Source organism: Streptomyces sp. NPDC026301 (assembly GCF_055567935.1).
On record NZ_JBVHPN010000007.1, the window covers coordinates 225,221 to 280,839 of the forward strand.

The 55,619-nt window shown below is 70.7% G+C and carries 50 protein-coding genes and 3 pseudogenes (2 of these 53 running past the window's edge); 28 read left to right on the forward strand and 25 right to left on the reverse strand.

The features are described from left to right. A protein-coding gene (locus tag ACZ4MH_RS14520; RefSeq protein WP_351586076.1) for a TVP38/TMEM64 family protein crosses the window boundary here: on the reverse strand, positions 1-344 show its 5' portion. 367 nt of this gene lie to the left of the window's left edge; only the first 344 of its 711 coding nucleotides appear in the window; it begins with the start codon at positions 342-344; its stop codon lies beyond the left edge, outside the window. Positions 345-515: 171 nt separating this feature from the next. On the opposite strand from ACZ4MH_RS14520, the gene ACZ4MH_RS14525 reads away from it, so the two are divergent. The 4 genes from ACZ4MH_RS14525 (at position 516) to ACZ4MH_RS14540 (ending at position 4,313) form a co-directional block, all read left to right on the forward strand. Then, positions 516-686, forward strand: a complete 171-nt coding sequence (locus ACZ4MH_RS14525) for a hypothetical protein (protein WP_351586078.1) — start codon at positions 516-518, stop codon at positions 684-686. Between the two features lie 212 nt (positions 687-898). Continuing rightward, on the forward strand, positions 899-2,098 hold the full coding sequence (gene tuf / locus ACZ4MH_RS14530; protein WP_351586080.1) for an elongation factor Tu: 1,200 nt from the start codon (positions 899-901) through the stop codon (positions 2,096-2,098). Positions 2,099-2,373: 275 nt separating this feature from the next. Next, positions 2,374-3,273 (forward strand): patatin-like phospholipase family protein, encoded by a 900-nt coding sequence (locus tag ACZ4MH_RS14535; RefSeq protein ID WP_351586082.1) that lies wholly within the window; start codon positions 2,374-2,376, stop codon positions 3,271-3,273. Between the two features lie 176 nt (positions 3,274-3,449). Further along, a complete protein-coding gene (locus ACZ4MH_RS14540; RefSeq protein ID WP_351586084.1) occupies positions 3,450-4,313 on the forward strand; it encodes a spermidine synthase in 864 nt (287 codons plus the stop codon). Between the two features lie 41 nt (positions 4,314-4,354). Here ACZ4MH_RS14540 and ACZ4MH_RS14545 read toward each other — a convergent pair whose 3' ends face one another. Next, a complete protein-coding gene (locus ACZ4MH_RS14545) occupies positions 4,355-5,695 on the reverse strand; it encodes an MFS transporter (protein ID WP_351586086.1) in 1,341 nt (446 codons plus the stop codon). 75 nt (positions 5,696-5,770) lie between these two features. Further along, positions 5,771-6,844 (reverse strand): DUF8017 domain-containing protein, encoded by a 1,074-nt coding sequence (locus ACZ4MH_RS14550; RefSeq protein WP_351586088.1) that lies wholly within the window; start codon positions 6,842-6,844, stop codon positions 5,771-5,773. A gap of 234 nt (positions 6,845-7,078) precedes the next feature. Between ACZ4MH_RS14550 and ACZ4MH_RS14555 the strand changes: the two genes are divergently transcribed. Beyond that, on the forward strand, positions 7,079-7,531 hold the full coding sequence (locus tag ACZ4MH_RS14555; protein ID WP_351586090.1) for a DUF4442 domain-containing protein: 453 nt from the start codon (positions 7,079-7,081) through the stop codon (positions 7,529-7,531). A 70-nt stretch (positions 7,532-7,601) separates the two neighbouring features. On the opposite strand, the gene ACZ4MH_RS14560 is transcribed toward ACZ4MH_RS14555, so the two are convergent. The 3 genes from ACZ4MH_RS14560 to ACZ4MH_RS14570 all read right to left on the reverse strand — a co-directional run bounded on the left by ACZ4MH_RS14560 (position 7,602) and on the right by ACZ4MH_RS14570 (position 10,846). Then, positions 7,602-8,765, reverse strand: coding sequence for a CapA family protein (locus ACZ4MH_RS14560; RefSeq protein WP_351586092.1), 1,164 nt, complete (start codon positions 8,763-8,765; stop codon positions 7,602-7,604). A gap of 168 nt (positions 8,766-8,933) precedes the next feature. Then, positions 8,934-9,788: a TIM barrel protein gene (locus ACZ4MH_RS14565; RefSeq protein ID WP_351586094.1), complete on the reverse strand. Its 855-nt coding sequence runs from the start codon at positions 9,786-9,788 to the stop codon at positions 8,934-8,936. Beyond that, complete coding sequence (locus ACZ4MH_RS14570; RefSeq protein ID WP_351586096.1) at positions 9,785-10,846, reverse strand: Gfo/Idh/MocA family oxidoreductase; 1,062 nt, start codon at positions 10,844-10,846, stop codon at positions 9,785-9,787. The genes ACZ4MH_RS14565 and ACZ4MH_RS14570 overlap by 4 nt, the downstream gene beginning before the upstream one ends. 179 nt (positions 10,847-11,025) lie before the next feature. Between ACZ4MH_RS14570 and ACZ4MH_RS14575 the strand changes: the two genes are divergently transcribed. Together ACZ4MH_RS14575 and ACZ4MH_RS14580 are read left to right on the forward strand one after the other, a co-directional pair. After that, positions 11,026-12,093 (forward strand): LacI family DNA-binding transcriptional regulator, encoded by a 1,068-nt coding sequence (locus tag ACZ4MH_RS14575; RefSeq protein WP_351586098.1) that lies wholly within the window; start codon positions 11,026-11,028, stop codon positions 12,091-12,093. 217 nt (positions 12,094-12,310) lie between these two features. Next, a complete protein-coding gene (locus tag ACZ4MH_RS14580; RefSeq protein WP_351586100.1) occupies positions 12,311-13,786 on the forward strand; it encodes a sugar porter family MFS transporter in 1,476 nt (491 codons plus the stop codon). Between the two features lie 4 nt (positions 13,787-13,790). Here ACZ4MH_RS14580 and ACZ4MH_RS14585 read toward each other — a convergent pair. The 9 genes and pseudogenes from ACZ4MH_RS14585 to ACZ4MH_RS14625 form a co-directional block, all read right to left on the reverse strand. Next, a pseudogene (locus ACZ4MH_RS14585) lies at positions 13,791-14,237 on the reverse strand (dihydrodipicolinate synthase family protein); the annotation flags it as partial. 72 nt (positions 14,238-14,309) lie between these two features. After that, entirely contained in the window at positions 14,310-15,629 is a 1,320-nt protein-coding gene (locus ACZ4MH_RS14590; RefSeq protein WP_351586102.1) for an aminopeptidase P family protein, read from the reverse strand. Further along, positions 15,622-16,926, reverse strand: a complete 1,305-nt coding sequence (locus ACZ4MH_RS14595; protein ID WP_351586104.1) for an alpha/beta fold hydrolase — start codon at positions 16,924-16,926, stop codon at positions 15,622-15,624. Before ACZ4MH_RS14595 ends, ACZ4MH_RS14590 begins: the two co-directional genes overlap by 8 nt. Beyond that, positions 16,923-17,744 (reverse strand): ATP-binding cassette domain-containing protein, encoded by an 822-nt coding sequence (locus ACZ4MH_RS14600; RefSeq protein WP_351586106.1) that lies wholly within the window; start codon positions 17,742-17,744, stop codon positions 16,923-16,925. The genes ACZ4MH_RS14595 and ACZ4MH_RS14600 overlap by 4 nt, the downstream gene beginning before the upstream one ends. Then, on the reverse strand, positions 17,741-18,598 hold the full coding sequence (locus ACZ4MH_RS14605; RefSeq protein ID WP_351586108.1) for an ABC transporter ATP-binding protein: 858 nt from the start codon (positions 18,596-18,598) through the stop codon (positions 17,741-17,743). The genes ACZ4MH_RS14600 and ACZ4MH_RS14605 overlap by 4 nt, the downstream gene beginning before the upstream one ends. Continuing rightward, complete coding sequence (locus ACZ4MH_RS14610; protein WP_351586110.1) at positions 18,595-19,584, reverse strand: ABC transporter permease; 990 nt, start codon at positions 19,582-19,584, stop codon at positions 18,595-18,597. Before ACZ4MH_RS14610 ends, ACZ4MH_RS14605 begins: the two co-directional genes overlap by 4 nt. Then, positions 19,584-20,525: an ABC transporter permease gene (locus ACZ4MH_RS14615; protein ID WP_351586112.1), complete on the reverse strand. Its 942-nt coding sequence runs from the start codon at positions 20,523-20,525 to the stop codon at positions 19,584-19,586. Before ACZ4MH_RS14615 ends, ACZ4MH_RS14610 begins: the two co-directional genes overlap by 1 nt. A 7-nt stretch (positions 20,526-20,532) precedes the next feature. Then, positions 20,533-22,209: an ABC transporter substrate-binding protein gene (locus ACZ4MH_RS14620; RefSeq protein ID WP_351586114.1), complete on the reverse strand. Its 1,677-nt coding sequence runs from the start codon at positions 22,207-22,209 to the stop codon at positions 20,533-20,535. 139 nt (positions 22,210-22,348) lie between these two features. Continuing rightward, positions 22,349-24,133, reverse strand: a complete 1,785-nt coding sequence (locus tag ACZ4MH_RS14625) for a glycoside hydrolase family 127 protein (RefSeq protein WP_351586116.1) — start codon at positions 24,131-24,133, stop codon at positions 22,349-22,351. A gap of 304 nt (positions 24,134-24,437) precedes the next feature. Between ACZ4MH_RS14625 and ACZ4MH_RS14630 the strand changes: the two are divergent. Further along, positions 24,438-24,586: pseudogene (locus ACZ4MH_RS14630) on the forward strand (FAD-dependent oxidoreductase); the annotation flags it as partial. Between the two features lie 68 nt (positions 24,587-24,654). Then, complete coding sequence (locus ACZ4MH_RS14635; RefSeq protein WP_351586118.1) at positions 24,655-25,341, forward strand: GntR family transcriptional regulator; 687 nt, start codon at positions 24,655-24,657, stop codon at positions 25,339-25,341. A 61-nt stretch (positions 25,342-25,402) separates the two neighbouring features. Here ACZ4MH_RS14635 and ACZ4MH_RS14640 read toward each other — a convergent pair whose 3' ends face one another. After that, positions 25,403-27,553, reverse strand: a complete 2,151-nt coding sequence (locus ACZ4MH_RS14640) for a glycoside hydrolase family 127 protein (RefSeq protein ID WP_351586120.1) — start codon at positions 27,551-27,553, stop codon at positions 25,403-25,405. Between the two features lie 36 nt (positions 27,554-27,589). Further along, complete coding sequence (locus ACZ4MH_RS14645; protein ID WP_351586122.1) at positions 27,590-28,792, reverse strand: M6 family metalloprotease domain-containing protein; 1,203 nt, start codon at positions 28,790-28,792, stop codon at positions 27,590-27,592. Positions 28,793-29,300: 508 nt separating this feature from the next. Here ACZ4MH_RS14645 and ACZ4MH_RS14650 point away from each other — a divergent pair. From ACZ4MH_RS14650 to ACZ4MH_RS14660, 3 genes are all read left to right on the forward strand, one after another. Further along, positions 29,301-31,862: a beta-L-arabinofuranosidase domain-containing protein gene (locus ACZ4MH_RS14650; RefSeq protein ID WP_351586124.1), complete on the forward strand. Its 2,562-nt coding sequence runs from the start codon at positions 29,301-29,303 to the stop codon at positions 31,860-31,862. A gap of 444 nt (positions 31,863-32,306) precedes the next feature. Beyond that, positions 32,307-32,957 carry a DedA family protein gene (locus ACZ4MH_RS14655; protein WP_351586198.1) on the forward strand — a complete coding sequence of 217 codons (651 nt, stop codon included), beginning with the start codon at positions 32,307-32,309 and terminating at the stop codon, positions 32,955-32,957. A gap of 332 nt (positions 32,958-33,289) precedes the next feature. Beyond that, complete coding sequence (locus ACZ4MH_RS14660) at positions 33,290-33,859, forward strand: gamma carbonic anhydrase family protein (RefSeq protein ID WP_351586126.1); 570 nt, start codon at positions 33,290-33,292, stop codon at positions 33,857-33,859. A 371-nt stretch (positions 33,860-34,230) separates the two neighbouring features. Here ACZ4MH_RS14660 and ACZ4MH_RS14665 read toward each other — a convergent pair whose 3' ends face one another. Continuing rightward, entirely contained in the window at positions 34,231-34,650 is a 420-nt protein-coding gene (locus ACZ4MH_RS14665) for a PPOX class F420-dependent oxidoreductase (protein ID WP_351586128.1), read from the reverse strand. Between the two features lie 343 nt (positions 34,651-34,993). Then, positions 34,994-35,155, reverse strand: a pseudogene (locus ACZ4MH_RS14670) (MarR family transcriptional regulator); the annotation flags it as partial. 91 nt (positions 35,156-35,246) lie between these two features. On the opposite strand from ACZ4MH_RS14670, the gene ACZ4MH_RS14675 reads away from it, so the two are divergent. Together ACZ4MH_RS14675 and ACZ4MH_RS14680 are read left to right on the forward strand one after the other, a co-directional pair. Next, the gene (locus tag ACZ4MH_RS14675; protein WP_351586130.1) at positions 35,247-36,449 is read left to right on the forward strand and encodes a Gfo/Idh/MocA family protein; all 1,203 of its coding nucleotides are present in this window, start codon (positions 35,247-35,249) and stop codon (positions 36,447-36,449) included. Between the two features lie 206 nt (positions 36,450-36,655). Then, complete coding sequence (locus ACZ4MH_RS14680) at positions 36,656-37,465, forward strand: acyltransferase (protein WP_351586132.1); 810 nt, start codon at positions 36,656-36,658, stop codon at positions 37,463-37,465. A 60-nt stretch (positions 37,466-37,525) separates the two neighbouring features. On the opposite strand, the gene ACZ4MH_RS14685 is transcribed toward ACZ4MH_RS14680, so the two are convergent. Then, positions 37,526-38,395 carry a DMT family transporter gene (locus tag ACZ4MH_RS14685; protein WP_351586134.1) on the reverse strand — a complete coding sequence of 290 codons (870 nt, stop codon included), beginning with the start codon at positions 38,393-38,395 and terminating at the stop codon, positions 37,526-37,528. A 125-nt stretch (positions 38,396-38,520) separates the two neighbouring features. Between ACZ4MH_RS14685 and ACZ4MH_RS14690 the strand changes: the two genes are divergently transcribed. Then, a complete protein-coding gene (locus ACZ4MH_RS14690; protein WP_351586136.1) occupies positions 38,521-39,093 on the forward strand; it encodes a helix-turn-helix domain-containing protein in 573 nt (190 codons plus the stop codon). 165 nt (positions 39,094-39,258) lie between these two features. Further along, the gene (locus tag ACZ4MH_RS14695) at positions 39,259-39,810 is read left to right on the forward strand and encodes a YbaK/EbsC family protein (RefSeq protein ID WP_351586137.1); all 552 of its coding nucleotides are present in this window, start codon (positions 39,259-39,261) and stop codon (positions 39,808-39,810) included. Between the two features lie 64 nt (positions 39,811-39,874). Here ACZ4MH_RS14695 and ACZ4MH_RS14700 read toward each other — a convergent pair whose 3' ends face one another. Further along, positions 39,875-41,116 (reverse strand): 4-hydroxybenzoate 3-monooxygenase, encoded by a 1,242-nt coding sequence (locus tag ACZ4MH_RS14700; protein ID WP_351586200.1) that lies wholly within the window; start codon positions 41,114-41,116, stop codon positions 39,875-39,877. A gap of 281 nt (positions 41,117-41,397) precedes the next feature. Further along, entirely contained in the window at positions 41,398-41,907 is a 510-nt protein-coding gene (locus ACZ4MH_RS14705; RefSeq protein ID WP_351586139.1) for a GNAT family N-acetyltransferase, read from the reverse strand. A gap of 140 nt (positions 41,908-42,047) precedes the next feature. Here ACZ4MH_RS14705 and ACZ4MH_RS14710 point away from each other — a divergent pair, with 140 nt between their 5' ends. Then, on the forward strand, positions 42,048-42,260 hold the full coding sequence (locus ACZ4MH_RS14710; protein ID WP_351586141.1) for a hypothetical protein: 213 nt from the start codon (positions 42,048-42,050) through the stop codon (positions 42,258-42,260). A gap of 10 nt (positions 42,261-42,270) precedes the next feature. Beyond that, complete coding sequence (locus ACZ4MH_RS14715; protein ID WP_351586143.1) at positions 42,271-42,477, forward strand: hypothetical protein; 207 nt, start codon at positions 42,271-42,273, stop codon at positions 42,475-42,477. 159 nt (positions 42,478-42,636) lie between these two features. Here ACZ4MH_RS14715 and ACZ4MH_RS14720 read toward each other — a convergent pair whose 3' ends face one another. Then, the gene (locus tag ACZ4MH_RS14720) at positions 42,637-43,050 is read right to left on the reverse strand and encodes a CoA-binding protein (RefSeq protein WP_351586145.1); all 414 of its coding nucleotides are present in this window, start codon (positions 43,048-43,050) and stop codon (positions 42,637-42,639) included. Positions 43,051-43,353: 303 nt separating this feature from the next. Here ACZ4MH_RS14720 and ACZ4MH_RS14725 point away from each other — a divergent pair, with 303 nt between their 5' ends. From ACZ4MH_RS14725 to ACZ4MH_RS14750, 6 genes are all read left to right on the forward strand, one after another. Continuing rightward, positions 43,354-43,554 (forward strand): cold-shock protein, encoded by a 201-nt coding sequence (locus ACZ4MH_RS14725; protein WP_030255872.1) that lies wholly within the window; start codon positions 43,354-43,356, stop codon positions 43,552-43,554. A 185-nt stretch (positions 43,555-43,739) separates the two neighbouring features. Beyond that, positions 43,740-44,462 (forward strand): TetR/AcrR family transcriptional regulator, encoded by a 723-nt coding sequence (locus ACZ4MH_RS14730; RefSeq protein ID WP_351586148.1) that lies wholly within the window; start codon positions 43,740-43,742, stop codon positions 44,460-44,462. 37 nt (positions 44,463-44,499) lie between these two features. Further along, the gene (locus ACZ4MH_RS14735; RefSeq protein ID WP_351586150.1) at positions 44,500-45,804 is read left to right on the forward strand and encodes a cytochrome P450 family protein; all 1,305 of its coding nucleotides are present in this window, start codon (positions 44,500-44,502) and stop codon (positions 45,802-45,804) included. A 114-nt stretch (positions 45,805-45,918) separates the two neighbouring features. Continuing rightward, positions 45,919-46,542: a YigZ family protein gene (locus ACZ4MH_RS14740; RefSeq protein ID WP_351586152.1), complete on the forward strand. Its 624-nt coding sequence runs from the start codon at positions 45,919-45,921 to the stop codon at positions 46,540-46,542. 182 nt (positions 46,543-46,724) lie between these two features. Then, positions 46,725-46,940 (forward strand): hypothetical protein, encoded by a 216-nt coding sequence (locus ACZ4MH_RS14745; RefSeq protein WP_351586154.1) that lies wholly within the window; start codon positions 46,725-46,727, stop codon positions 46,938-46,940. Then, positions 46,940-47,461, forward strand: a complete 522-nt coding sequence (locus ACZ4MH_RS14750) for a DUF6328 family protein (RefSeq protein ID WP_351586156.1) — start codon at positions 46,940-46,942, stop codon at positions 47,459-47,461. The genes ACZ4MH_RS14745 and ACZ4MH_RS14750 overlap by 1 nt, the downstream gene beginning before the upstream one ends. A gap of 37 nt (positions 47,462-47,498) precedes the next feature. On the opposite strand, the gene ACZ4MH_RS14755 is transcribed toward ACZ4MH_RS14750, so the two are convergent. Both ACZ4MH_RS14755 and ACZ4MH_RS14760 read right to left on the reverse strand, forming a co-directional pair. After that, entirely contained in the window at positions 47,499-49,007 is a 1,509-nt protein-coding gene (locus ACZ4MH_RS14755; RefSeq protein ID WP_351586158.1) for a M81 family metallopeptidase, read from the reverse strand. Positions 49,008-49,041: 34 nt separating this feature from the next. After that, positions 49,042-50,199, reverse strand: coding sequence for an ROK family transcriptional regulator (locus ACZ4MH_RS14760; RefSeq protein ID WP_351586160.1), 1,158 nt, complete (start codon positions 50,197-50,199; stop codon positions 49,042-49,044). A 197-nt stretch (positions 50,200-50,396) separates the two neighbouring features. On the opposite strand from ACZ4MH_RS14760, the gene ACZ4MH_RS14765 reads away from it, so the two are divergent. The 4 genes in view from ACZ4MH_RS14765 to ACZ4MH_RS14780 are tightly spaced (at most 9 nt apart) and all read left to right on the forward strand, a layout consistent with a single transcriptional unit that may run on beyond the window. Further along, positions 50,397-52,205 carry a peptide ABC transporter substrate-binding protein gene (locus ACZ4MH_RS14765; protein WP_351586162.1) on the forward strand — a complete coding sequence of 603 codons (1,809 nt, stop codon included), beginning with the start codon at positions 50,397-50,399 and terminating at the stop codon, positions 52,203-52,205. Continuing rightward, the gene (locus tag ACZ4MH_RS14770; protein ID WP_351586164.1) at positions 52,202-53,152 is read left to right on the forward strand and encodes an ABC transporter permease; all 951 of its coding nucleotides are present in this window, start codon (positions 52,202-52,204) and stop codon (positions 53,150-53,152) included. The genes ACZ4MH_RS14765 and ACZ4MH_RS14770 overlap by 4 nt, the downstream gene beginning before the upstream one ends. After that, positions 53,149-54,051, forward strand: coding sequence for an ABC transporter permease (locus tag ACZ4MH_RS14775; RefSeq protein ID WP_351586166.1), 903 nt, complete (start codon positions 53,149-53,151; stop codon positions 54,049-54,051). The genes ACZ4MH_RS14770 and ACZ4MH_RS14775 overlap by 4 nt, the downstream gene beginning before the upstream one ends. Before the next feature lie 9 nt (positions 54,052-54,060). Next, a protein-coding gene (locus ACZ4MH_RS14780; RefSeq protein ID WP_351586168.1) for an ABC transporter ATP-binding protein crosses the window boundary here: on the forward strand, positions 54,061-55,619 show its 5' portion. It continues 505 nt past the right edge of the window; only the first 1,559 of its 2,064 coding nucleotides appear in the window; the start codon lies at positions 54,061-54,063; its stop codon lies off the right edge, out of view.

Genomic DNA, 55,619 nt, shown 5'->3' on the forward strand with positions numbered 1-55,619 from the left:
CCGAGACCGAAGGCGAGCGCGGAGCCGAGTACTGTTCCCAACAGCGCGGCCGGCGTGCCGATCTGCGCGCCGAAGAGGGCGCCCGCCGCGGCGTTCAGCACGGGACGCGGGACGAACGCGGTCGTGCACAGCCCGTACGCGACCGTGAAGAGCACCACGGCCGCGCCACCGGAGAGGTGCGGCGGCCACCCGTGGGCCAGCAGGCGCTGCGGTTCCCATACGAACATGGCGGTCGCCGCACACGCGAGCAGCGCGACCAGCAGCGCCAGCCGCGACCAGGGCGACAGGAGGAGCCGCGTACAGCGCACGGCGAGGGCGTCGGGCGGGGTAGCGGAATCGAGCATCAGGGGAGCGTAACCGACTCGACGTCGCAGCGGTGTAACAAGGTGTACGGGGAGGAGGGCGCCCCGCTGCTCGTTCCCCGCTGATCCCTGCCTGTTCCAAGTGCCCGCTGCGCGCCGCGGCCCGCGATAAATCGGTCGACGCGGCGCCGCCCGTCGGCGATCCTTTGGCGCATGACCCGGTTCGCCTTCCTCGCGCTCACGTCCGCCGCCGCGGACGCGCCGAAGGCTGCCGTCACCGTCCCGGCCAGGATTGCCGTCACCGCCCCGGCCAGGGCTGTAGTCCTCCCGGCCAGGGCCGCCGTCCTGCCGGCCACCGCCGCACTCGACGGCGTCCGAAGCTGACCCTCCCCGGATCGTCCGGCGGGCCCCGCAGGGGGAGGGTCGGGCCGGTCGAGGGGTCCGTACGGCGCTGAGCCGCCGTCATCATCACAGCGCTGCAGCCGCGTACGAGTACCGCCTCGGTACCGTTATCGACCTGCTCCAGCGCTTCCGCACCGCGCTCCGCGGCCGACGCACGCCGTCCGCCGCGGTCCGCGCGAAGGAGACAGACACCCATGTCCCAGAGCCCCAAGACGGCCTACGTCCGCACCAAGCCGCACCTCAACATCGGCACGATCGGGCATGTCGACCACGGCAAGACGACCCTGACCGCCGCCCTCACCAAGGTCCTCAGCGACCGCGGCAGCGGCACGTACGTCCCGTTCGACCGCATCGACCGGGCCCCGGAGGAGAGCGCCCGCGGCATCACGATCAACATCTCGCACGTCGAGTACGAGACGAGCACGCGGCACTACGCGCACGTGGACATGCCGGGCCACGCCGACTTCATCAAGAACATGGTCACCGGAGCGGCGCAGCTCGACGGCGCGATCCTGGTCGTCTCCGCGCTCGACGGGGTCATGCCGCAGACCGCCGAGCACGTGCTGCTCGCTCGGCAGGTCGGCGTGCGGCACCTCGTCGTCGCCCTCAACAAGGCCGACGCCGGGGACCCCGAGCTGACCGACCTGGTGGAGCTGGAGGTACGCGAACTGCTGCACGCGCACGGCTACGACGGCGAGCACGTACCGGTCGTCCGCGTCTCCGGGCTGCGCGCCCTGGAGGGCGACCCGCGCTGGACAGCGGCCATCGAGGCGCTGCTGGACGCGATCGACACGTACGTTCCGATGCCCGAGCGCTACGTGGACGCGCCGTTCCTCCTGCCCGTGGAGAACGTCCTGACGATCACGGGGCGGGGGACGGTCGTCACCGGTGCTGTCGAGCGCGGCAGCGTACGCATGGGCGACCGCGTGCAGATCGTGGGCGAGACGGGCGACGGCGCCACGGCCGTGGTCACCGGCCTGGAGACCTTCGGCAAGCCGATGGAGCACGCGGAGGCGGGCGACAACGTGGCACTGCTGCTGCGCGGCGTGGCCCGGGACGCGGTCCGCCGCGGTCAGGTGATCGCCGCGCCGGGCAGCGTCACGCCGCGTCGCGCGTTCACCGCCGACGTGTACGTGCTGTCCGCCGAGGAGGGCGGCCGGCGCACGCCGCTGTCGACCGGGTACCGGCCGCAGTTCTACATCCGCACGGCCGATGTGGTCGGCGAGCTGGACCTCGGCGAGCGCGGCACCGCCCGCCCCGGCGAGACCGTCCCCGTCACGGTGCGGCTGGGCCGCGGCACGCCGCTGGAGCCCGGCCTCGGCTTCGCCATGCGTGAGGGAGGCCGCACGGTGGGCGCGGGGACGATCCGCACGGTCGTCACCGACACGCACTGAAGTACCGAGCGCGAACCGTACGGAGGGGCCCCGCGGCGCGGTCGCGGGGCCCCTCCAGTGCGCTTACGCGTGCACCTGCACACCCGTGTTCACGTGCAGTTTCTCGTGCAAGGGCGCGGGTGTCCGGGCGTGCGGGGCGGGGTCCGGATGGGGCCTGTCGGCGGGGCCGTCGCGATGGAAGACTGCACGTCCGGCGGGACCCTCGGGCCACGAGCACTAGCGGGAACCCGAGGCAGGACGAAGTCGGAACCATGAGGAATGGGAGTGCGGCACGCATGGCGGGTACGGCGTTGGTGCTGGGCGGTGGCGGGCTGACGGGCATCGGCTGGGAGATCGGGATGCTCGCCGGACTGGCCGAGGCGGGGGTGAACCTCTGCACGGCCGACGTCGTCATCGGCACGTCAGCGGGTTCCCTGGTCGGCGCGCAACTCACTTCCGGGCAGTTGACGTTGGAGGAGCTGTACGAGCGGCAGCTGGTCGGACCTTCGGGCGGCCCGTCGGTCGGTGCATCCGCAGGCGGCGTCGGCATCGCGCAGGGGGGCGGCGCGCCGGCGCGGATGGGAGCCGTGTCGATGGCCCGGTTCGCGGCCATCGCGCTGCGGTCGCGGGACGCGGTGACCTTCGGCGCGCGGATGGGGCGGCTGGCGCTGGCCGCTCGTACGGGCCCCGAGAACACCCAGCGAGCCGTGATCGCCGGACGGCTGCTCTCGCAGGAGTGGCCTGCCCGGCGGCTGATGATCACGGCGGTGGACGCGCTCACGGGGGAGCGCAGCGCGTTCGACGGCGGGAGCGGGGTGAAGCTCGCCGACGCGGTCGCCGCGAGCTGTGCGGTGCCCGGCGTCTGGCCGCCGGTGACGATCGGGGACCGCCGGTGGATCGACGGCGGCGTCCACTCGTGCGCGAACGCAGACCTCGCCGCCGGGTACGGGCGCGTCGTGGTGATCGCGCCCATGGCGTCGGGCGGCGGCCCCGTCGCAACGCCCCGCTCGCAGGCCGCGCGGCTCGCGGCGGAAGGAGCGGAGGTACTGGTCATCACGCCCGACCGGGCCGCGCGGGCCGCCTTCGGCCGCAACGTCCTGGACCCGTCCAAGCGCGCCGCCGCGGCCCGCGCCGGCCGCATCCAGGCGACCGCCCAGGCGGCGGAGGCGGCCCGGGTGTGGACGGATGGGGGATGAGGGACCGCGTCGGGGAACGGCGAACGGTACGGCGAACGGTACGGAAATCCGCCCGCGCACCGCACAATAGGACGGTGGCAGACCGACCCGACGTCCCAACACCTCTCGCACCCGCGACTCCTGAGGCTCTCGCACCCGAGGCCCTCGTGCCCGAGAACGCCGCGTACGAGGCCCTCGTGCCCGCGACTTCCGCGTCCGAGTCCCTCGTGCCCGTCACCCAGGAAGTGGACTGCGGCACGGCCAAATTGCTGCCGGACGTGGACCGGCCGCGCGCCGTGCTGCTCACCGTGGACGGCGCTCCGCAGTCGTACGTGGACCTCGACGAGCCGACGTACTTGGAGTTCGAGTACGCCCGCCGGATCGCTCACGTCCTGGACGCGGTGGCCGATCCCGGCCGCCCGCTCGACGCGCTGCATCTAGGCGGCGGCGCGCTGACCCTGCCGCGCTACCTCGCCGCGACCCGGCCCGGATCCCGGCAACGGGTGATCGAGGCCGACCGCGGGCTGCTCGACCTCGTACGCCGGTACCTTCCGCTGCCCGCGGAGAGCGGGATATCGGTGCACGCCGCCGACGCCCGTACCGCACTGGAAGCGGCGCCGGCGGCCTCCGTGGACGTCGTGGTGGCGGACGTCTTCGGCGGATCGCGGGTGCCGGCGCACCTGACCTCTGCGGAGTACGCGCGGGCCGCCGGCCGGGTGCTACGCCCCGGCGGCTGTTACGTGGCGAACCTCGCTGACAGCGCCCCGTTCGCCTTCCTGCGCGGCCAGCTCGCCAATTTCACGGCGGTCTTCGCGCAGCTGTGCCTGATCGCGGAGCCGTCGATGCTGCGGGGGCGCCGGTTCGGCAACGCCATCCTGGTCGCCTCGCAGGAGGAGCTGCCGCTGGCCGACATCGCGCGGCGCGTGACGGCCGACGCCTTCCCCGCCCGGGTCGAGCACGGCCCCCGGCTGCGGCAGCTCATCGGCGACGCGCAGCCGGTACGGGACGCGGAGGCGGTCCCGTCTCCGGAGCCGCCGACGGGCGCGTTCAGCGTGGGGTGACGGTGACGTCATCGGTCGCGCCCAGCCGGGTCCAGCCGCGTTCAGCCGCGTTCAGCGTGGGTGACGTCGTCGGTCGCGGCGGTGGCCGGGAGGCCGGTCACCGGGACCTGACCCGGCGCCTCGGCCGGAGCGTGCTCGGCGGTCCCCGCCGCGGAGGACGGTGACTCCGGCACCGCCCGCCGCCGCAGCCACCGCACATCCCGTACGCACAGCACCGCCGCCGTCAGCAGCGCGATCAGCGCCGAGCAGCCCCACAGCGCGGCGGTACGGCCCACCAGATCCTGGACCGGGCCCGCCAGGGCCGTGGCCAGCGGCACCATGGCGAGGGAGCCGAGCCAGTCGTACGACGAGACCCGGGAGAACTTCTCCTCCGGTACCTCCTGGTGCAGCGCCATCATCCACGTCACCGCGAACACCTCGAGCGTGATCCCCACCCCGAACATCACGGCCGTCAGAGCCCCGGCCGGCACCGGAACGGCCAGCGCCGCGGAGGGCAGGGCGAGCGGGAAGACGCAGAGCGCGCCCACGCGCAGCGGGTACCGCGGTTTGTACCGGGTCATCAGCAGCGCGCCGCAGACCGTACCGGCACCGAACGCCGCGAGCGCCAGCCCCCACGGACCGGGACCGCCGAGATGATCCTGCGCGACCAAGGGCCCGTACACCGACTCGGCGGCCGCCACCACGGCGTTGACGACGGCGAACTGCAGGACGACCGCCCACAGCCAGCGCCGGGAGACCACCTCCTGCCAGCCGTCCCGGAGGTCGGCGACCAGGCCGTGCCCCGGCTCGCGCGGCGGCACGCCCCGTACGTCGAGGAACGCCCGCAGCAGCCCGGCGAGCGCGAAGGCGGCGGCGTCGACGGCCAGTACCCAGCCGGGCCCGACCGCCGCGATCAGTGCGCCGCCCAGCGCCGCGCCGCCGATGTTCGCGCCGTTCATGCCCATACGGAAGAAGGCGAAGGCGCGTCCCGAATGCTCACCGGAGACGCTGGCCAGGACCATGCCTTCGGCGGCGGGCGCGAAGAACGCCTGTCCGGTGCCGCCCAGCGCGGACAGCAGCGCCATCTGCCACAGCCGGGGTTCCCCGGTGAGTACGAGCAGCGCGAAGGCACCCTGGGAAACGCAGTTCAGGGCGTTGGCGGCGACCATCACGCGGTGTCGCGGCAGCCGGTCGGCGATCGCTCCTCCGATGAGAAGGAAGATCACCAGGGGGATCGTACGGGCGGCGGCGACCAGACCGACGTCGGTCGCCGAACCGCCGGCTGCCAGCACGGCGAACGCCGCCGCGATCAGGGCCCCGGAACTTCCGAGACCCGTGACCACGGCGGCGGCCGTCAGCAGCGTGTAATTGCGCCCCGCCCAGGCAGGGCGCTCCATCTTCATCACAACAGCTTCGCGTTCTTGCCCGCAGGCGTCACTTGGTAATTTCCCGCGGTGGGCACCGTGGGTTGTGCTCGGTCATTCGAGCGGCCGCAGGGAGCTCATGATCTTCTTGATCGTGGCCTCGTCGAGCTCGCCCTTGACGTCCTTGGCGGCGTAGAGGATCCAGGTCGCGTACTCACCGGTGGTGTCGGTGTACGTGACCGCGTACGCCTTGCCGTCCGAGTCGCACTTGTTGCCCTTCTTCACGCCGGTCACGGTCGCCGTTGACAGCTTTCCGGTGATGCCGTGATCGCTCTTGAAGGACTTCGCCTTGGTGCCCTTGAACGTACCGGTCTTCTTCTGATCGTAACCGGCCCAGACCCAGTTCAGCGCCTCGTTCTGGGCGGCCTCGGCCTGGCTCTTCGCGCCCTGCGCGCCCTTGACGCCCGTGCCGGCCAGCGACGAGGTGGACTCACCGCCGCCCTTCTCCTTGATGGTGCACCAGTCCTCCTTGAAGTAGGCCGGCGCGGTCATCGAGATCAGGGTCTTGGGGAAACCGGACTTGTCCTTCTCGTCCTGGAACCCCGTGTAGGTGTCCGCCGAGGTGATCTTCCAGTCCTTGGTGGGGACGTCGAATGCCACATGCCGCTTGGCATTGACCACCGTCTGCCAGCCCTTGATCACCGGCTGATCGGGAGCGTTCGGATCGCCACCGGGCCCCGCGCCGCCGCTCTCCCCGCTCGCCGACTCCGTCGGTTCGGCCGTCGCGGACTGGGAGTGGGTGGGCTTCGGGTCGTTCTTGGCGACGGCCTTCTTGTCGTCCTGGAGGACGAAGACGCCGGTGACCACGGCGGCCGCCACGACCGCGACCGCCGCGACGACGGCGATCGTCACGGTGGTCTTCTTCTCGTTGCCGTTGCCGCCGCCGCTGCCCTTGGGCGACTGCGGTCCGCCGGGACCTTGTGGCCCGCTCGGTCCCTGCCACTGCGGCTGCGGAGGCTGCATGGGCTGCATGGGCTGCTGCCCCTGGTACGGATTGGGCTGCTGGTAACCCGGCTGCTGGTATCCCGGCTGCTGGTACGGATTCGGCTGCTGATAACCCGGCTGCTGATACGGGTTCTGATCCTGCGGGTTCTGCTCGCCCCCGGGCGGCTGCTGTCCTGGCCACATGGGCGCTAACGATAAAGGTCCGAGGTGGGAGGTGTCACAGTCGCCCCAGGGGCGTGACAGAACCCGGACGTTCGCTCGTGACGTTCGCAGCTACTTCGGGAGAGTTTGGCATGCGCTTCGTGGGGCTGGACGACTTGGCAGCTTGGAGCCTTGGCGGCTCGGCAGCTCGGCGGCTTGGCCCTTCCGGAGTGACTGGGGTGGCCAGTTGGCCTACTCGGCAGTAACATTCCGCTCATGACAGTTGAGAGCGCCTCGATGGGTGAAATGCTGGCCGCCGCGGTTCCGATGGTGCGGACCCTGAATCTTGAGTTCGTCGAGGTCACCTCGGAGCGTGCGGTGCTCCGGCTTCCGGACCAGCCGGACTTCCACAATCACATCGGCGGCCCCCATGCGGGCGCCATGTTCACGCTGGCCGAGTCCGCCAGCGGCGCTATCGTGCTCAAGGCCTTCGGTGATCAGCTCTCTCGTGCGGTGCCGCTCGCGGTGCGGGCCGAGATCGACTACAAGAAGGTGGCCAAGGGGCCGGTGACCGCCACGGCGACCCTGGGTCGCCCGGTGGCCGAGGTCGTTGCCGAGCTCGATGCGGGCGAACGGCCGGAGTTCCCGGTCGGCATCGCCATTCAGCGCGAGGACGGGGCCGTCACCGGCGAGATGACGGTTGTGTGGACGCTGCGGCTGAACGGTTGAGGACGCAGGGACGAGCTCTCTGAGACGTGTTGCCGGGCCGGGCCGCCCCTTCGGTCGCGGTCCGGCGTATTCAACTGCGGCCGGCGCTGCCTGGCGTCTCCGCACGGTGGACCGTCTCCGTACGGTGGGCCAAGGCCAGTGTGCCGTCGGGTTCCCACACCAACCCCACGCCTTCGCTGATCCGCGCGAGCGTCGTCCACAGCCAGGCACGGTCCCTCTTCGGCGCAGGTTCCAGCCGCATCCGCCGGACCCGCAGAGGCACCATGCGCAGCGAGGCCAGCAGGCCCGTGTCGGCCGCCGCCGAGACGAGGTAGGCGAGGCGGAGGTCGTCGCGGTACCCCTCGTGGCCGCCGATGCCCTCATAGTCGTCGATGAAGTCTCCGCAGCCGTACAGGATCAGCCGGTCGCGGTACACCTCCAGAGGGCGGGGGTGGTGCGAGGAGTGGCCGTGGACGACGTCGACGCCGCCATCAATCAGGGCGTGCGCGAAAGCGACCTGGTCCTGGGGCACGCGGTAACCCCAGTTGGAGCCCCAGTGCACGGACACGACCGCGATGTCGCCCGGTCCCTTCGCCTGCTGTACGCGTCTGACCAGGGCCTCAGCCGCCACGCTCGTCGGCTCGGGAACGTAGGCGACTCCTGCCTGCTCCGCGGTCGCCGCCCAGCTCGGCGGAATGCCGCTGGACGACATTCCGATGGCGAACACCAGCACACGAGCGTTCTGTCCCACAGGGACCACGGCGGGCGCGTACGCTGCCCCGGCGTCCCGCCCCGCGCCGGCCGTCCGCAGTCCCGCCCCGGCCAGCACGTCGAGTGTCTCTGCCAGACCCGGGCGACCGAAATCCAGCACGTGATTGTTGGCAAGCACGCAGACGTCGGGCCGGGCCACCGTCAGGGCGGGCAGGTTGGCAGGGTGCATCCGGTAGTGGACTGCCTTGCCGTGCGCGAACTCCCCGTCGCCGGTGATCGCCGTCTCCAGGTTCACGATCCGGACGTCGGGGGCGGCCTCCTCCAGCACCCGTAGGGACACTCCCCACAACCACGCCGGAGGGACCGGAGCGGGAATCGGGCCATTCGCCGCCTGGGCCAGCTCCACGTAGGCACGCGCGTCCCGTACTCCGTCCTCCCGCAGCTCCGGGTCGCCGGGGTGCGCGAGGATCTGGTCGACCCCACGACCGAGCATGATGTCGCCGCTCAGAAACAGCGTCACCAGGCCGGTTGGTGTGGTGCCCATGTTTTCACCGTAGGCCGGTACGCAGGCGCGCGGCAGGCCGAGCCGACACACCCTTGGGCCTGACAGCCGCAGCGCCCCGTCTGCGAGGTCATCGAAGAACGAGGACCCGCTGCGCATGCGGCGGCATGACCTCACGGAGGCGTCGCTGCCGGGGACGCCTGCCGTTCCTCAGTGGCGGACAGTGGCAGTGCCGGGCTCGGCGGCAGTACCGCGGTCGGCTGCGGCGTCGGCACCGGGAGTGAAGGCGCTTCGGAAGGCTTCCAGAGCGGCGTCGGAGTCTTCCCGGGCCCAGCCTTCGAGGCCGACGACGCCGGTGTAGCCGAGGTCGTGCAGAGCACGCGCGATGGCGGCGTAATGGACTTCTCCCGTGCCCGGTTCGCAGCGTCCGGGGACGTCGGCGACCTGGATTTCGCCGATGTACGGCAGGGACCGGCGGCAGAGTTCGATGAGGTTTCCCTCGCCGATCTGGGCGTGGTAGAGGTCCAGGTTCATCCGCAGGTACGGGCTGTCGACGGCGCGTACGAGGGCCAGGGTGTCGGCGGCGCGGGCGAAGGGGGTGCCTGGATGGTCGACGGCGAGGTTGAGGTTTTCGAGGGTGAAGACGCGGCCGGCGGCTTCGCCCAGTTCCGCGATGCGCCGCAGCGTGTCGGTGGCAGTGAGCCACATGGCGGGAGTGGCCTCGTGGACGGGGCGGACGGGAAGTCCCTTGTCGTCAAGGCCGGTGCCGTGCAGGTTCAGGCGGGGGCAGTCCAACTCGGTAGCTACATCAAGGGACTTACGGGCCGAGGCCAGCAGGGCATCAATGCCGTCGGGGTCGGTGAGGTTGCCGGTCAGATAGCCGGTCATGGAAGAGAAGGTGGCGCCGGTGGCGGTCAGGGCGTCGAGGTCCTTGGTGGACCAGTCCCAGATTTCGACCTGGAAGCCTTGCTCGGCGATGCGGGCCACGCGCTCGGTGAACGGGCGGTCCAGGTAGAGCATTTCGGCACTGGCGGCGAGGGTGAAGGGACTCGCGGGGAGTGTCATTCGGTCACCTCGGCGATCGTGACGGGCGCTGCGGTGTCCACGCTGCGAATGGCGGCCAGTGCGATGGACAGGGCCCGGCGGGCGTCGTGGCCGGTGACGGGGGCCGGGTTCTTGTGGCGGACGGCGTCGGCGAAGGCGGTCAGCTCGGCGGTATAGGCCGCGCGCAGCAGCTCGGTGTCGCGCCGGGCGGTGTCGACGTGGATGCCCTGGGCGCCGTAGAAGGTCATGTCGGTGCTGCGGCCGTTGCCGGCGGTCACCATGCCCTCCGAGCCGAAGACCTCCGCGCGTACGTCGTAGCCGTACAGCGCGGAGAAGGATGCCTCGGCGGTGGCGATGGCGCCGTTGTCGAAGCGGATGGTGACGACGGCGGTGTCGAGGTGTCCGGCGGCCTTGGCGTCCGGGCGGACCAGCGCGTCGGCGGTGGCGTGGACGCTGACCGGCGTGGCTCCGGGGTTGAGCCAGCACAGCGTGTCGAAGTCGTGGATGAGGGTTTCCAGGAAGATCGTCCACTGGGGGATGCGAGCCGGGTCGGCGGTGAACGGGCCCGGGTCACGGGTCAGCGAGCGCAGCAACTGCGGGGTGCCGGCCTTGCGTTCGTCGATCAGGGCGCGGGCGGCGGCGAAGCCGGGGGCGAACCGGCGGTTGAAGCCCACCTGCAGTACGACACCTGCCTGTTCCGCGGCGGCGATGGCGCGGTCGGCGTCCGCCAGCGTCACCGCCATCGGCTTTTCCACGAAGATGTGCTTGCCGGCGGCGGCCGCGGCTACGACCAGGTCGGTGTGGGACCGGGCCGGCGCGGTGATCAGTACGCCGTCGATGTCGTCCCGGCCGAGGACCTCCTGCACATCGGTGGTGGCCGTCGGAGCGCCCAACTCGGCGGCGAGGCGCTCGGCGGCGCCGGGGGCCGGGTCGCTCACCGCGGCCAGCGCAATGCCGGGTATGTGGCGGGCGACGATCTCGGCATGGTTCGAGCCGATGCGGCCTGCGCCGATCGTGGCCAGCTGCAAGGTGTCCGAGGCGGGCCTGGTACGGCCGGGGGTGGTGTCAGCGACGACCATGTCTGTGCTCCCACATCAACGAGTACGTGCAACGAGTGCGTGCAACCGGTACGGCAACTAGTACGTTCTAGTGAGGGAACGTAGAGCGCCCGCCGCGATCGGTCAAGGGGTCGATATGCTCGGCGAGAGGCCGTCCGGCAGGGTGGCGGAGCGGATTCGACCAGGTGGGAGTGGCGGAAGTGAGGGAGTCGAGCGACGCGCACGACGGCGCCGATGAGCCGCCCCGTACGCACGCCGCCGGCACCGGACGCGCACGGAGCGGGCGTCCGACCATGGCGGATGTGGCCCGGGCCGCCGGGATCTCCACCGCGCTGGTCTCCATCGTCATCCGCGGCGTGCCGGGGGCCAGCGACGCCACCCGCAGGCGGGTGCTGCAGATCGCCGACGAACTGGGATACGTTCCCGACCAGCGCGCCCAGAAGCTCCGGCAGTCCCGCTCACGGGTGCTCGGTGTCGTCTTCGAGCTCCAACAGCCCTTCCACGGCGATCTCGTGGAGCACATCTACGCCGCCGCGGCGCGGCACGGCTACGAAGCGATGATCAGCGCGGTGGCCCCCAGTCGCAGCGAGTCCACCGCGGTCAACGCGCTGCTGCGGGAACGGTGCGAGGCCGCGATCCTGCTGGGCAGCGGCCTGGCGGTCGAGGAGCTCGCACGCCTGGCCCGGCGGCTGCCGACTCTCCTCGTCGCCCGCCGGGCCGACCTGCCGGGCGTCGGTGCCGTCCGCAGCGACGACACGGCGGGCATCGGTCTTGCCGTCGACCACCTCGTCGCCCTCGGCCACCGGCGGATCGCGCACATCGACGGCGCCGGCGCCCCGGGCAGTTCCGACCGTCGCCTCGGCTTCCTGCAGGCCATGGCCCGCCACGGACTGCAGGACTCCGCCGACGTACTCGCCGGCGGCCTCACCGAGAACGCCGGGGCGGAAGGCGCGCGCTATCTGCTGGACCGCCCGGTGCCACCCACGGCCGTGATCGCCTTCAACGACCGCTGTGCCACCGGCGTCCTGGACGTACTCGCACGTCGGGGCCGTGATGTGCCCGGCGATATCTCCGTGGTCGGTTACGACGACTCGCGGCTGGCGAAGATTCCGCACGTACAGATGACCACCGTCTCGCAGCACGCCGGCCGCATGGCGGACGCCGCGGTGGCCGCCGCGCTGGATCTCATCGCGGGCCGCACGCCGGAGGAAGCCGTACTCACGCCCCGGCTGGTCGAACGGGCCACCACCGGCCCGGCGCCTCGCTGAATCCCGGCATCGACACCCCGCCGTCAAAAGAGTTCGAGATAGTTCGAGCTAATGTCTTGACATGCTCTAGAACGTACTAGTTCCCTAGCGGCATTCCTTCCTGCCACCGGCAGCGCGCGGAACGCACCCTCCTCCGCACGCGCCATCTTCTGCGCTGCCCGCGGGAGAGCCGTCATCAAGCGATCGCCGGGACGGGCGTTCGCTGAGAGGAGCACCCATGCCGAGCGCCTCGAACACCGGCCTCGCCGACACCGCCCCGGCCGCATCGCCACAGCCACCCATCAAGGGGAGGCGGTCGATGTCGGCCATTGCCGCCGTCGCGACGCTGGGCGGGCTGACCTTCGGATACGACACGGGCGTCATCGCCGGCGCACTGCCCTTCATGGCCGAACCGGGCCGCGAAGGGGGCCTGGGCCTGACCCCCGTGACGGAGGGTGTCGTCACCGCATCACTGCTGGTCGGCGCCGCGGCCGGCGCCGCCTTCGGCGGCCGCCTCTCCGACCGCTACGGACGCCGCCACAACATCCTCACCCTGGCCTTCGTCTTCATCGTCGGCGCATTGGGCACCGCCCTTGCGCCGGGCATCGAGGTCATGGTGGCAGCCCGGGTCGTCCTCGGCATGGCCGTGGGCGCGGCCTCCACCACCGTCCCGGTCTACCTCGCCGAGATCGCCCCCGCCCACTCCCGGGGCCGCTTGGTCGCCGTCGACCAACTCATGATCGTCACCGGACAGCTCATCGCCTACAGCTCCAACGCCGCGCTGGCCGCCGCCTACGGTGGCGAGCAGACCTGGCGCTGGATGCTGGCACTCGCCACCGTGCCCTCCACCCTGCTCTACCTCGGCATGCTGTTCATGCCGGAGACCCCCCGCTGGTACGTCTCCAAGGAACGCTTCGCCGACGCCCGCCGCACCCTGCTCCGCATTCGCGATGCCGACACCGTCGATGCCGAACTCGCCCAGATGAAAGGGGCCATCGACCAGGAGAAGCAGGCCGCCCGCGCCGGCGGCGGCCGGGCCGAGCTGGCCGTGCCGTGGGTACGCCGGGTGTTCCTGATCGGGCTCGGTCTGGCCGTCATCCAGCAGGTCACCGGCATCAACACCATCATGTACTTCGCCCCGACCACCCTCCGGCAGACCGGGCTCGGCTCCCAGGCCGCTCTCACCGCCACCATCGCCGTCGGAGTCGTGGCCGTCACCGCCTCCACCGCCAGCCTCTACCTCATCGGCAAGGTCGGACGCCGACCGCTCCTGCTCACCGGTCAGCTCGGCATCGTCGCCTCGCTCATCGCCATCGGCCTGGCCTTCTCCCTCCACACCGAACCCGGCACCGAAGCCGCCACCTGGCGCAGTTACCTCATCCTGGCCTGCATGCTCGCCTTCCTGGTTTTCCAGCAGGCGGCCGTCTCCCCGGTGACCTGGGTGATGCTCTCCGAGATCTTCCCCCTGGCCCTCCGCGGGTTCGGCATGGGCACGGCCGTCCTGCTGCTCTGGCTCGTCAACGCCCTGGTCACCTTCACCTTCCCCATCCTCCTGGCCGGCGTCGGCGGCACCACAACCTTCCTGATCTTCGCCGCCGTCAACGTCGTCGCCGTGGCAACAGCCGCCAGGACCATCCCCGAAACCCGCAACCGCACGCTGGAACAGATCGAGACACACTTCCGCAGCCGCCGAGCCCCTGCCCCGACCGGCTGACCTTCGGATACCCGGCGATCCAGCCGGTCGCGCCCGCCAGGCCCAGTTCGAGCAGTACGTCGTCGGCGCCAACCAGGAGGGCGAGGCCGGGCGCCAACTCGCTGATCCGGTACGCCCGTCGGACGTCCCCGGTGAACTCCTTGACCCCGACGATCGTGCCCTCCTGGTACAGCTCGGCGAGCAGCTCGGGCGTCAGGTCGACCTTGGTGTCGATCGGGTTGTTGTACGCGACGACCGGCAGCCCCACCTTGGCGACCTCGCGGTAGTGCGCGACGACGGCGGCCCGCTCGGCGCGGAAGGCGTTGGGCGGCAGCAGCAGGAGGGAGTGGGCGCCGGCCTCGGCGGCCTGCTCCGCCCAGCGGCAGGCCTCGAGGGAGCCGTACGCGGCCACCCCCGGCATGACGCCGAAGCCGTCGGGCGCCGCCTGCACCGCGGTCTGCACGACACGGGCCAAGTCTCCTTGCGGAACGTGAGGCGGTGGCGGTGGGCCGGGCGGTACACGGTCACTTGGCTCAGTGGGGCGTCATTGGTGTGTCATCCATTTTTCGAGGCCTGACGCGTCCAACGGCAGCGCGTCGGACAGGACTTCGGAGCCCTCGGGGGTGACCAGGATGTCGTCCTCGATGCGTACGCCGATGCCGCGCAGGTCCGGTGGGACGGTCAGGTCGTGCGCGTGGAAGTACAGGCCGGGCTCGACCGTGAGCACCATCCCCGGGGCCATCGCGGCGCCTTGGTACGCGTCGTCGCCGGCCCGCGCGCAGTCGTGCACGTCGAGCCCCAGATGGTGGCCGATGCCGCACACCAGATAGCGGCGGTGGTGCTGCCCGGCGTCGGACAGCGCCTCGTCGACGGAGACCGGCAGCAGCCCCCAGTCGGCAAGGCCGTGCGCGATCACCTCCATGCATGCGTGGTGGAAGTCGGTGAACCGGCGGCCGGGCCCCACCGCGGCGAGCCCGGCCCGGTGCGCCTTCTCCACCAGGTCGTGCACCTGCCGCTGGGCGGCCGAGAAGCGCCCCGAGGCGGGGAACGTGCGGGTGACGTCGGCCGTGTAGTGGCTGTCGACCTCGACTCCCATGTCCAGCAGGAGGAGTTCGTCCGGCAGGACCGGTCCGTCGCAGCGCACCCAGTGCAGGGTCGGGGCGTGTGTGCCGCTGCCGACGATCGACGCGTAGCCGGGACCGTTGCCGTACGCGCGGGCGTAGCGGTCGAAGGTGCCCTGCAGCCAGCGTTCGCCCGGGCCCTCGATCGCGGTGGGGATCTCCCGGACGACCGCGGCGAAGCCCTCGACGGTGCGGTCCACGGCCCGCCGCAACTGACCGACCTCCCATGCGTCCTTGTACATGCGCAGCTGCGCCAGGGTCCGGCCGACCTCCTCGTCGACCGTCACCTCGTCAGTGAGTTCGGACAGCGGCCGCACCTCGATGCCCAGGGCCCGGGCCCAGTCGTCGAGGCCGGGCGCGGCCCCGACCCACAGCTCGCCGTACCGGGCGTCCCGCCAGAAGTCCTGCTCGCCGGGGTGGGCGGGCGGCGGCATGTACAGCGTGGCGTCGCCGGAGCGCACCACCACGACCGCGTTCTCGATCGCGCAGCCCGTCACCCAGAAGAAGTCACTGTCCGGGCGGAAGTCGTACGCCGTGTCGTTGCTGCGCACGGGTGCCTCACCGGCCGCCAGCACGACGGTCGAGCCGGGGAGCGCCTCGGCGAGCCGGGCCCGGTGTGCCGCGGCCGCCTCGGCCGCTCCGGGGACGACGTGCGGTGTCCGGTCGGGGGTGTCCCAGCCGGTGCCCATGTAGGTGGTGAACGCGGGGATCTCGGTGAGTTTCGGGGGCCTGCCGTCACGCATCGGTGACTCCTCCTCCTGCGTCGCGCATCAGCTCGGTGAGGCGGGCGAAGACGCGCGCGTCGCGGATGCCGTCGTGTTCGTACTCGTTGGTGATCCAGGTGTGGACGTTGCCGACCCGGGCGGCCGTGTCGAGCTGCAGATACGCGTCCACGTACATGTCGTCGTGGTAGACGGCGGCGACGACCGGAACGTCGTTGGCGGCCAGCCGGTCCAGGTCGTAGAGCGGCGGCCACTTGTCGCGGGCGGCCAGGAGCTCGACCGCCCCGCGGAAGGGCCGCAGCTCCGCGATCTCCTCGAACATCCAGGGATAGATCATCTCCCCGGTGAACAGCAGCGGCCTGGCGTCCTCGGCGAAGTGCGGATGCCGGGCCCGCTCGCTCTGCGCCGCCCACGCGGTGGCGCCCGCGCCGTGCCCGTAGAGGCTTTCCTGCAGCACCGCGAACAGCGGGTTGTCGCTGTACGACGTGCGGGCGAGCACCTGATGCAGGAAGGTCGCCGAGAGCTCGTCACCGTCCCCGGCCTCGGTGAACGCCTCGTCGAGCAGCCAGTGCAGGCGCTCATGGCCCGGCTGCATCCCGAGGTCGATGCCGAGCGACTGCAGCCGACGGACCGTCAGGACATCGCCGTCGGGCAGCCGTACGTCCCCCGCGGACAGCCGGTCGGCGATCCGGCCGACGTGGGCGACGTGCCGCGGGTAGCGCCGGTAGAACGCCTCGTTCTTCGCCCGCACCCGCGGATACGTGCGCCGGTACACCTCGGCGGCCGACGGATCGAGGGACGGCAGACCGCCCGTAACGTAGCAGGCGCTGAGCGCCTCCGGTGCCTGCGACAGATACGTCAGCGTCAGGAAGCCGCCGTACGACTGCCCGAGCGTGGACCAGCGCCGGCCGCCGTAGACGGTGCGCCGCAGGTGCTCGTGGTCCGCCACGATCGAGTCGGCCCGGAAGCACGCGAGGAAGTCCGCGCCCTCTCGCGCGCTCGCGAACGCGCTGATCCGGCGGCCGTCGATCCGGGTGCTGCGACCGGTGCCGCGCTGGTCGACGAGGACCACCCGGTGCGTCTTGAGCGCCTCGCCGAGCCAGCCGCCGGTGTCGAGCGGGCGCGGTCCCTTTCCGCCCGGACCGCCCTGGAGGTAGACGAGGCACGGCAGGTCGTCGTGCGACCGGGACGGGTCGGTGATGTCCCGGGCGAAGAGCCGGATCGTGCCGCGGGCCGGGTCGGTCCAGTCGAGCGGGACGTCGAGGACGTGCTCGCGCACCCGCATGCCGGGGATCGTGTAAGTGACGGTGTCGGTCATGCGGTGGCAGCCCTCCTCCTGCGGTCCCACTCCGGATCGATGCGGGGGATCGCGGCCAGCAGCGTCCGCGTGTACGGATCGCGTGGATCGCCGAAGACCTGGGCGCACGGCCCCTGTTCGACGATCTTCCCCTGGCTCATCACGGCCACCCGCTGGGCGATGTTCCGGACCACGGCCAGGTCGTGGGCGATGAAGAGACAGCTGAAGCCGCTCTCGCGCCGCAGCCGCAGCAGGAGTTCGATGACCTGCGCCTGGACGGACACGTCGAGGGCGGAGACCGCCTCGTCGCAGATCACCAGCTTCGGCTGGACGGCGAGGGCCCGCGCGATGCCGATGCGCTGGGCCTGACCGCCGGAGAACTGCGCCGGATAGCGCTGCGAGTGGTCCGGCTCGAGACCGACCCGCTCCATCAGCTCCTTGGTGTACGCGCGCCGGCCGCCGGGCGGCGGGATCCGCTGGTAGTCGAGCGGCGCCATCAGGATCCGCTCGACGGTGTGCCGGGGATTGAGCGAGGAGAACGGGTCCTGGAAGACGACCTGCACGTCGGAGCGGTACCGGGCGAGCCGCGCCCCCGTGGCCCGGGTGACGTCCTCCCCGTCGAACTCCACGGTGCCCGAGCTGGGTTGCATGAGCTTGGCGACGATCCGCGCGGTGGTGGACTTGCCGCTGCCGGACTCACCGACCACGGCGAGCGTCTCGCCGGAGCGCACGTCGAAGCTGACGCCGTCCACCGCGGTGAACTCGCTCTTGCGGCCGAACGGGCCCGCGGTCGTGAACCGCTTGGTGAGGTCGCGGGCGCTGAGCAGCACATCACTCACAGGACCACCTCGTCGGACGCGTCGGACGTGTCGGCCGGGAGCGTGGCGGGCGGCTCGGCCGGGAGCTCGTCGGTGATCCGTGGAATGCTGTCGAGCAGCTGGTGCGTGTACGCGTGCCGGGGCGCGGAGAAGACCTGCTCCGCCGTGTCGTACTCGAGCTGCTCGCCCTCGCGCATCACGAGGACCCGCGTCGCGATCGAACTGATCACGGCGAGGTCGTGGGTGATGAAGACCATCCCGGTGTGCGTCTGCCGCTGCAGGTCGGCGAGCAGGCGCAGGATCTGGGCCTGCACGGTCACGTCCAGGGCCGTCGTCGGTTCGTCCGCGATGAGCAGCGCGGGCGAACACACCAGAGCCATCGCGATCATGACGCGCTGGCGCTGTCCGCCGGAGAACTGGTGGGGGTAGTAGCCCGCCCGCCGCTCCGGGTCGGGGATGCCGACGTGGTCGAGGGCCTCGACGACGACCGCCCGGGCCGCCTTCCGCTTGCCGCCCCGGTGGGCCCGGTACATCTCCTCGATCTGCAGGCCGACCGTGTAGTACGGGTTCAGCGAGGACAGCGGGTCCTGGAAGACCATGGAGACCCGCTCGCCCCGCACTCGGCGCATCTCGCGGTCCGTGCGGCCGAGCAGTTCCTCGCCGTCGAGGCGGATGCTGCCCCGGGTGATGGCGCCCGGCGGCAGCAGACCCATCACGGCGAGGCTGGTCATCGACTTGCCCGAGCCGGACTCGCCGACGATGCCGACGGTCTCGTCCCGGCCGACCGCGAACGACACGTCCTTGACGACGTCCACCGGGCCGCGCGTGGTCGGCAGGGTCACGGTGAGGTCCTCCACCACAAGGAGCTCGCTCATCGGATCCTCACTCTCGGGTCGAGTCCGGTGTAGACGAGGTCGACCACCACGTTGCCGACCACCACGAAGAAGGCCGCGAGGAGGGTGACCGCCATGATCACCGGCTGGTCGTTCTTGGCGATCGAGTCGGCGGCCATCTTGCCGACGCCGTTGAGGCCGAAGACGGTCTCGGTGATCAGCGCGCCGCCCAGCAGCGCGGCGAAGTCCATGCCGAAGATCGTGGTGATGGGGGTGAGCGCGGGCCGCAGGGCGTGCCGCCGCATCGTGAGCAGGGGAGGCAGCCCCTTGGAGCGGGCGGTGCGCATGAAGTTCTCGGCCAGGGTGTCGATGACGTTGGCCCGCGTCAGCCGCGAGTACAGGCAGGCGTAGCCGGTGGCGAGCACGATCCACGGCATCAGATACGACTCGAACCACCGCACGGGATCGTCGCCGAACGCCACGGCGGACGGGAACGGCAGCCATTGCAGCTGGACGACCAGGACGTACTGCAGGGCCAGCGCGAGCACGTAGTTGGGGATGCTGGCGCCGCCCAGCGACAGGTTCATCACGGACCTGTCCCACCAGGTGCCCTCCTTGACCGCGCCGAGCAGACCCGCGGTGACACCCGCGAGCAGCCACAGCACCGCGGCGCCGATGGCGACGGTGGCGCTGACCGGCAGCCGGCTCACGACCATGTCCCACACGGCCTGATTGGTCTGGAACGAGTAGCCGAGACAGGGCGCGGGGCAGTGCACGAGGTTCGCGCCCGACCCGTAGTCCCGGCCGGTGAACAGGCCGCCCAGGAAGTCCCCGAACTGGGTGAGGAAGGGCTGGTCGATCCCGAGGACCGAGCGGATCTGGTCGACGCGTTCGGGCGTGCAGGTCTTGCCGCAGATCATCAGCGCCGGCTCGGGCGACAGCTTGAAGAAGATGAGGAACGTGAACAGGCAGACCATGAACAGGATCAGCACGAGCCCGGCGATCCGGCCTGCGAGATAGCGGGCCATCAGGAGGCCTCCCCGGCGTCGGTAGCGGCCCGGATGCGGTCGCCGAGCACGGTCAGGGAGAGCACGGTCAGGAAGAGGAAGAGACCGGGTATCGCGAAGTACAGCGGATCCACCGCGTACCAGCTGACCGAACTCGAGATCATCTGGCCCCACGACGGGGTCGGCGGGCTGACGCCCACGCCGAGGAAGGACAGGCCGGCCTCGGTGCCGATGTATCCGGGCACGGCGAGCGTCGTCATCACGATGAGCGAACTGCGCAGGTTCGGCAGGATCTCCTTGAACACCAGCGCGCGGGTGGAGGCGCCCGAGGCGCGGGCCGCCTCCACGAAGTCCCGGTTCACCAGCGTCAGCGTCTGGCCGCGCACCACCCGTGCCAGATACGGCCAGCCGAAGACGCTGATCACGACGACGAGCAGGTACGACCTGTTGCCTGCGGGCAGCGACGACAGGATGGCGATCATGAAGATGAGCGCGGGGAACGCCATCAGGAAGTCCATGACCCGCGAGACGACCTGGTCGACCCAGCCGCCGTAGAAGCCGGCGAGCATCCCGAGCACCACCCCGAGCAGGGTGGTGAGCACGGTGGCCGACGCGGCGATCAGGAACGACACGCGCGCGCCGTACGCGATCCGGGCCAGCACGTCGCGGCCGTTGAGCGGTTCGACGCCGAGCAGATGGTCGGCGCTGATCCCGCCGAACGACCCCTTGGGCGTCCCGCCCGTGTCGACGTCGACGGCGGACGTGTCGAACGTGGTCGGCCCGTGGCCGGTGAGGGCGGAGAGCAGCGGGGCGCAGAGGGCCATCAGCAGCATCAGCGCGATGAATCCGGCGCTGAGCAGGGCGGCCCGGTCGTGCAACAGCGCGCCCATGATCCGGCGGCCCGCGGTGACGGGCGCGGGATCGGCCTTCGCGTCCCGCGCGGTGGCGGTGGCGATCGTCATGAGCGGCCTACTTCTCCGGGTCCTTGAGGCCGACCGAGACGAGGTCGATGCCGCCGGTGTACGCGTCCGACCGATAGGCGCCCGCGACGTTGGCGCCCGGCACGAAGAGGTACTTCTCGTAGGCGAGCGGCACGATCGGGGCCTGCGCCATGATCTGCTTGTCGAGCTCGCCGTACGCCTTGTTGGCGGCACTCACGTCCTTCATGGCCGCGATCTCGTCCATGCGCTTGTTGATCGCGGCGTTGTCGATCTGCGAGATGTTCGTGTTCGCGGTCGGGGTGATGTTGCGGCCGTCGAACAGCGGGGGCAGGAAGGTCGCGCCCGAAGGCCAGTCGGGACACCAGCCGGTCAGGGCCAGATCGTGCTGCTTCGATGTGCTGCCGATGACCTCGTAGAACGTCGAGGTGTCGATGTTGTTGATCTTCACCTTGATGTTCAGCGGCTTGAGCGCCTCCTGGATGGCGACCGAGATCGCCTGCTGTTGGGCCACCGGGCGGGTGTCCAGGGTGAGGGAGAACCCGCCGGAAAGACCCGCCTCGGCGAGCAGCTTCTTGGCCTTGGTCCTGCTGTGCGGGTAGCGGTCGTAGTCGGTGCGGCCGAGCATCTGCGGCGGCTGGATCGCGGTCCCCTTGGCGGCGAGCTGCTTGCCGCCCATCGCGGCGACGACCGAGCCCTTGTCGACGGCGTACGCGATGGCCTGACGCACCCTCAGGTCGGACAGGTGCTTGCGCGTGGTGTTCATGCCCAGGTACGTGGTGCAGCCGTTGGGCCCTGACAGGGTGCGCGCCTTCAACTGCGGCGTCTGCACGCGGGAGAGGGCCGCCGGCTGGATGCTCGCGGCGATGGCGTCGGCGTCCGCGCCCTGACCGGCGAGCATGCGCTCGTCGATGGTGGCGGCGTCGAGACCGAAGGTCCACTCGAAGGCGTCCGGCTTCGCCGCGCGGACCTTGTCCGTCGACGCCTTCCACTGCGGGTTGCGGACCAACTTGAGCGACGAGCCCTGGGTGTGGCTCGCCACCTTGTACGGGCCGGAGGCGATCGGCTTGGTGTCGAAGGCGTGCCCCGCGCCGGTCCCCTTGGGGAACGGGGTGAAGTTCGGCATGGTCAGCGCGCTCGGGAAGTCCGCGAAGGACTTCTTGAGGTGGAAGACGACCGTCCTGGAGTCCGGCGTCTCGATCGCGTCGAGGCCTCCGGACCGGTACGGCCCCTTGTAATCGGCGGGCGCCTTGATGAGCTGCTTCGGATACGGGGAGCCGCCCATCTCCGGGTCCCAGGCCCGCTCGATGCCGAACTTCACGGACGCGCTGTCGATGGGGGAGCCGTCCTCGAACTTCAGCCCGTCCTTGAGGTGGTACGTCCAGGTCTTGCCGTCGTCGGACGGGGTGCCCAGGTCGGTCGCCAGGTCCGGGACGACCTTGGTGCCCTTGGCACCGGGTCCGGCCCCGAAGGTGGTCAGGCCGCGGTAGATGAGCCGGTAGAAGTTGTTGACCCCGCCGTCGAACCCGAGCCCGGGATCGAGGTGGGAGAAGTCCGAGTTGGCCAGGAAGCGCACGGTGCCACCGGTGGCCGGCTTCCCGCCCCCGGGTCCGGCACCGGCGGACGAGGCGTTCGGCCCGCCGCCGCAGGCGGCCAGCATCAGCGTGCTGAGTACGGTCACGCCGGTGAGCGCGGTGGATCTCCTCATGGAGCATTCCTTCGGTCGACGATCTCGATGACTGTGCTTGTCTCGACGGCTGTGCTTATCTCGACGGATGTGGTCATCTCGACGGATGCGGTCAACGGGTCCTGACCCATACGCGCATGGCCTCGGCCCTGCGGTTGCCTCACAGGAAGTAGGGGACGAGAGTCACGGGAACCGTCAATGGCGGTTCGGAGGCGAGGAGTTGGCCGGTGATCTCCGGATACAGTTCCGGCGGCGCGGTGGGCGCGACGTCCGCCGTGACCCGGACGGCGACCTTTCCCGGCAGTCCCTCCGGCGCGGGCGCGAGTTCGGCGACGGCCAGCCGGTCGGCCGGGAGAACGAGGTCGTCCACCGGGGCGGGAGCGTCCTGCTGCTCGACGCAGTGGACGAGCGGACCGCGGGCGACGGCCACCGCGCCACGGGTCGCGTCCAGGTGCGGATGCGAGGCGTGGCCGCGTACCGGCATCGGCAGACGCAGCCGGAGCGTGTCGCCCTGGGCCCACTCCCGTTCGACGGTCAGCCAGCCGTCCTCGGCGGTGACGGGTTCGCCGTCGAGCGTGACGCCGCTGGCCCAGCCGGGGATCCGCAGGCTGATCGCGTAGGGGCGGCCGGGGGCGCGCTCGACGGTGAGGCGCACGTCGCCGTCCCACGGGTAGTCCGTGGTGACGCTCACCGCGAGGGCGTCCGTCTCGATGCACGCCTCGGCGTACTGGGCGACGAGCAGAGTGTCCGGGCGCTCGGCGGCCACGTAGTCGCCCAGCTGCGCCATCCACCGCACGATGTTGGGCGGGCAGCAGGGGCAGCCGAACCACGACCGGCGCAGCGCCGCACCGCCGGTCTCGGCGCCGCTGCGCTGCTCGTGGTCGGGGCGGCGCTGGAGCGGATTGTCGTAGAAGAACGCCGTCCCGTCGGCGGACAGGCCCACGGCGTAGGCGTTGAAGAGCACGCGCTCGAAGACGTCGAGGTACTTCGCGCCGCCGGTGGCGAGGAACATCCGCCAGGCCCACTGCATCAGGGCGATGGCCGCGCACGTCTCGCTGTACGAGCGCTCGGACGGCAGCTCGTACCGGTCGCCGATGGCCTCGTCGGAGTGCCGGCTGCCGAGCCCGCCCGTGAGGTAGAGCTTGGTGGCGACCATGTCGTCCCAGAGCCTGTCCAGAGTCTCGAACATGGTTCGGTCACCGGTCTCCAAAAAAAGGTCGGTCGCGCCGGCGGCCAGATACGCCATGCGGACCGCGTGCCCGGTGACCGTGGGGAGGTCGCGGAAGGGCAGGTGGTCCTGGAAGTACTCGGGCGGAAAGATGCTGTGCCGGAGGTTCCCGTGCCCGCGGCGGTCCACGAACAGGCGGGCTTGGGTGAGGTAGTCGCGGTTGCCGGTCTCCCGGTACAGCTCGACCAGGGCCATCTCCACCTCGGGGTGCCCGCAGATGCCCGCTTCGCCGCCCTCGCCGAAGCGGCGCACGACGAGGTCGGCGAAGCGCACGGCCACGGCGAGGAGTCGGTCGTCGCCCATACGGCGACGGGCCGCGACGGCGGCCTGGATCAGATGGCCGAGGTTGTAGAGCTCGTGCCCCCAGGCCAGGTCCTCCCAGGGCTTCTTGGTCGCCGCGGCGTCCTGGAGGAACGAGTTGAGGTAGCCGTCCTCGGCCTGGACCTGTTCGAGGAGGCCGACGACCTCGTCGAAGAACTCCCGGACGCCGGCGTCCGTCCGGCCCGCGCCGATCTCGTACGCCAGACCCTCCAGGGTCTTGTACAGGTCGGTGTCGAGGAACGGGTAACGCCCGCGATAGGGCGGAGGCTCCTCGGCCAGGAGGCGGCTCAGGTTGTCGAGATTTCCGGCCGCGCGCAGCTGCTCGATGGTGTGCGGAATCGTCGACCGCACATTGCGGTCCTGCCAGTGCCGGAGCAGTCCGCCCGTCAGGTGCACGGAGGAGAGCGGGGCAACGGCCCCCGCCTCGGTCCGTACGGCTCCCGCTCGGCCCCCTGAACGTGCTCTGGCCTGCTCCGGTGTCATGGGCTGCCCTCCAGTGATATGTGGCATTGCACTGTGCAATAGCACTGCGGTGCTGGGCTGACCTTAGGGGTGCGGTTCGAAGGACGGCAATGGTTGTTCCGTGGAATTTACGTGGGCGGTGGGAGGCGGAAGAAGTGGCTGGGGCGCCGGAGGGCCGGGCGCCGTGTGGAGCTGTGAACCTCTTGGCCGAGTAGGAGGAATGTGACATAGTACCGGCGTGACTAAGCAACTGACCTGCGATGTTGGGTCGTTGGGGCCGGAATGACGGGCGCCGCTTGTGCCCTGCACGCGGCCCGGGCCGGCCTGCGCGTCGCCCTGGTGGACTGCGGCCCGGTGGCCGGCGGCACGACCGGCGCGGGCGAGGGCAGGCATCGGAGGCTCGGCGCTCGCGCCTGGATACTGGTGGCACATCACATGGCATGGAAGGAAACCCGATGACCGCCCAGCGCACCAGCGCCAAGACCGCAGGCCCTGCTCTGCCCACCCTCGGGGGGACGCGGAGCAGCTACCGCGAGCGTGTTCTGGACGCGCTGCGCGCCGCGCTGATCGCCGGTGAACTGCGCCCGGGCGAGGTCTACTCCGCACCCGGACTCGCCGCGCGCTTCGGCGTCTCCGCGACGCCCGTGCGCGAGGCCATGCTCGACCTGACCAAGGAAGGCCTGGTCGACACGGTGCCCAACAAGGGCTTCCGGGTCACCGCCGTCTCCGACCAGCAGCTGGACGAGTACACGCACATCCGCGCCCTGATCGAGATCCCGACCACCGTCGGGCTCGCCTCCACGGCGGATCCCGACGCGCTGGAGGCGCTGCGGCCCATCGCCGACGAGATCGTGACCGCCGCGGCCGCCGGCGACCTCATCGCGTATGTCGAGGCGGACCTGCGGTTCCATCTCGGCCTGCTCGCCCTCGCGGGCAACGCGCACCTCGTCGAGGTCGTCAGCGATCTGCGCAGGCGATCCCGGCTGTACGGCCTCACGGCTCTCGTGGAGGAGGAGAAGTTGCAGGCCTCCGCCGAGGAACACGTGGAGATCCTCGACGCGCTGCTCTCCCGCGACGAGTCGGCCGTGCTTGAAGTGATGACCCGTCACATCGGCCACATCCGCGGGCTCTGGGCCGAGTAGCGACGGTAGCTCGGGGCACGGACCGATGGTCGCCGTGCCCCGCCCGCCGTGCGCCGCCGGGCTACGGCTCCATGTCGGCGCGTGCGGCCGCTGCCAGCACCGCGCCCCGTTCGGCGGGGGTGAGCCGGCCCGCCGCCTGCCACTCGTCCGCGACCGCCCGCACGGTGCGCAGGAACGCCGCCCGGTCCCGGAACGGTGCCTGCGCCCAGAGCCGGTCCAGGTACGTCGTCCCTTCGCCGTCCGCCCGGTTCGGCACCTCGGAGTCGGCCTTGCGGAAGGCGATGACCGGCTCAGAGCGGCGGAAGCAGGCGTGATACGCGGTCTCGTCGCCGATGTGGAAAGGGGCGAGGGTGCGGTCGTGTGTGGTGAAGTGCCCCGCTTCCCGTCCCTGCCGCACGACCGCCGACAGGTCGCCGTCGAGGGTGAGGTGCCGGTAGAAGGAGTACTCCAGCAGCTCGGTCGCCCGGTCCTGTGTCACCAGCAGCACCGGCCCGTGGAAGAGTGACTGCACCGTCGGGTCGTCGGGTGCGGCCTCGGTGCGCAGCGCGTACGGCATGCGGACGCGCACTACGTCCCCGGGCTTCCAGTTCCGGCGCAGGCTCGCATACGTCCCGGGGCGGGCGTCGAGGTCCTGGCGCACGCCGTTGACAGCGACGGAGAAGCCGCGGGTGGCCCAGTGCGGCACGCGCAGCTTCAGTTCCAGTGGGCCGCTGCCCTTGCGCACGGTCAGCACGCGGTCGCCTTCGTACGGGAAGTCGCTCTGCTGCGTGAGGACGAAGCCCTTCTCGGCCCAGTCCAGGGTGGCGGCGATGTACAGGTTGACGTACAGCGTCTCCCCGTCGGCGGAGCGGAGGAAGACCGTCTCCTGGTACTTGGTGTGGTTCTCCATCCCGGTGCCGCCGCAGCAGGTGCCGGTGTTGTCGAAGTCGCGGGTGACGCCGGGGCCCATCCCGATGAAGTAGGTGACTTCCGGGCTGTGGGTGGACGGCTGGTCCCGGCGGGAGGCGAGGATCTGGTTGGTCAGCGCCCGCTCGTAGTAGTCCATGTACGCGGGGTCGGGCTCGTGGAAGAAGAGGTATCGGCTGAGCTTCAGCATGTTGTACGCGGCGCACGTCTCGGCGTTCTTGGCATCGAGGGTGGCGGCGATCGCGTCGCGGGCGCGGAACATCTCGCTCTGCCCGGTACCGCCCAGCGCGTACGTGCGGGGTCCGACGACCATGCCCCAGAAGTTTCGCGCCGCCTTGAGGTATTCGGCGTCGCCGGTCTCGTCGTACAGCCTGACGTAGCCCGAGAATTGGGGGATGTGCTGGTTGGCGTGCTTGCCGTCGAGAATGTCGCGGTTCTCGGCGCAGGCGGCGAGCAGCGCGGTGTTGTCGAAGAGCCGGGCGGCGGCCAGGTGCTCGGGCTTGCCGGTCACGGTGGCCAGGTCGGTGAGGACCTCGTTCATCCCGCCGTACTCGCCCGCGATGTAGATCGCCCACATCTTCTCCAGCTGCTCGCGCGGCAGCCGGCTCAGCCGGCTGTGCACCCAGTCGCCCATGCCGGAGACGATCCGCAGCGCCTCCTGGCTGCCGCCGAGCACGTGGGCGTCGAGCAGCCCCCGCATGATCTTGTGGCAGGTGTAGTAGGGCGCCCAGATGGTGGGGTACTTGGTGTAGCTCTCCAGCAGGATGAACTGGGTCTCCGGGTACGCCGCCAGGTAGCCGGGGTGGCTCGGCGGGTCGTCGGAGGCGGCGAGGGCCGCCTGGCACTCGCCGAGGGCGGAGACAAGGTGGTCGAGCTTTTCCTTCAGCGCCGGCTCGCGGGTGCCGGCGTACGCCTGGGCGACGAAGGTGAGGAAGTGGCCGGCGTAGTGTCCGCGGAGGTTGCCGTCGGCGGTCTCCCAGCCGCCGGGCGGGTGGGCGCCGTACGTGTCGAGCCCGGCGTTGGCGCGGAACACCGCGAGGATCCGGTCGGCGGGGTAGGCGCGGGCGTATCTCAGCATCAGGTCGCGCTTGGCCTGGAAGACGCCGTCGCGGAGGGAGACTTGGTCGAGCCGGAAGGGGGTGACCCGCCAGGTCGCCGGGACGGGGAGCGGGTTCGCGGCGGTCCCGGCGGAGGCTCCGGCGGAGGCGGTGGCCGAGGCGGTGGCGGTCCAGGTGAGCTGTGGCAGCGCGGCAGCACTGGCCGCTGCGAGACTCAGCACTGTACGGCGTGACGGTGATCCGGTCATGGTGGTGCCTCTTTCGTTCAGTCGGTAAGGGGTTTCTCAGGCCGCCGGCTCGACCGTGACCCGGAGGCTGCCGGCGCGGGCCTCCTCGAATGAGAGGACCGCACCGGTGGACGGCTCGGTCCACGATGTGCCCGGCTGGAACGGGGCGTCGTCGAGGCGGTGGGCCGACTCGGGCGTCGCGTCCACGACCCGAATCGGTCCGTGGCCGGTCCGCACGCTGGTGTCGACGGTGTAGACGAGGGCGCCCGAGGTCAGGATCTCCCGGTCGTACCGGATGGCCTGACGGTTCTCGACCACGACGGCTTTCGTCTCCGAGACGGGCAGTACCACCATCGCGTGACCAGAGGGCTTGCCCGTCGTCGACTTCTCGACCGGGACGATGGTCGTGGTCGTGGTCGTGGTCGTGCTCGAGTCGAGCGGTGCGCAGGCCACTTGCCGGTCACCCAGCCAGCCGAGCTGCCAGCGGTGCCAGGCGAAGTACTCGGGCGCTTGACCGGAGATCAGGCCCATCAGGTCCCAGCCGCCCACGGCAGCATGCCAGTTGCCCGGGTCATCCGTCGGCGCCTCGAACAGGTACAGGTCGGGCAGCCCGAGTGAATGCCCGCTCTCGTGGGCGAGTACCAGGCCGCCCCACCGCCACTGGTCGTAGCCGAAGGTGATCGCATGCGTGATGTGGTGCTCATCGACCGTGACGTCGAGGTGGTTGGTGGTGGGGGAGTAGGTGATGTTCTTCGCCTGCTCGGTGGCGACCACCCAGACCACGTCGGTGTCGGAGAAGTCGAAGTCCGCGTCGGCGGCCTCGATCGCGTCCTCGATGTACCGGACGTGGTCCTCGTAGCTCAGGCCCCGTTCGAAGGGGTATGAGGTCGATGGCTCGGGCATGCGTACCCAGCGGTCGGAGCTCGTGACCTCGACATCCAGCTTGCCGCCCGAGACGTTCTCGAGGTACTCGACGCCGGAGCGCAGGTTCGACTCGGCCTTGAGCAGCGAACCGCGGGTGGCGGGGTGATCCTCGAAATCGACGAAGAGCATCGCCGACTTGAGCTTCCCGACGGCGGGCAGGGCCTGGTTGTCGACAGGGAAGCCGGAGCCCAGGTCGTCGGTCGCAGCGGGCAGCTTGCACCGCGCAGTGTTCGAAGCGGGTGCAGCGTGCGCGCGTTCACTGGCAGGCGGTGCTGCCCCGACGCCGGTGAAGAGGAGGGCGGCGATCGCTATCGAGGCGCTTCGTCTTCTACGCAAGGCTGTCTCCTGCTCTGAGGGGCGCGACGCGGGGTCGGGACATGCCTGATGATCCGAGTCCGTGACCTGCTGCCGGACTCACACAGCTCAATGGGTGACAGGTGACATGTGATATAGCACAGACCGTGAGGCGTCTGTAAACCCCCACGACGCGATCCGCAGCGGCGTGCCGCCCATGACCCGCCCGTCCGCGAGGCGACCTGACGGGACGTCAGAATGAGCCTCTGTCGTCGCCCTGGTGAGCTTCTTGCGGCAGGTCTGGGCAGTGACGGGGCCGAGGAAGGCGGCGGTCGCGCTGCGAGAGAGATCTACGCGGAGCGTTGACGCCCCTGCCCGTTCACCCTATCTTCGCGTTCGAAGTTATGGATAGCGTTCGATATCACGAACACGTGGGGCCATGGGCCCGCGCGACCGGACTCCTGAGGGGAGCGACGCGAGCCGCACCGAAGATCCCGCCGAGAGACGCCTCGCAGACCTCGGTCAAAGACGCGTGCTGAGGGAGAAGACGATGACAGAACAAGCCCCGCACACCCCCCTGGACAGACGGCACTTCATCGCGACGGCGGCCGGAGGCGCCGCGGCCGCGGTGCTCACCACGGCCGGCAGCGGTACGGCGCACGCGAGCACTCCGCGCGACGGCGTCGGGACGCAGCGGGCGGCGGTGCGGGACGGCGCGGTCCGGCCGTTCCCACTCGACGCCGTGACCCTGCTCCCGGGCGCCTTCCAGGACAACCAGGCGCGCAACACCGCCTACCTGCGTTTCGTCGACATCGATCGGCTGCTGCACACCTTCCGCCTCAACGTCGGTCTGCCGAGCGGCTCACAGCCGTGCGGCGGCTGGGAGGCCCCGAAAGTCGAGCTGCGCGGCCACAGCACCGGGCATCTGCTCTCCGGGCTCGCCCTCACCTACGCCCATACCGGGGACGAGGCGCTGCGCGACAAGGGCCGCAGGCTGGTCGCCGCGCTCGCCGAGTGCCAGGCCGCGTCGCCCCGGGCCGGATACGGCAAGGGCTATGTGTCGGCGTTCCCGGAGAGCTTCTTCGACCGGCTGGAGGCCGGCACCGAAGTCTGGGCGCCGTACTACACCATCCACAAGATCATGGCCGGGTTCGTCGACCAGTACCGGCTGGCGGGCAGCGAGCAGGCCCTCGACGTCGTGCTGCGCCAGGCCGCCTGGGTGGACGCGCGGACGGCAAAGCTGAGCTACGACCGGATGCAGCGCGTTCTGCAGACGGAGTTCGGCGGTATGAACGACGTCCTCGCCGACCTGCACGCGATCACCGGCGACACCAAGTGGCTGGAGGTCGCCGAGCGGTTCACCCACGCCCACGTCGTCGATCCCCTCGCGAGGAACGAGGACCGGCTCGCCGGACTCCACGCCAACACCCAGATACCGAAGATGGTCGGCGCAATCCGGCTCTGGGAGGAGGGGCTGAGCGACCGGTACCGCACCATCGCCGAGAACTTCTGGCAGATCGTCACCGACCACCACACATACGTCATCGGCGGCAACAGCAACGGTGAGGCGTTCCACGCACCGGACGCCATCGCCTCCCAGCTGTCCAATGGCTGTTGCGAGAACTGCAACACCTACAACATGCTCAAGCTCACGCGGCTGATGCACTTCCATGCGCCCGAACGCACCGACCTGCTCGACTACTACGAGCGCGCCTTGTTCAACCAGATGCTCGGGGAGCAGGACCCGGACTCCGAACACGGCTTCAATATCTACTACACCGGCCTGGCGCCGGGATCCTTCAAGCAGCAGCCGTCCTTCATGGGCAGCGACCCGAACGCCTACTCCACGGACTACGACAACTTCTCCTGCGACCACGGCACCGGCATGGAGACGCAGGCGAAGTTCGCGGACACCGTCTACACGCACCGCGCCGACAGCCTGCTCGTCAACCTCTTCATCCCGTCCGAGGTGACGTGGCGGGAGAAGGGCATCACCTGGCGGCAGACCACCGACTTCCCGGACCGGTCCTCGACCCTCCTCACCGTCGCCTCCGGGGAGGCGGAACACGAGCTGCGCATCCGCATCCCGTCCTGGGCCTCCGGCGCGCGGGTCAAACTGGACGGCCGGATGCTCCAGGACCGCCCGAAGCCCGGCAGCTGGCTGGTGCTGGACCGCCGGTGGCGGGCCGGGGACCGGGTGGAGGTGACGCTTCCGATGCGGCTGACGACCGAGCCGACGCCGGACGACCCGGATGTGCAGGCGGTGCTGTACGGGCCGGTGGTACTCGCCGGGGCGTACGGTGACCGCGGCGCGATGCGCATGCCACGGCTCGACCCGGAGACCGTGGAGAAGCAGACGGCCGTCCCGATGCGGTTCACCGCCCGCGCCGACGACGAGGCCGTCACCCTCCTGCCGATCGCGCGCGTGCACCATCAGCGCTACAACGTCTACTGGCTGACCGGCGAACCGCCGTCGCCCCCGCCCGCGTTCGCCGCCTGGTACCGCTTCGACGAGACCTCTGGGACGACGGCGGTCGACGCGACCGGCAACGACAAGGCCGCGCAGCTGGTGGGCGGCGCATCATGGGCCACCGGGAAGACAGGTGGCGCCGTGGCCCTGGACGGCGGGGGCGGGCATGTGCGGCTCGCGGAGGACATCCTCGTGGGAGCGTCCGCGTACTCCGTCGCGACCTGGGTCAAGCTCGACGGACAGCCGGCGACCTGGAGCAGGATCTTCGACTTCGGCACCGGCGCGACGGCCAACATGTTCCTGACCCCGTGCAGCGACGCGGGAACCCTGCGGTACGCCATCACCGTCGGAGGAGGCGGAACCGAGCAGCGCATCGACGCCGACCCGCTGCCGACGGGTGAGTGGGTGCACGTCGCCGTGGCATACGGGAAGGGGACGGCGGTGTTGTACGTGAACGGCCGCGAGGCGGGGCGCAACGAGAAGGTCACCGCCCAGCCGGACTGGTTCGGCAACCACATCCCCGCTGCCTACATCGGCAAGTCGCAGTACCCCGACCCGTACCTCAAGGCGGCGGTCGACGACTTCCGCGTATACGGGAAGACGCTGACAGCGGCCGAGATCGCAGCCCTGGCACAAGGCTGACGCTTCACCCGCCCCGGGTCGGCCGGATCCACCGCATCTGGCCGGCCCCGCCGCGGCGGGCGGCCTCAAGGGATACCGCGGTCGGTGAGGGCATGGGCCGCCGTAGTGAGGGCAGCGAGGTATAGAGGTATAGGAGGAGTCCGAGCGTCCGTCTCCTTCGTCTCGTCCATTCGTCCACTCGTCCCGCTGAGGCGTCCCTCTTGCCGCACAGCAGGCTCGGCGGAGAATCCGCCGGCGCCCGCGGGCAACTGATGTGCTCCATGTTGCGTCTCCCCCTCTGACGACCAGTGGCCGATGCCGCTGAACAGCGACTGCCGGCTGCCGTGCGCCACGCGCGGCACCCGCGGTCGTGACCAGGAGATCGAGTACCCTTCCCTGACGTGCGGCATCGCGCGTCAGGGGGCGGCCCGTACGAGGGCCCGATATGAGGTGGAGGAAGCCGCGTTGCACGTCCAGGAGTGGCTCGAGTCCGTACCGGCGGTGAGCGTCTACCTCCTGGTGGGGGTGGTCATCGGGCTGGAGAGCCTGGGCATTCCGCTGCCGGGCGAGATCGTTCTCGTCAGCGCGTCCCTGCTGGCCGCGACGCAGGACCACATCAACCCGGTCGTGCTGGGGCTGTGTGCGTCGGTCGGCGCGATCGTCGGCGACTCCATTGGGTACGTCATCGGCCGCAAGGGCGGCCAGCCACTGCTGGACTGGGCCGGGCGGAAATTCCCGCGCCACTTCGGGCCAGAGCACGTCGCGATGGCCGAAGCGAAGTTCGACAAGTGGGGCATGTGGGCGGTCTTCTTCGGACGGTTCATCGCCCTGCTGCGGATCTTCGCCGGACCGCTGTCGGGCGTGCTGAGGATGCCGTACTGGAAGTTCCTCATCGCGAACGTCCTCGGCGGCATCGTCTGGGCAGGCGGCACCACCGCGCTGATCTACAGCGTCGGCATCGTCGCGGAGCCCTGGCTGAAGCGCTTCTCCTGGCTGGGCCTGGTCGCCGCGCTCCTCTTCGGCCTCGGCTCGCTGGTCGTCATGAAGCGTCGGGCGGCCAAGGCCACCGCTGACCAGCAGGACCGTCAGCCGGCCGCCACGGCGGCCACGGACTGACCGCTGCCCGGATCACTCCGTGGCGTGCGTGGTCACCTTCGGCACGTGTCTCACGCGACGCCGGTGTCCGTCCCTCGTGATCTCCTCTTGTGATCTTCGCCCCAGTGAGGCGAGGCCCCGACGTGCGTCGCCTACGGTGCTCTCGGCGCAACACGATCAGCGACTGCCGTGCCGGTGTCCGCGTAGGCGTAGGCGTCGGTGTCAGTGTCGGTGACACCGACGTGGCACCCACACCGCCACTGATACGGCACTGACACCGTGTGCCGCCGCCCGGTACACGTACTTGACGACACGCGACGAGACACGTGACGACACGCGACGAGGAGACAGCGATGGCGGAACAGGCATTGATTTCCGGGGTCGGCGGGCCGGAGCCGAGGATCGCCCCCGAGGCGTTCACCGCTCCCACCTCCGTCGTACTCGGCGAGGTCACCATGGCTGCCGGTTCGAGCGTCTGGTACCAGAGCGTCCTGCGGGCCGACGGCGGCCCCATCGCGATCGGTGCCGAGAGCAACATCCAGGACAACTGCACCGTGCACGTCGACCCCGGCTTCCCGGTCACGGTCGGCGAGCGCGTGTCGGTCGGGCACAACGCGGTACTGCACGGCTGCACCATCGAGGACGACGTACTGGTCGGCATGGGCGCCACGGTCCTGAACGGCGCCCACATCGGCGCCGGCTCCCTCGTCGCCGCGCAGGCCCTGGTCCCGCAGGGGATGCAGGTGCCGCCCGGTTCGCTGGTTGCCGGAGTGCCGGCCAAGGTCAAGCGCGAGCTGACCGACGAAGAACGCGAGTCCATCAAGCTGAACGCCGCCGTCTACGTCGACCTGGCCATCCGCCACCGCCAGACGGTCCAGCCCGCCAACGACTCAACCAAGCCGACCCAGCCCGACGAGGCATAGCCGCCGTAGCTGTAGCCGTAGCCGCCGGTGACCGACTACCGACGCCGAGCCGCGGCTGAGCCGAAGCCGAGCTGCGCGTAGCGGGCACCGGGGCAGCAACAGGGGGCGGTGACGGGCGCCGAGCCGCGGCTCCAGCTGGGGCCCGGCCCGGACCCGATCCGCCGCCGGCACCAGCTGTACGGCTGCGACTGGCGCCCGCAATCCGGTTCGCCGCGTACGGCCCCGGCACCCGGGCACCCCCGGCGCCGGCCGCCGGTGCCCGAACGAGGCGCGGGCTGGTACCGCGGACCGGGGCCGGTACCGCGGACGGGCCGGCACTGCAGACCGGGCCGAGCGGGGCCCGGCAGGCGGAGCCGTCCCTCGCCGGGGAATCAGCCCGGCTGGCTGCTGTCCTTCAGCGTGCCCCAGCCGTGCCAGCGGTCGATCTCGATCCAGGCGCTGACCCGCTTGCGGTCCCGCTGTGGGTACTCCTTTCCCATGTAGTGCTGGGCCAGCCGGTCGATGTCGGCCAGGCCCTCGTCGTCACGCAGCTCGACGACGCGCCCGATGATGCTGATGTGCGTGTACCAGCTCTCCTCGTCGAGCACGGTGAGCGTCACCCGCGGGTCCTTACGCACATGGCTCAGCCGCTTACGGCCTTCGTCCATGTTGACCAGCACCCGTCCGTCGTCCCAGAGGTACCAGGTGGCCGTGGACACCGGCTGGCCGTCGGACCGGAGCGTGGTGATGACAGCCGGATTCGGCTTCCGCAGCATGGCGACAGCGGTCTCGGGAAGCGGCGGATTCGACATGGACTCTCCTCCTCGTTGTGCTTGCGTTCACGTCCCACGGCCCAGGCACCGCACGGGCGGTTCCAGACACGAGACGCACCTGCACCGTGCCACATCCCGCTCGTCGCATCCCGCACCCACCCCCTCAGCGTCTGCCCTATGGCCTAGCGACCTATCACTTCTCTGCCTGTCACACGATCACCTGCCACCCGCCATCTGCCACCTATCGCCAAGCACCGACCACCTACCGCCGACGCACCACACCTGACGCTCCGTCGGTCACAGACCACAATCCACAGGCCACAAGCCGCCTTCCACCGCCCACTGCCACCGACAATGTGCGGCTGCTGCCCTCCCCGACCGCTCACCCCTCCTTCGCGCCCAGGACCAGTACCTGGATGGCCAGGACCGCGGCGCCGCGGGCCCACTGGTGGAAGTCGGAGACCTTGGTTTCCATGGCGATGGGGTCCGCCAAGGGGTGCCGGTTGGCGGATATGGCCTCCTCGACGGCCGGACCGGCGACATCCCCGGACCAATCGCCAGATCAATCTGCTGTTCTCCCAGTGATGTTCTCCCAGTGAGGGAAGCCCTCTCACTCAGCGAAGGGACCCATCTCCATGACGTTCTCCCTCGGAATCGTCGGCGCCGGGCAATTCTCCGGGCAGTTCGCCACGCTCTTCCACGCCCATCCCGGAGTCGGCGAGGTGTACGTCACCGATCTGCTCCCCGAGCGCGCCGAGCACCTGGTCGCCGCCGAGGGCCTCGCCGGCACGTACTCCTCGTACGAGGACATGCTCGCGTCGGATGTGGACGCCGTAGCGATCTTCACCCAGCGCTGGACCCACGGCCCGCTCGTCGTACAGGGGCTGCGGGCGGGCAAGCATGTGTACTCCGCAGTCCCGATGGCGGTGAGCGAGGAGGAGATCGCCGCCATCATCGACGCGGTCCGCGAGACCGGCCTGACGTACATGATGGGTGAGACCAGCCAGTACAACCCGGCCACCGTCTACGCCCGGAACCAGCTGGCGGACGACGCCTTCGGCCGGCTCTTCTACGCCGAGGGCGACTACGTCCACGACATGGACCTCGGCTTTTACGAGGCGTACCAGTACAGCGGCGGCGAGAACTGGAAGGCCACCGCCAGCTACCCGCCGCTGCTCTACCCGACCCACTCCGTCGGCGGCGTGCTCGGCGCGTGGCGGACGCATGCCGTGAGCGTCTCGGCCATCGGCGTCACGGACAACCGGGGGGACGGGGTGTTCGACAAGGGGGTGAGCCAGTTCGGTAACGACATGTCCAATGCGACGGCGCTGTTCGAGGTCGCGGGTGGCGGTGCGTTCCGTACAAACGAGTTCCGGAGGGTGGGCTACCCCTCCCACATAAGGGAGTCGCGCTTCCGGTTCTTCGGTACCGACGGCAGCATGGAGCAGCTCGCCGCGGTGAGCTGCTGGCAGGACAAGAAGGGGGTCAAGGACATCACCGAGCTCCTGCAGCCCAAGCCCACCCTGTCGCCCAACGACCCGTCGCTGCGCCACGTCGCACCCGCGCTGCGCGACGCGTTCACGTCAGGCTCGGCGCCCGTGCACGACCGGTCCCGGCTGCCGCGGGAGTTCGATCACATGCACAACGGTCATGAGGGGAGCCACCACTTCCTGGTCGACGACTTCGTCACCGCCGTCAACACCCGCATGCTGCCCTCCGTGAATGCCTGGGTCGCCGCCCGCTACACCCTGCCGGGCATCGTCGCCCATAAGTCGGCGCAGCGGGGCGGGGAGCGGCTGCCGGTACCGGACTTCGGGGACGCGCCGGAAGAGGTGTGAGGGGGAGAGGCCGCAAAGCTAGAGACGGAGGCGGAGGCGGAGGCGGAGATGTGAGGGTCGGGCCGGACCTGTCGAGCGAAGGGGGGCTTCCGGATGTACCGGTCCTGGTAGGGGGCGGGATGTGGTGGGCGGATGTCGGGGCCATGGGGTGAAGATCACAGCTCGGGGCGGGGTGCGTCGGTCTTACTGGTGAGTACGGTGAGCGGGTGCGTGCGAAGAAGAACGTGTTCTCATCTGTCGGGGCCTGGCGGCGCCGGGCCGCGTCGTGGGCCGTACACCGGGGTACGCGTTGGGTCCAGGAGGCCGGCGCGGTGACGGCCGAGCGGCCCGGGCCGTACCGTTTCCGCCGTATCGGGGGCGGTACCCGGCTCGCCTACCCCCAGGGCACGGTCTTCGGTGAGCAGTGGATCGAGTTGGGCGAGTACTGCATCATCGGCGAGCAGGTCACGCTGACCGCCGGAATGATGCCGGGGCTCGATCTCGGCCCGCACTCGGTGCTGCGGCTGGGCAATGGCGTCGTACTCGGCCGGGGCAGCCACGTCGTCGCCTCGCAGACGGTCACCATCGGCGACGAGGTCTATTGCGGCCCGTACGTCTACATCACCAGCGACAATCATTCGTACGACGATCCGGCGCAGCCGGTGGGCAAGCAGTGGCCGCGGACCGCGCCCGTCGAGATCGGCAGCGGGTCCTGGCTGGGTGCGGGCGCGGTGATCCTGCCGGGCGCGCGGCTGGGTCGGAACGTCGTGGTCGCGGCGGGCGCGGTCGTACGCGGTGAAGTGCCCGACCACGCCGTGGTCGCCGGGGCGCCCGCCAAGGTCGTCCGCACCTGGGATCCGGCGGCGGGCTGGCAGCCTCCGTTGCGTACGCCGCCGCCGGTACCGATCCCCGAGGGCGTCACCCCGGATCAGCTGCTGGCGCTGGCGGAGTCGGGGACCGACAGGCCCAGTGGGCACGGTCCGTACGGCGAGACCGGCGGCGCCGGCATCGTCAGTGAGGCCGGACGTGGACAGTAAGGCCGGCCAACCGCCGCTCCAACCACCGCTCCAACCACCGCTCCAACCGTCTCAATCACCTCACCCGCTGGAAGCAAGCAGAACCGTCCCCGCGAGGGCCAGTGAGGCGCCTGCTGTTTGGACGGCACGCAGCCGCTCCTTGAGTACGCCCATCGCGGCGACCGCGGTGACGACGGGGTAGAGCGAGGCGAGTACGGCGGCGATGGTGACCGGGCCGCTCTGCGTGGCGATGGCGTATGTGCCGTTGGCCGCGACGTCGGCGATGCCGACGAACGCCAGTGCCGGGAGCGCGGCGCGGATGACGGCCATACCGCCTTCGGGCAGTGCGGGTGTGCCGCGCCGGACCGCCACGTACAGGGCCGCGCCACCGACCGCGACGTTGCACACGCGCTGCACGAACAGGGCGAGGAAGAGCCCGGTCACGGTCGTGGACGCCTCGGAGATGAAGGCCATCACCGCGCCGAAACCGAATGCTGCGATGAGGGTCAGGACGACGGCCTCGCGCTTGACCGAACCGCCGCCGCGCTGCGGTCCGCCGGCCAGTACCACGCCGATGACGGCCACCGCCATACCTGCGATCTGCACCAGGCCCGGGCGTTCGCCGGCTATGAAGCCCACGCCGAGCGGCACGAGGACCGTGCCGAGTGAGGCGAGCGGCGAGACCACGCCCATTGGGCCGAGCGCGAGCGCGCGGTAGAAGCACAGCATGGCCGCCGGGCCGACGACGCCGGCCGCGACGGCGAACCACAGCTGCGGCGTCGCCGCGTGCCAGGCGCCGGTGGCGACGACGATCGCGCCGAGCACCGTCGCGGCGATCACCTGCGAGACTACCACGACGGTCAGTGCCTGCATGCGTCGGGTGAGCAGCCCGCCGCCGAAGTCGGCGGCTCCCCACAGAAAACTGCTGGCCAGAGCGAATACCGCGGTCATGGTGTCAGTCCTCGCAAGTACAGTGTGGTGAACGGTGAAGTGCAAGACAGCGTAGTGCAGAATGCTGGACTGTCACATTCATTTTATTGAACTGAACATTGAACTGAACTGGACTGGATGGAACGGTGACGGATCTCGATCAGCTCACGCAGTCGCTGGCGCGCAACCTCAAGCACTGGCGCACCGACAGGGGCTACACGCTCGATGCCCTGGCCGCCCGTGCGGGCGTGAGCCGCGGCATGATCATCCAGATCGAGCAGGCCCGGACGAACCCGAGCGTGGGGACGACCGTGAAGATCGCCGACGCGCTCGGCATCAGCATCACCACGCTTCTGGAGTACGACCAGGGGCCGCAGGTGCGGATCGTCGCGCCCGGCGACGCGGTACGGATGTGGTCCACCGAGACCGGCAGCCATACCTCGCTGCTCGTCGGCACGGAGGCGCCCGGCCCGTTCGAAATGTGGGACTGGCGGCTGATGCCGGGTGACCACAGTGAGTCGGATCCCCATCCGGCGGGGACGAAGGAGCTGATCCACGTACGTCGCGGGGAGCTGATCCTCGTCGTGGACGGGGCCGAACATGCGATACCGGCGGGCGCTTCGGCCACCTTCGAGGCGTCGGCCGCGCACGAGTACCGCAATGACGGCGAGGAGGTCGTGGAGATGACGATGGCGGTGATTGTTCCGTCCGGCCGTTGAGCCTGGCCGTTGAGTCTGGGAGTTGGGACAGGAGTCAGCTGTGCCCGTGACCCTGTTAGTTTGACGGACATGCCGACTTCAATGCCTCCGCCCTCTCCTTCCCCGGCCTCGTCTCCGTCCTCGTCTCCGTTCCCGTTCCCCTCCTCTTCGTCGTCGGCCACGCCCATGGACGCTTTCGATGATGTCCGGCCCGCCGTCGAGTGCCTGGATCTGCTGCCCGAGCCCGTTGCCGCCGCGATCCGCGACTGGCAGGGGCCGGTGGACGTCAAGCAGCTTGTTCACGTGGACACCGATCCGGCCATCGCCGACACTGCGCTGCTCGTCGAGCACTACGGTTCCTGGCTGCTCGAACAGTCCGCGAACTGCGTCGTGGTGGCGGGCAAGCGCGGCGACACCGTCACCCTCGCCGGCTGTGTGGTGCTCTCCACCACTCGTGTGGACGTGAATGGCGTCGTGCGCCGCGAACTGGGCTCCCGCAAGGCGTCGTTCGCCCCGATGGACACCGCGGTCGACCGCAGCGGCATGGAGTACGGCGGCATTACGCCCATCGGGCTGCCCGCCGACTGGCCGCTCCTGGTGGACGCGGCCGTCGCCGCCGCCCCGTACCTCCTGATCGGCAGCGGCGCCCGGCGCGGCAAGCTCATCGTCCCGGGCGAGGCGCTCGCGAACCTGCCGGGGGCGCGGGTGCTGGAAGGGCTGGGGCGCGCCGCCGGCTGAGCGGACGGGGGCGGGGGCGGGGGAGGCAGGTGGTCGGCGGCAGCGGCCAGGGTGCCGGCCGTGGTCAGAGCGCCGTGATGTCCGTGGCCGAGCCGAGGTACGTCTCGCCGAAGGCCGCCGCCGCTGCGTCCGACGCGAACAGTTGGCGCAGCCGGGCCGCCGCCGTGCCCGCGCGGAAGCGGTCGCCGGATGACGCCCCGTGCATCACCTCGGACAGCCACTGGGAGAACTCCTGGTACTGCCAGATCTTCCCCAGGCAGGCGTCCGAGTAGCGGGTGAGCGCCTGTTCGTCCCCCGTCGTGCAGGCCGCGATGAGCGCCTGGGCCAGCAGCAGTGCGTCGTGTACGGCCAGGTTCATGCCCTTGGCCGCGATCGGGGCGACCAGGTGGGCCGACTCGCCGGCGAGGTACAGGCGGCCGTATCCCATCGGCTCGACCACGTAGTTGTGCATGTCCAGGACCGTTTTCTCGATGATCCGGCCCTCGGTGAGCGGCTGTGCGCCGGTCGCGGCGAGGCGGGTGCGCAGCTCGCTCCAGATCCGTTCGTGCGGCCAGTTCGCCGGGTCGTCGCCCGGCGGGCACTCCAGGTAGTACCGGGTGACCTCGGGCGTGCGCGCCATCTGGGCGCTGAAGCCGCGCTCGTGGAGGCCGAAGACGACGCCCTCGGCGGACGGCGGGGCCTCGGCGAGCAGCGCGAGCCAGCCGATGCCGTAGTCCAGGCGGGAGATGCGGAGTTGGTCGGCGGGTATCGCGGCGCGAGCCACGCTCCGCGCGCCGTCGCAGCCGGCTATGTACGCGCAGTCGATGCGGCGCCGTTCGCCCGTCTCCGGGTCGGTGTACGAGACGGAGGGTCGGTCCGTGTCGATGCCGGTCGGCCGGACGTCCTGTACGCCGAAGCGGATGTCGCCGCGTGCCGTGTCCGCGTAGGCGGCGACCAGGTCCGTCACCAACAACGGCTGCGGGTAGACGAAATGGCTCTGCCCGGAGAACTTGCCCGGCTCCACAACGTGCCGCTCCCCGTCCCACCGGAACTCGAACGACCGCTGCCGCTCGGCCCGTTCCAGTAGCCCGTCGGCCAGCCCGTGCCGGTCCAGGGCACGTACCACCCACTCCTCGATGAAGCCGGCCCGCGGCCGCTGTTCGATGAACTCCCGGCTGCCCGCCTCCAGTACGACGCAGCCGACGCCGGCGGCGTGCAGGACGTTCGCGAGCGTCAGCCCGGCGGGGCCGGCGCCGATGATGACGACGGACGTGCGGTGCGCCTGGTCGGCGCGGGAGGACGCGGTGGCGGGGGAGTCGGCCACGATGGCGGTCCCTTCATGAGGGTGGGGGCGGCGGGGGGAAGGGGGAGCGGCGGTGCGGAAGGGAACGGGACTGGACGGGGCGGGGCGGGGCGACGACCAAAGTCGGAGCGACGACCAAAGTCGGAGTGAGGGCCGAAGTCGGAGTGGGGACCAGAACCAGAATCGGGACCAGATCCGGGTGGCAGTGTATGGCCGAAGTGGCAGGTCAGCGGCGGTGGGTGCGATGTATGGCCACGTACGAGCTGTGCCCACGCGTATGAGATGTGCCTATGTACGAGATGTGACTACGTGCGGCGTGCATTCGCGTAGGTGCGGACGTCGAGGGACAGGGGTGTCGAGTGTTCCGCGAAGCCGAGGCCGCGGTACAGGGCCTCCGCCTCGTCGGTGGCGTGCAGGTCGACTCGGGACACGCCCTGTTCGGCCAGCCACGTCAGCAGCGCTTCGGTCGTCGCGCGGGCGTACCCGCGGCCGCGGTACTCCGGGTCCGTGCACACGTTGAAGATGAAGGCGAAGCGTCCCGTGGGGTGCTGCGGTGCGGGGAGCCGCTGCTCGACCGTTCCCACCGCGCAGGCGGCCAGTCGGGGAGCAGTGCTTTCGTCCGCCGCGCCGTCCGCGTCCACGACGAAGGCGCCCAGCACCGGGTCGGGGCCCGAGAGCTGTCGGCGCGCGATCTCCGCGGCGCTCTCTTCCCAGCTGCCCGGCTCGTCGGAGCCGTTCATCGACGCGAACATCAGCCGACGCAGCCGTACCAGTTCCTCGGCGTCCTCGGGGCCTGCCTGTCGTATCTCGATCATGACCGGACGCTAGCGCACGCGCGCGGGGCGCCGGCGCACGTATGCGTACGTCGTGAGCGCAGCGCCTTGGCCATTAGCGGCTTTTTGGTTGTTTTGGGATCCTGGGAGAGGAGAACCGGTCCAGTGGAGGTGTGGAAGCCATGCCCGAACCAGGGAGCAAGAAGTTCGACAGGCGACGGGCGAAGCTCCGTCGGGAAGCCGAGGACCAGGGAATCCCGGACAAGCACGCGAACGAGGACGCGAAGGGGCGGCTCGAGGACGACCCGCACTGGCAGACCCACGGCCCCCGGACGGAGCGCGGGCTCGGCCCGAAGGGGCAGCGCAACGAACGCGACGACCAGCGGAACTCCTGAGGAGGACGCGGTGAGCAAGAGCAAGAACCCGCAGTCGAACGAACTGCGCCGCAGTGGCAAGAGCGCCGCCGTCCAGGACGCGGCCGAGGCCAAGGCGGGCTCCGACCGGAAGGTGGGCCCCGGCGGCGCCGAGCACGCGCACGGTACCGACAAGGGCCGCAAGGGCGGTGGCCCGGGTGGCGGCGTCCCTGCCGATCAGAGCCCCGAGCACCCGTAAGTCCGACGACGACGCCGACGGCGACCCGTAAGGCCGACGACGACCCGTACGCCTGTCGACGAGCCGTTAAGCCGTCGACCACCTCGACCACCCGTAACCCCCGTCCGCGCCCCGGCTCAGGCCGGGGCGCCGTCGGTTCTCAGCCCCAGCTGTCGGTTCTCAGCCCAGCCGGGGGATCTCGATCGCGGGGCAGCGGTCCATGACCATGTCGAGTCCGGCGGCGCGGGTGCGCTCGTACGCCGCCTCGTCGATGACGCCGAGCTGGAACCAGACCGCCTTGGCGCCGATGGCGACGGCCTGGTCGGCGACCTGTCCCGCGAGGGCGCTGTTCACGAAGGTGTCGACGACGTCGATCTCGAAGGGGATGGCGTCGAGGGAGGGGTAACCCCGTTCCCCGTGCACCGTCTCCGCCTTCGGGTGCACGGGGACGATCCGTTTGCCGAATCGCTGCAGTACGTCCGCGACGCCGTACGCGGCCCTCCGCTGGTTCGAGGACAGGCCCACGATGGCCCAGGTGTCCCCGAGCTCCGTCAGGATCTTGCGAATGGTCGCCGAGTCGTCATCGCCGTACATGGGTGCCTCCTGCGGTTGTCAGGTGAAAATATCAGTCCATGATGACGCCGATGTTCCGGCACCACGGCACCCGACCCACCTCGCTGACCGGGATGACCTGGGGTTTGTCCGGTCGGGAATGATTCTGCCGGGGTGTTCGTTGAAGAGGTCGGTCGCAGTTTTTGCTTGTGTTTGTGCAGTCGCATGCTCGCAGAGAAACGATGTTGCGAGCGCGGAGCTTTCCTTCCAGGAGCAGTCGCGTCGTGAGGCGGCCGGGATCTCGCACGGTGCGAGTTCCGACACAGCCCCTGTAAGGAGCAGAAAATGACCCAGGGCACCGTTAAGTGGTTCAACGCCGAGAAGGGCTTCGGCTTCATCGCCCAGGCCGACGGCCCGGACGTCTTCGTCCACTACTCGGAGATCGACGGCGCGGGCTTCCGCAGCCTCGATGAGAACCAGCAGGTCGAGTTCGACGTCGTCCAGGGCCCCAAGGGCCCGCAGGCCGTGGATGTCCGCGCGCTCTGAGCTGAGATGACATGACGAGGTGCCCGTACCGGAAGGTACGGGCACCTCGTTTTTGTAACCCCTGGTTCGTGGCTCCTGGCCGGAAAGCGTCTTACGGCCATGCTTGCAGCCGCTCTACGTTGACCTCGTGACCAGATTTCGAAATTGGTCATGAAGTCAGAGCGGTACATGGAGGAGGCGAGCAGGTGGAGCGTGGTGAGCGGATTCTGGAGGCGGCGGGGGAGCTGCTGGTCGCATGGGGGTACCGGCGCGTCACCATCGACGAGATCGCCCGTCGCGCCCAGGTCGGCAAGGGCACGGTCTACCTGCACTGGAAGACCAAGGACGCGCTCTTCCTGGCCGTCGTCCTGCAGGCCAAACTCCGCAGCCACCGTGCCCAGTCGGCCCGTATGCGCACCGACCCGCTGGAAGTGCTGCCCAGCCGGATGATGAGCGGGGTGTACCAGGATTTCCTGGCGGACCCCGTACTGCGCGCCTTCTACAACGACGACGCCGACGTTCTCGGCCAGTTCAACGACATCGCCAAGAAGGAGCTCGCCGAGCTCTCGGCGTACGGCGACCAGGTGGTGCGCCGTTACCTCGAAGTGCTGCGCGAACACGGGCTGGTGCGCACGGACATGGACGTCGTGCAGCAGCAGTACGCGCTGCTCGCGACGGCCTCCGGCTTCTTCCTGTCCGAAGCGCTGCTGCACGACCGCGCCCCGCACACCGCGGAGGACCGGTCCGCCATCCTCGCCCACACGATCCGGAGTGCGCTGGAGACCTCAGCCGACCCGGACCCCGGAACCGCCCCCGCCCCCGCCCGCACCCGCGCGGCCGCGGAAGCCGCCGCGTTGGAGATCATCCCGCTCTACGAGCGCCTCGAAGAGCTCAGCGAGCAGGAAATGCGGCGGCAATTGCGTCATTGACGTGACCGACCCCCCACGACCTGGAGGAGAACGCACGATGACCGAAGCACCCGCCACCCCGGCCTCCCCGATGACCGCCCACGTCGGCAAGCACCCCGGCGAGCCGAACGTCGCCGACCCCGCGCTCCTCGCCGACCCGTTCGGCGGCTACGGCGCGCTGCGGGAGAAGGGGCCCGTCGTCCGCGGCCGGTTCGTGGACGACTCGCCCGTATGGTTCGTGACCCGTTTCGACGAGGTACGCGCAGTCCTGCGGGATCAGCGGTTCGTGAACAACCCGGCGGTGGTGGCGGCGGACGGTACGCGCGAGGACCCGCTGATCCGGCTGCTGGACATGCTCGGCATGCCCGAGCACCTGCACGTCTACATGCGCGGCTCCATCCTCAACAACGACGCCCCCGACCACACCCGGCTCCGTCGCCTGGTGTCGCGCGCTTTCACGGCGCGCAAGATCACCGATCTGCGGCCGCGGGTCGAGGAGATAGCCGACGACCTGCTGAACCGCCTCCCCGAGCACGCCGAGGACGGCGTCGTCGACCTCCTCGAACACTTCGCGTACCCGCTGCCCATCACCGTCATCTGTGAGCTGGTCGGCATCGCGGAGGAGGACCGCCCGCAGTGGCGGGCCTGGGGCGCCGACCTCCTCACGATGGACCCGGAGCGGATGGGCCGGACGTTCCCCGCCATGATCGAGCACATACACGAGCTGGTCAGGGAGCGGCGCGGCGCGCTCACCGATGACCTCATCAGCGAGCTGATACGGGCCCATGACGACGACGGCGGCCGGCTCAGCGACGTCGAGATGGTCACCATGATCCTCACGCTGGTCCTGGCCGGGCACGAGACCACGGCGCATCTCATCACCAACGGCACGGCCGCGCTGCTCACCCATCCCGACCAGCTGAGCCTGTTCCGGTCGGACCCGGCGCTGCTCCCGTCCGCCGTCCACGAGCTGCTGCGCTGGTGCGGGCCGGTGCACATGACCCAGCTGCGGTACGCCGCCGAGGACGCCGACATTGCCGGTACCCGCATCCGCAAGGGTGAGGCCGTGCAGCTGCTCCTGGTCGCCGCCAACCGCGATCCCCGCCACTACGCCGACCCCGACCGGCTCGACCTGACCCGCCACCCGGCCGGGCGCGCCGAGGACCACGTCGGCTTCGGCCACGGCATGCACTACTGCCTGGGTGCCTCGCTCGCCCGCCAGGAGGGCGAAGTCGCGTTCGGCCGGCTGTTCGCCCGGTACCCCGGCCTGTCCCTCGCCGTCGACCCGGCGGAGCTGCAGCGGGCACCGGTACCGGGCAGCTGGCGGCTGACCGCCCTGCCGGTCCGTCTGTCGAGGCTGTAGGGAACGGTGACCGCCCTGCCCGTCCGCTTTAGGGGCTGCAGGGGCTGCAGGGGCCGGTGACCGTCCTGCCGGTCCGCCTGTGGCGGGGCCCGGGCCGCCCCGTAGGGTGGCGTGATGCAGGAGCAGTACGTCACCCTCGCCGCCGAAGGCGTCCACGAGATCGAGATCAACAAGTCTCGCTTCATCTGCGCGCTCGCGCCGGTGGCGAGTGAGGCCGAGGCGCAGGAGTTCATCGCGCGCATCCGCAAGGAGCACCCGACCGCCCGGCACAACTGCTTCGCGTACGTCATCGGCGCCGACGGCGGCGTCCAGAAGGCGAGCGACGACGGTGAGCCGGGCGGCACGGCGGGCGTCCCGATGCTGCAGATGCTCGTGCGGCGCGAGATGCGGTACGTCGTCGCCGTCGTCACCCGCTACTTCGGCGGCATCAAGCTCGGCGCGGGCGGGCTGATCAGGGCGTACGGCGGGGTGGTCGGGGAGGCCCTGGACGCGCTGGGCACCGTCACCCGCCGCCGGTTCCGGCTGGTCACGGTCACCGTCGACCACCAGCGGGCCGGCAAGGTCGAGAACGACCTGCGAGCCACCGGGCGCGACGTCCGGGACGTCCGCTACGCCGAGGCGGTCACCTTCGAGATCGGCCTCCCCGAGAGCGAGCTGCCCGCCTTCCGTGCCTGGCTCGCCGACGCCACCGCCGGCACGGCCACGCTGGAGCTGGGCGGCGAGGCGTACGGAGAGTAGCCGTACGGAGAGTAGCCGTACAGGGAGTGGCCCTGCGGCCAGTAGTCCTGCGGCCAGTAGTCCCACGCGGAGTAGTCCTACGGCGGCGTAGCGGGGTTGTCCTGATTGAGCCCCGCGGTGCCGGGTAACCGGTCACGTGCGGGGCGAGCAGGATTGTCCCTTTCAACGCGTGAGGAGGTGCGATGACCAGCACCGCTGCACCGAATCCCGAAACGTACGGGCCCGCGCCCGGATCCGCTCCCCGCGACCCGGAACCCGTACCGCGCGATCCCGAACCGCCCGAGCAGACCCCCGACGAACCGGCGCCCGTCACCCCCGGCCCGGCGGCGCCCGACGCGCCTCCGGACGAGCAGCCGGAGACCCCGCCCGGCGCCCCGGCGCCGGAGCCACCCGACTGATGACCGACGGCGGCGGGCCGGACGGCCGGGTCAGAGGCCGGCGCGAGACCCCCGAGGAGCGGGCGGACCGGCGATGGGCGGAGCTGCTCCAGGAGCTGCGCGTCGCGCAGACCGGCGTACAGATCCTCTTCGGCTTCCTGCTCACCGTCGTCTTCCAGCCCGGTTTCGCGCGCCTGGACGACATCGGCCGGGACATCTACGTCGTCACGGTCGTGCTCGGCGCCGCGACGACCGGCTCCCTCATCGGCCCGGTGTCGCTGCACCGGCTCGTGACGGGGCACCGCCTCAAGCCGCAGACGGTGACGTGGGCCTCCCGCCTCACCGTGCTCGGGCTGGTGCTGCTGCTGTGCACGATGGCGTCGGCCATGCTGCTCATCCTGCGCGTCGCGCTGCACGGCTCCGGTGCGCTGTGGCTGGTGGGCGGGATGCTCGTGTGGTTCATCCTGTGCTGGTTCGCGCTCCCGGTGTACGCGCGGCGCAGCGCTTCCCGTCGCCACGGCTCCGATCAGGATCAGGGATGACCGGGATGACAGGGATGACAGGGATGAACACGCGGGATCAGCGCGGGAGGAGTACCGGCGTGAGGTCCGGGTCCTCGAAGTCCTTGTCGTCGAAGGGGTAGAGGGGGCGCTCGACACGGTGGTGGCCCAGGCGGAGCAGGTCCTGGTCGACGCCGCCGGGGGTCAGCGCGAGCAGCCAGTCGGCGGCCATGTCGTACAGCTCCGGCTCCAGGTAGCCGATCTTGACGACGACCAGGTCGTACGCCGTCGGATCCAGTGCGCCGAAGTCGGCACGTGTGTGGAACGGCGTGCGGCGTTCGGTGAGCACGACGGTGACGCCGCCGCGGGTGACGGCGGCGCGGCGGCCGCCCTGCTCATAGGCGGGATTGCCCCGCGGGGCGTCGCCCGATGCGGGGGCCGGGCCTTCCAACGCCGTGACCGTGCCGGTCAGTTCGTACGGCGCGGCGTGCGGGCCCGTGCCCGCGCTGAAGCGGCCGCCCACCGACAGGGTCACCTCGGCGCCCACGCCCGCGGCGAAGCACGCGGCGACCGCTTGCGGGTCCGTGATACCCGGGTGCAGCGCGGTGACCCGGCCGCTCGCCAGGCCCTCGTGCGCGAGCAGCCGGCCGAGCATGTACGCGAGGTCGCCGGCCCCGCCCGCGGTCGGGTTGTCGCCGGAGTCGCTGATCAGGAAGGGGCGGGCGGGGGACGCGACGGCGCGGCGGACGCAGCCGTCGGCGTCGTCGGTCGGGCCGACGAAGACGAAGTCGCGGCGTACGTCCCAGTACCGCTGGGCGAGCGAACGGGCCTGGTCGCGGGCCAGGTCCGGATCGTCGCCCGTGACCACGACGGCGGCCCGGCAGCGGGGCTCGTCGGCCCACGCGTACCCGACCCAGACCGCCGCGTCGACGATGCCGTCCAGCGCCTCGACGGCGGCGAGCCGCCCGTACAGGGACTTCGCCGGCTCCAGGCGGGTGCTGGTCTTCTCGCCGGGGAGCAGGACCGGCACCTGTACCCACGCGCGGTGCGGACGGCCGAGCCCCGCGGCCAGCCGCTCGACGAGCTTGCGGGCGGCGCGTTCGCGGGTCTCCCAGGCGTCCTCGTGCGGCGCGAGGCGGTGCGCGGTGAGCAGGTCGAGGGGTTCGGCGAAGGCCCGCGAGACATTGCCGTGCAGATCCATCGCGGCGGAGATCAGCGCGTCGGGGCCGATGGCGTCCCGTACGGCCGCAGTGAGATCCGCTTCCGCGTCGTCCATGCCGACGACGCTCATCGCGCCGTGGATGTCGTAGACAAGTCCGTCCAGCGGCCCTGATTCCCTGATCCGGTCCGTGAGTTCGGCCTTGACGCGGTCGTACGTGGCGCGCTCGACCGGTCCGCCGGGCAGGGCGACGGCGTGCACGAGCGGCACCCACTCCACGAGGTCGGCGAGATCGCTCTCGGGCTGCGTCCAGGTGTAGCGGTCCAGCAGTTCGCCGTCGCGGGTGACGCGGAAGTCGTCGTACGCCGAGCGGTGCGGGCAGAACTGGCTGGACTCGATGGACATACCCCCGATGGCGATTCTGAGCATGGCAACTCCCGTGTGGAACAAGGCGGTGGGGAAATCAGTGCGGGCTGATGGCAGAGGGCAGTTCGTGCAGAGCGGCGTATCCCGCGCCCAGCAGCCCGGCGTCCGGGCCGCCGCTCGCCGCCACGATCGTCAGATCGCTCGTCGCCATCGGCAGGCAGCGCTCGTACAGGACCCCGCGCACCGCCGCGACCAGCGGCTCCGCGCCCGCCAGCGCGCCGCCGAGCACCACCGCCTCGGGGTTGAAGAAGTTGACGACGACGGAGAGCACCGCGCCGATGTGCCGCCCCGCCTGCCGGACCAGCGTCGTTGCGTGCGGCTCGCCGTGCTCGACCAGGCGGAGGATGTCGGCGGCGGAGTCCGCCTCGATGGACTCGGCCCGCAGCGCGGCGGCGATCGCGGCGCCGCTCGCCACCGTCTCCAGGCAGCCGACGTTGCCGCAGGAACACGGGCGTTCGGCGGCCGCGTCCACCCGGACGTGGCTGATGTCGCCCGCCGAGCCGCGGGCGCCGCGGTAGAGCCGGCCGTGGCTGATGACACCGGAGCCGATGCCGCGGCCCGCCTTGACGACGACCAGGTGGCGCAGTGCGGCGTGGGCCGCGCGGTGTTCGCCCAGCGCCAGGGCGTTGGCGTCGTTGTCGACGGCGACGGGGAGCCCGAGGCGGTCCGCGAGCGTGTCGCGCAGCTCGTACAGATGCCAGCCGGGCATCCGGGACGGGGCGATGACCCGGCCGGACGCCGGGTCGACGGGGCCGGGGAAGGCGATACCGACGCCGCGTACCGTACGGCCCGCCGCGCGCTGCCGGTCGGCGAGGGACGCCAGGCGCTCGGCGAGCAGCTCGACGGCCGGGCCGGGCCCGGCCGTCAGGTCGTACGCCTGCTCCTCGACGTCGAAGGCCGCGCCGGTCAGGGCCACGGCGCCGGTACGGATGTGACGGCTGCCCAGGTCGGCGGCGAGCGCGACGGCGCCGCTGTCCGGGACGCGCAGCAGGCGCGGGCGGCGGCCGCCGCGCGAGGCGCCCTCGCCGTCCTCGGCCAGCAGCCCGGCGTCGACCAGCTCCTGGACGCGCGCCGAGACGGTCGAGGCGGCGAGCCCCAGCTCCCGTACGAGGTCGGCGCGGGAGGCGGCGGAGCCGTTCGCGACGAGTTCGAGGACGTGCGCGGCGGATCCGGGCTGCTCCTCGGCGGCGGTCATGGTGACGCGAGCCTTTCGGTGACGACGGTGTGGCTTCCTGACGGTGATGACTTCCTTCGATTCTCGAAGAAAGAGAGGGAAGGAACTGCGGGCCAGTGAACAGTAGTTGCGGGAGTTGCGCCAGACCCTTGACTTCTTTTCGCGGTCATCCGTACTTTGCTCGCTATCTTCGGCCGGTCGACCACAGCGGAGGCAGCATGGGACCGCGTTCCACCCGAATACGCGGCCCGCTGACGGCCATCGGTGCTGCCCTGCTCGTCCTCGCGCTCCTCGCCGGCTGCGCCCCGAGGGGCGAACGGGTCACCGGCCTCGGCGCCACGGGCGGCACGAGAGTCGAGGGCGGCACCGCGACCATGGCGCTGCCGCCCGCCGCCACCCCCAACTGGATCTTCCCGATCGCGGCGCCCGGCTACCTCGCGTCGTACAACAGCGCCATCCAGAACCTGCTGTTCCTGCCGCTCTACACGCCCGAGCCCAAGGGCGACGCGCTCACCATGGAAAGCCGGCGCAACCTCGCGCGGCAGCCCCGCTACAGCGACGGCAACAGAACGGTGACCGTCACCCTGAAGCCGGGGTACGAGTGGTCCGACGGCAAAGCCGTCACCGCCCGCGACGTCGCCTTCTGGTTCGATCTGATCCGGCACAACAAGAAGGAGTGGGTCGGGTACTCGCCCGGTCTCATGCCGGACGACGTCAAGCGGTTCGAGGTCGTCGGCGAGCGCACCTTCCGGCTCCGGCTCCGCCGCGCGTACAACCCCGCCTGGTTCACCGCCAACGAACTCCAGAACTTCACCGCGCTGCCCGAGCACGCCTGGAACCCGAAGGGCGAAGGGCCGAAGAAGGTCTTCGCGCGGCTGACGGGCCACGCCAAGAAGCTGTCGACGTTCGCCACCGATCCGCTGTGGAAGACCGTCGACGGCCCCTGGACCATCGAGAAGTGGAACACCTCCGGGCAGGTCACGCTGGTGCCCAACAAGAAGTACCGGGGCCCCGACAAGCCGCACCTCGACCGGGTCGTCCTCAAGCCCTTCACCACCGCCGACTCCGAGTTCAACGTGCTCCGCGCGGGCGGCGTCGACTACGGCTACATCCCGCCCTCCGTGATGGCCCAGTCCACGACCTTCAAGAAGCTCGGATACCGGATCGATCCCTGGGAAGGCTGGGCGATCACCTATCTCGTACTGAACTTCCACCACCCCACCGCCGGGCCCATGCTCCGCCAGACCTATCTCCGGCAGGCCCTGCAGCGCCTCATCGACCAGGAGTCCATCTCGCGCGTCATCTGGCACGGCAGCGCCGAGCCGACGCTCGGGCCCGTGCCCGCGAGCCTGATGGACCACAATCCGTACCCCTACGACCCGAAGGCGGCGGCGCGGCTCCTCGCGCGGCACGGCTGGCGGGCGCCGGCGGCGGACCCGGACGGGGTACTGCGCTGCGCGCGCCCCGGGACGGGGCCGGGGGAGTGCGGCAAGGGCATCGCCCGCGGTCAGGAGCTGCGGCTCGAACTGCTCACGGAGTCCGGCTCGACCGAGACCTCCAACACCATGCAGGAGATCAAGTCCTCCTTCGGCAAGGCGGGCGTCGCCCTCGACATCCGGCAGCAGCCGCTGAACACCGTCCTGGGCACGACCGTGCCCTGCGAGAGGACCGAGCCCGTCTGCTCGGCCTGGCAGCTGGGCTTCTTCGGCACCCAGGGCAGCTGGTACTTCCCGGTGAACCCCAGCGGCGAACAGCTCTTCGCCACGGGCGCGCCCTCCAACATGGGCAACTGGTCCGACCCCGCGACGGACCGGCTGATCAAGGCGACGGAGTTCTCCGACGACCCCGGCGCCATGCGGGACTACGGTCGCCGGGTCGCCGCACAGCTGCCCGTGCTCTGGACGCCCAACCCCGCCTACCAGGTCTCCGTCATCCGCAACGACCTGCGCGGCATCGACCAGAACCCGACCCTCACCCTGGCACCCCAGGACTGGTACTTCGTGAAGAAGGGGGGCCGGGACACATGACCCGCTTCCTGCTCACGCGGCTCGCGCAGGCCGCCGTCGTGCTCCTGCTCGTCTCCGTCATCGTCTTCGTCCTCCTGCACCTGCTGCCCGGCGGCCCGGCCCGCGCCATCCTCGGCGTCCAGGCCACCCCGCAGGCCGTCGCGCACTTCAACCACCAGCAGGGGTACGACCGTTCGCTGCCCGAGCAGTACGTGCTGTACCTCGGGCGGCTGTTCGGCGGCGACCTGGGGGAGTCCTACAAGCTCAACCAGTCCGTCACCTCGCTGCTGGGTGAGCGACTGCCCCGTACCGCGCTGCTCGCGGGCCTGGCGATCGCGCTCGCCGCCGTCCTCGCCGTGCCGCTCGGCATCCTGCAGGCCGTGCGCCGCGGAAAGGCCGCCGACCACGTCCTGACCGGCGCGGCCTTCCTCGCCTACGCCACGCCCGTCTTCTTCCTCGGCCTCGTCCTGATCCTGGTCTTCAGCCAGCAGTTCCCCGTCTTCCCCGCGCAGGCGCCGCAGGCCGACACCGTCGGCGGCATCCTCGGCGAGCCACGCGCCCTCGTGCTGCCCGTCGTGACCACGGCGCTCGGCATTATCGCCGCGTTCAGCCGCTACATGCGCTCGGCCGTGCTGGACAACCTCGGCGAGGAATACGTACGGACCGCGCGCGCCAAGGGCCAGTCCGGCGCCCGCATCATGGCCCGGCACGTGCTGCGCAACGCCCTCATCCCGCTCGCGACCCTCCTCGGGCTCTACCTCCCGACGCTCTTCAGCGGCACCCTCGTCGTCGAGTCGATGTTCAACTACCCCGGCATGGGGCTGCTGTTCTGGAACGCGGCGCAGGGCAGCGACTTCCCGGTGCTGCTCGGCGTCACCCTCGTCGTCGGCTGTGCGACCGTGCTCGGCTCGCTGCTCGCCGACATCGCGTATGCCCTGCTCGACCCGCGCATCAGGAGCGTCGCATGACCGCCGCCGAACTCCCCGTGCCCGGCGGCGCCGGCCCGGCCGCCGCCACGCCGAGCCTCGCCCGCCGCACCGCCGCCGGCTTCGCCCGCAACAGGCTCGCGCTCGCCGGACTGATCGTCCTCGCCGCGCTGCTCGCGCTCTGCTTCCTCGGCCCGCTGCTCCACCCCACCGACCAGGTCCACACCGACCTCTCCCGGGCCAGCCTCCCGCCCGGTACCGACGGGCACCTCCTCGGCACCACCGACCTCGGGTACGACATGCTCGGCCGGCTGATGTACGGCGGCCGGACCTCCCTCGAAGTGGGTCTCGCCGCCGGACTGCTCGCCACCCTCTTCGGGACGGTGTACGGGGCGGTCGCGGGGTACTTCGGGGGCTGGCTCGACGCCGCCATGATGCGGATCACCGACGCCGCGCTCGCCATCCCCGCGCTCTTCCTGCTGGTCGTGGTCGCCGCCATCGTCACGCCCAGCAAACCCGTCCTCATCCTCATCATCGCGTCCGTCGCCTGGCTCTCCCCGGCCCGGCTCATCCGCGGCGAGGCACTGGCCCTGCGCAGCCGGGACTACGTCCACGCCATGCGCCTGATGGGCGGCGGCGGAGGCCGGGCGGTCTTCCGGCACATCGTCCCGAACGCCCTCGGCACCGTCGTCGTCAACGCCACCTTCCAGATCGCCGACGCCATCCTCTACGTCGCCTACCTGTCCTTCCTCGGGCTGTCCATCCCACCGCCCGCCGCCGACTGGGGCTCGATGCTCTCCGCCGGCATCACCTACACCCAGGTCGGCCACTGGTGGCTGATCTTCCCGCCGGGCATCGCCATCGTCCTCGTCGTCGCCGCCTTCAACTTCCTCGGCGACGGCCTGCGGGACGCCTTCGACGTGCGACTCCAGAAGAACTGAGGCACCGTCATGACACCTCCGCTCCTCAGCATCGAGGACCTCAGCGTCGAGATCACCGGGCGTGGCCGCACCGTACAGGCCCTGGAGCGGGTCAGCCTCGACCTCGCCCCCGGAGAGGCCCTCGGCGTCGTCGGCGAATCCGGCTGCGGCAAGACCATCACCGCGCTGTCCGTACTCGGACTGCTCCCCGGCGGCGGGCGGATCACCGGCGGCCGCATCCGCTTCGACGGCACGAACCTTGCCGCCGCGCCCGAACGCACGCTGCGCGACGTCCGCGGCAACACCGTCGGCATGGTCTTCCAGGACCCGCTGACCTCCCTCAACCCCACCATGACCATCGGCGCCCAGGTCGCCGAGCCGCTCCTGCTGCACACCGGAGCGAGCCGCGCCGAGGCGTGGGAGCGGGCCGAGGAGATGCTGCGGCTCGTCGGGATGCCCCGCCCAGCCGAGCGGCTGAAGAACTACCCGCACCAGCTCAGCGGCGGGATGCGACAGCGCGTGGCCATCGCCATGGCGCTGATCTGCGAGCCCCGGCTGCTGATCGCCGACGAGCCGACCACAGCGCTGGACGTCACCACGCAGGCACAGATCCTGGAACTCATCGACGAGCTGCGGGACCGCCTCGGCATGGCGCTGATCCTGGTCACCCACGACCTCGGCGTGATCGCCCACCGGGTGGACCGGGTCGCGGTCATGTACGGCGGCAAGGTCGTCGAACAAGCCCCTGTGCACGACCTGTTCGCCGCACCCCGGCACCGCTACACCGAAGCCCTGCTCGCCGCGCTCCCCGAACGGGCCACCGACGCGGCACAGCCGCTGGCCACCATCCCCGGCCTGCCGCCCGCCCTCGACACCCTCCCGGCGGGCTGCCGCTTCGCGCCGCGCTGCGGCTACGCCACGGACGCCTGCCGCACCGACGCACCGGAGCTGACCGGCGACGCGGCCACCGCGCCCGGCCACCTCTTCGCCTGCTTCCACCCTGTCGGGCCCGCCCGCGAAGGCGCACCCGCCCAAGCCGTACAGGCGGCCGCCGCGCCCCCGGCCGCCACCGAGGAGCCGGACACCCTGCTGCGCCTGACCGACGTCGTCAAGGACTACCCCCTGCGGGCCGGCCCCTTCACCCTGCGGCGCGGCCCCGGACGCGGTGCCCGGCAGGTCAGCGCGGTGGCCGGGATCTCGCTGACCGTACGGCGCGGCGAGACGTACGGGATCGTGGGGGAGTCCGGCTGCGGCAAGTCCACCCTCGGCCGGCTCGTCGTCGGCCTGGAGGCGCCCACCTCCGGCACCATCCGCTTCGCCGGGCGCGACGTCGCCGCCCTGAGCGGCCGGGAGCTGCGCGCCCACCGCCGCGACGTCCAGCTGATGTTCCAGGACTCCTACGCCTCGATGGACCCGCGGATGCGCGTCGGCGCCATCCTGCGCGAACCGCTCGCCATTCAGGGCATCGGCGACCGCGCCGGGCAGCGGGCCAGGGTCGGCCGGCTGCTGGACGACGTGGGGCTGCCGCGCGGCGCCGCCGACCGCTATCCGCACGAGTTCTCCGGCGGCCAGCGGCAGCGCCTCGGCCT

Excerpts from the sequence above, each read along its gene's own strand:
- ACZ4MH_RS14525 (WP_351586078.1), top strand. The coding sequence starts at position 516 with ATGACCCGGTTCGCCTTCCTCGCGCTCACGTCCGCCGCCGCGGACGCG.
- tuf (WP_351586080.1), top strand. The coding sequence starts at position 899 with ATGTCCCAGAGCCCCAAGACGGCCTACGTCCGCACCAAGCCGCACCTC.
- ACZ4MH_RS14535 (WP_351586082.1), top strand. The coding sequence starts at position 2,374 with ATGGCGGGTACGGCGTTGGTGCTGGGCGGTGGCGGGCTGACGGGCATC.
- ACZ4MH_RS14545 (WP_351586086.1), bottom strand. The coding sequence starts at position 5,695 with ATGAAGATGGAGCGCCCTGCCTGGGCGGGGCGCAATTACACGCTGCTG.
- ACZ4MH_RS14550 (WP_351586088.1), bottom strand. The coding sequence starts at position 6,844 with ATGTGGCCAGGACAGCAGCCGCCCGGGGGCGAGCAGAACCCGCAGGAT.
- ACZ4MH_RS14555 (WP_351586090.1), top strand. The coding sequence starts at position 7,079 with ATGACAGTTGAGAGCGCCTCGATGGGTGAAATGCTGGCCGCCGCGGTT.
- ACZ4MH_RS14560 (WP_351586092.1), bottom strand. The coding sequence starts at position 8,765 with ATGGGCACCACACCAACCGGCCTGGTGACGCTGTTTCTGAGCGGCGAC.
- ACZ4MH_RS14565 (WP_351586094.1), bottom strand. The coding sequence starts at position 9,788 with ATGACACTCCCCGCGAGTCCCTTCACCCTCGCCGCCAGTGCCGAAATG.
- ACZ4MH_RS14570 (WP_351586096.1), bottom strand. The coding sequence starts at position 10,846 with ATGGTCGTCGCTGACACCACCCCCGGCCGTACCAGGCCCGCCTCGGAC.
- ACZ4MH_RS14580 (WP_351586100.1), top strand. The coding sequence starts at position 12,311 with ATGCCGAGCGCCTCGAACACCGGCCTCGCCGACACCGCCCCGGCCGCA.
- ACZ4MH_RS14590 (WP_351586102.1), bottom strand. The coding sequence starts at position 15,629 with ATGCGTGACGGCAGGCCCCCGAAACTCACCGAGATCCCCGCGTTCACC.
- ACZ4MH_RS14595 (WP_351586104.1), bottom strand. The coding sequence starts at position 16,926 with ATGACCGACACCGTCACTTACACGATCCCCGGCATGCGGGTGCGCGAG.
- ACZ4MH_RS14605 (WP_351586108.1), bottom strand. The coding sequence starts at position 18,598 with ATGAGCGAGCTCCTTGTGGTGGAGGACCTCACCGTGACCCTGCCGACC.
- ACZ4MH_RS14610 (WP_351586110.1), bottom strand. The coding sequence starts at position 19,584 with ATGGCCCGCTATCTCGCAGGCCGGATCGCCGGGCTCGTGCTGATCCTG.
- ACZ4MH_RS14615 (WP_351586112.1), bottom strand. The coding sequence starts at position 20,525 with ATGACGATCGCCACCGCCACCGCGCGGGACGCGAAGGCCGATCCCGCG.
- ACZ4MH_RS14620 (WP_351586114.1), bottom strand. The coding sequence starts at position 22,209 with ATGAGGAGATCCACCGCGCTCACCGGCGTGACCGTACTCAGCACGCTG.
- ACZ4MH_RS14635 (WP_351586118.1), top strand. The coding sequence starts at position 24,655 with ATGACCGCCCAGCGCACCAGCGCCAAGACCGCAGGCCCTGCTCTGCCC.
- ACZ4MH_RS14640 (WP_351586120.1), bottom strand. The coding sequence starts at position 27,553 with ATGACCGGATCACCGTCACGCCGTACAGTGCTGAGTCTCGCAGCGGCC.
- ACZ4MH_RS14650 (WP_351586124.1), top strand. The coding sequence starts at position 29,301 with ATGACAGAACAAGCCCCGCACACCCCCCTGGACAGACGGCACTTCATC.
- ACZ4MH_RS14660 (WP_351586126.1), top strand. The coding sequence starts at position 33,290 with ATGGCGGAACAGGCATTGATTTCCGGGGTCGGCGGGCCGGAGCCGAGG.
- ACZ4MH_RS14665 (WP_351586128.1), bottom strand. The coding sequence starts at position 34,650 with ATGTCGAATCCGCCGCTTCCCGAGACCGCTGTCGCCATGCTGCGGAAG.
- ACZ4MH_RS14675 (WP_351586130.1), top strand. The coding sequence starts at position 35,247 with ATGACGTTCTCCCTCGGAATCGTCGGCGCCGGGCAATTCTCCGGGCAG.
- ACZ4MH_RS14685 (WP_351586134.1), bottom strand. The coding sequence starts at position 38,395 with ATGACCGCGGTATTCGCTCTGGCCAGCAGTTTTCTGTGGGGAGCCGCC.
- ACZ4MH_RS14695 (WP_351586137.1), top strand. The coding sequence starts at position 39,259 with ATGGACGCTTTCGATGATGTCCGGCCCGCCGTCGAGTGCCTGGATCTG.
- ACZ4MH_RS14705 (WP_351586139.1), bottom strand. The coding sequence starts at position 41,907 with ATGATCGAGATACGACAGGCAGGCCCCGAGGACGCCGAGGAACTGGTA.
- ACZ4MH_RS14710 (WP_351586141.1), top strand. The coding sequence starts at position 42,048 with ATGCCCGAACCAGGGAGCAAGAAGTTCGACAGGCGACGGGCGAAGCTC.
- ACZ4MH_RS14720 (WP_351586145.1), bottom strand. The coding sequence starts at position 43,050 with ATGTACGGCGATGACGACTCGGCGACCATTCGCAAGATCCTGACGGAG.
- ACZ4MH_RS14725 (WP_030255872.1), top strand. The coding sequence starts at position 43,354 with ATGACCCAGGGCACCGTTAAGTGGTTCAACGCCGAGAAGGGCTTCGGC.
- ACZ4MH_RS14735 (WP_351586150.1), top strand. The coding sequence starts at position 44,500 with ATGACCGAAGCACCCGCCACCCCGGCCTCCCCGATGACCGCCCACGTC.
- ACZ4MH_RS14740 (WP_351586152.1), top strand. The coding sequence starts at position 45,919 with ATGCAGGAGCAGTACGTCACCCTCGCCGCCGAAGGCGTCCACGAGATC.
- ACZ4MH_RS14745 (WP_351586154.1), top strand. The coding sequence starts at position 46,725 with ATGACCAGCACCGCTGCACCGAATCCCGAAACGTACGGGCCCGCGCCC.
- ACZ4MH_RS14750 (WP_351586156.1), top strand. The coding sequence starts at position 46,940 with ATGACCGACGGCGGCGGGCCGGACGGCCGGGTCAGAGGCCGGCGCGAG.
- ACZ4MH_RS14755 (WP_351586158.1), bottom strand. The coding sequence starts at position 49,007 with ATGCTCAGAATCGCCATCGGGGGTATGTCCATCGAGTCCAGCCAGTTC.
- ACZ4MH_RS14760 (WP_351586160.1), bottom strand. The coding sequence starts at position 50,199 with ATGACCGCCGCCGAGGAGCAGCCCGGATCCGCCGCGCACGTCCTCGAA.
- ACZ4MH_RS14765 (WP_351586162.1), top strand. The coding sequence starts at position 50,397 with ATGGGACCGCGTTCCACCCGAATACGCGGCCCGCTGACGGCCATCGGT.
- ACZ4MH_RS14770 (WP_351586164.1), top strand. The coding sequence starts at position 52,202 with ATGACCCGCTTCCTGCTCACGCGGCTCGCGCAGGCCGCCGTCGTGCTC.
- ACZ4MH_RS14775 (WP_351586166.1), top strand. The coding sequence starts at position 53,149 with ATGACCGCCGCCGAACTCCCCGTGCCCGGCGGCGCCGGCCCGGCCGCC.